At 71.0% G+C, this 57671-nt stretch carries 49 protein-coding genes (1 of these 49 running past the window's edge); 39 read left to right on the top strand and 10 right to left on the bottom strand.

Annotation, left to right across the window (positions count from 1 at the left end):
• Positions 1-1934, top strand: a 1934-nt coding sequence (locus QZ500_RS09640; protein WP_295854347.1) for a PhoX family phosphatase, incomplete at its 5' end; no start/stop codon positions are given.
• 192 nt (positions 1935-2126) lie between these two features.
• On the opposite strand, the gene QZ500_RS09645 is transcribed toward QZ500_RS09640, so the two are convergent.
• Positions 2127-2633, bottom strand: coding sequence for a hypothetical protein (locus tag QZ500_RS09645; RefSeq protein WP_295854350.1), 507 nt, complete (start codon positions 2631-2633; stop codon positions 2127-2129).
• A 49-nt stretch (positions 2634-2682) separates the two neighbouring features.
• The gene (locus QZ500_RS09650) at positions 2683-4302 is read right to left on the bottom strand and encodes an MFS transporter (protein WP_295854353.1); all 1620 of its coding nucleotides are present in this window, start codon (positions 4300-4302) and stop codon (positions 2683-2685) included.
• Between the two features lie 213 nt (positions 4303-4515).
• On the opposite strand from QZ500_RS09650, the gene bcsD reads away from it, so the two are divergent.
• The 16 genes from bcsD to QZ500_RS09730 all read left to right on the top strand — a co-directional run bounded on the left by bcsD (position 4516) and on the right by QZ500_RS09730 (position 24178).
• Positions 4516-4953: a cellulose biosynthesis protein BcsD gene (gene bcsD, locus QZ500_RS09655; protein WP_295854356.1), complete on the top strand. Its 438-nt coding sequence runs from the start codon at positions 4516-4518 to the stop codon at positions 4951-4953.
• Between the two features lie 20 nt (positions 4954-4973).
• Complete coding sequence (gene bcsP, locus QZ500_RS09660) at positions 4974-5501, top strand: cellulose biosynthesis protein BcsP (protein WP_295854359.1); 528 nt, start codon at positions 4974-4976, stop codon at positions 5499-5501.
• Complete coding sequence (gene bcsQ / locus QZ500_RS09665) at positions 5498-6274, top strand: cellulose biosynthesis protein BcsQ (protein ID WP_295854362.1); 777 nt, start codon at positions 5498-5500, stop codon at positions 6272-6274. The genes bcsP and bcsQ overlap by 4 nt, the downstream gene beginning before the upstream one ends.
• A gap of 56 nt (positions 6275-6330) precedes the next feature.
• Positions 6331-8484, top strand: a complete 2154-nt coding sequence (bcsA, locus tag QZ500_RS09670) for a UDP-forming cellulose synthase catalytic subunit (protein WP_295854682.1) — start codon at positions 6331-6333, stop codon at positions 8482-8484.
• A gap of 8 nt (positions 8485-8492) precedes the next feature.
• Complete coding sequence (gene bcsB / locus QZ500_RS09675; RefSeq protein ID WP_295854364.1) at positions 8493-10880, top strand: cellulose biosynthesis cyclic di-GMP-binding regulatory protein BcsB; 2388 nt, start codon at positions 8493-8495, stop codon at positions 10878-10880.
• A 4-nt stretch (positions 10881-10884) separates the two neighbouring features.
• The gene (locus tag QZ500_RS09680; RefSeq protein ID WP_295854367.1) at positions 10885-12963 is read left to right on the top strand and encodes a cellulose synthase subunit BcsC-related outer membrane protein; all 2079 of its coding nucleotides are present in this window, start codon (positions 10885-10887) and stop codon (positions 12961-12963) included.
• A gap of 45 nt (positions 12964-13008) precedes the next feature.
• Complete coding sequence (bcsZ, locus tag QZ500_RS09685) at positions 13009-14256, top strand: cellulose synthase complex periplasmic endoglucanase BcsZ (protein ID WP_295854370.1); 1248 nt, start codon at positions 13009-13011, stop codon at positions 14254-14256.
• Complete coding sequence (locus QZ500_RS09690) at positions 14229-16877, top strand: tetratricopeptide repeat protein (protein ID WP_295854372.1); 2649 nt, start codon at positions 14229-14231, stop codon at positions 16875-16877. Before bcsZ ends, QZ500_RS09690 begins: the two co-directional genes overlap by 28 nt.
• A 56-nt stretch (positions 16878-16933) precedes the next feature.
• Positions 16934-17587, top strand: a complete 654-nt coding sequence (locus QZ500_RS09695) for an SGNH/GDSL hydrolase family protein (protein WP_295854375.1) — start codon at positions 16934-16936, stop codon at positions 17585-17587.
• Complete coding sequence (locus QZ500_RS09700; RefSeq protein ID WP_295854377.1) at positions 17584-18270, top strand: cell division protein FtsQ; 687 nt, start codon at positions 17584-17586, stop codon at positions 18268-18270. Before QZ500_RS09695 ends, QZ500_RS09700 begins: the two co-directional genes overlap by 4 nt.
• 9 nt (positions 18271-18279) lie before the next feature.
• Positions 18280-19689: an MBOAT family O-acyltransferase gene (locus QZ500_RS09705; RefSeq protein ID WP_295854380.1), complete on the top strand. Its 1410-nt coding sequence runs from the start codon at positions 18280-18282 to the stop codon at positions 19687-19689.
• Positions 19690-19714: 25 nt separating this feature from the next.
• Positions 19715-20875 carry a cell division protein FtsQ gene (locus QZ500_RS09710; RefSeq protein ID WP_295854684.1) on the top strand — a complete coding sequence of 387 codons (1161 nt, stop codon included), beginning with the start codon at positions 19715-19717 and terminating at the stop codon, positions 20873-20875.
• Between the two features lie 166 nt (positions 20876-21041).
• Positions 21042-21233 carry a hypothetical protein gene (locus tag QZ500_RS09715; protein ID WP_295854383.1) on the top strand — a complete coding sequence of 64 codons (192 nt, stop codon included), beginning with the start codon at positions 21042-21044 and terminating at the stop codon, positions 21231-21233.
• A gap of 115 nt (positions 21234-21348) precedes the next feature.
• Complete coding sequence (gene asd / locus QZ500_RS09720) at positions 21349-22203, top strand: archaetidylserine decarboxylase (RefSeq protein WP_295854386.1); 855 nt, start codon at positions 21349-21351, stop codon at positions 22201-22203.
• A gap of 64 nt (positions 22204-22267) precedes the next feature.
• On the top strand, positions 22268-22753 hold the full coding sequence (locus tag QZ500_RS09725; RefSeq protein ID WP_295854390.1) for an OmpA family protein: 486 nt from the start codon (positions 22268-22270) through the stop codon (positions 22751-22753).
• A 117-nt stretch (positions 22754-22870) separates the two neighbouring features.
• Complete coding sequence (locus tag QZ500_RS09730; protein ID WP_295854393.1) at positions 22871-24178, top strand: UDP-N-acetylglucosamine 1-carboxyvinyltransferase; 1308 nt, start codon at positions 22871-22873, stop codon at positions 24176-24178.
• Positions 24179-24206: 28 nt separating this feature from the next.
• On the opposite strand, the gene QZ500_RS09735 is transcribed toward QZ500_RS09730, so the two are convergent.
• Positions 24207-24686: an Lrp/AsnC family transcriptional regulator gene (locus QZ500_RS09735; protein ID WP_295854396.1), complete on the bottom strand. Its 480-nt coding sequence runs from the start codon at positions 24684-24686 to the stop codon at positions 24207-24209.
• A gap of 129 nt (positions 24687-24815) precedes the next feature.
• Between QZ500_RS09735 and QZ500_RS09740 the strand changes: the two genes are divergently transcribed.
• From QZ500_RS09740 to QZ500_RS09760, 5 genes are all read left to right on the top strand, one after another.
• Complete coding sequence (locus tag QZ500_RS09740; RefSeq protein ID WP_295854430.1) at positions 24816-28427, top strand: indolepyruvate ferredoxin oxidoreductase family protein; 3612 nt, start codon at positions 24816-24818, stop codon at positions 28425-28427.
• A gap of 216 nt (positions 28428-28643) precedes the next feature.
• Positions 28644-28979, top strand: a complete 336-nt coding sequence (gene yajC / locus QZ500_RS09745) for a preprotein translocase subunit YajC (protein ID WP_295854432.1) — start codon at positions 28644-28646, stop codon at positions 28977-28979.
• Between the two features lie 152 nt (positions 28980-29131).
• The gene (gene secD / locus QZ500_RS09750) at positions 29132-30991 is read left to right on the top strand and encodes a protein translocase subunit SecD (protein ID WP_295854435.1); all 1860 of its coding nucleotides are present in this window, start codon (positions 29132-29134) and stop codon (positions 30989-30991) included.
• A gap of 138 nt (positions 30992-31129) precedes the next feature.
• Entirely contained in the window at positions 31130-32092 is a 963-nt protein-coding gene (gene secF, locus QZ500_RS09755; protein ID WP_295854438.1) for a protein translocase subunit SecF, read from the top strand.
• A 5-nt stretch (positions 32093-32097) separates the two neighbouring features.
• Positions 32098-32544, top strand: coding sequence for a VOC family protein (locus QZ500_RS09760; protein ID WP_295854442.1), 447 nt, complete (start codon positions 32098-32100; stop codon positions 32542-32544).
• A 98-nt stretch (positions 32545-32642) separates the two neighbouring features.
• On the opposite strand, the gene dprA is transcribed toward QZ500_RS09760, so the two are convergent.
• Both dprA and QZ500_RS09770 read right to left on the bottom strand, forming a co-directional pair.
• A complete protein-coding gene (gene dprA, locus QZ500_RS09765; protein WP_295854445.1) occupies positions 32643-33806 on the bottom strand; it encodes a DNA-processing protein DprA in 1164 nt (387 codons plus the stop codon).
• Positions 33807-33820: 14 nt separating this feature from the next.
• Positions 33821-35011, bottom strand: coding sequence for a LysM domain-containing protein (locus QZ500_RS09770; protein ID WP_295854687.1), 1191 nt, complete (start codon positions 35009-35011; stop codon positions 33821-33823).
• Between the two features lie 188 nt (positions 35012-35199).
• Here QZ500_RS09770 and def point away from each other — a divergent pair, with 188 nt between their 5' ends.
• The 6 genes from def (at position 35200) to QZ500_RS09800 (ending at position 39624) form a co-directional block, all read left to right on the top strand.
• Positions 35200-35709, top strand: a complete 510-nt coding sequence (def, locus tag QZ500_RS09775) for a peptide deformylase (RefSeq protein WP_295854448.1) — start codon at positions 35200-35202, stop codon at positions 35707-35709.
• A gap of 71 nt (positions 35710-35780) precedes the next feature.
• Positions 35781-36290 (top strand): hypothetical protein, encoded by a 510-nt coding sequence (locus tag QZ500_RS09780; RefSeq protein WP_295854451.1) that lies wholly within the window; start codon positions 35781-35783, stop codon positions 36288-36290.
• Between the two features lies 1 nt (position 36291).
• Positions 36292-37272, top strand: coding sequence for a methionyl-tRNA formyltransferase (gene fmt / locus QZ500_RS09785; protein ID WP_295854454.1), 981 nt, complete (start codon positions 36292-36294; stop codon positions 37270-37272).
• Positions 37273-37343: 71 nt separating this feature from the next.
• A complete protein-coding gene (locus QZ500_RS09790; protein ID WP_295854690.1) occupies positions 37344-38024 on the top strand; it encodes an AzlC family ABC transporter permease in 681 nt (226 codons plus the stop codon).
• A complete protein-coding gene (locus QZ500_RS09795; RefSeq protein WP_295854457.1) occupies positions 38021-38350 on the top strand; it encodes an AzlD domain-containing protein in 330 nt (109 codons plus the stop codon). Before QZ500_RS09790 ends, QZ500_RS09795 begins: the two co-directional genes overlap by 4 nt.
• Before the next feature lie 80 nt (positions 38351-38430).
• On the top strand, positions 38431-39624 hold the full coding sequence (locus QZ500_RS09800) for a phosphoglycerate kinase (RefSeq protein WP_295854459.1): 1194 nt from the start codon (positions 38431-38433) through the stop codon (positions 39622-39624).
• Positions 39625-39651: 27 nt separating this feature from the next.
• On the opposite strand, the gene QZ500_RS09805 is transcribed toward QZ500_RS09800, so the two are convergent.
• Entirely contained in the window at positions 39652-41010 is a 1359-nt protein-coding gene (locus tag QZ500_RS09805; RefSeq protein ID WP_295854461.1) for a CitMHS family transporter, read from the bottom strand.
• 186 nt (positions 41011-41196) lie between these two features.
• Here QZ500_RS09805 and QZ500_RS09810 point away from each other — a divergent pair, with 186 nt between their 5' ends.
• From QZ500_RS09810 to QZ500_RS09820, 3 genes are read left to right on the top strand one after another with little or no spacing between them, the layout of a single operon-like run.
• Positions 41197-41892, top strand: a complete 696-nt coding sequence (locus tag QZ500_RS09810) for a response regulator transcription factor (RefSeq protein WP_295854463.1) — start codon at positions 41197-41199, stop codon at positions 41890-41892.
• The gene (locus QZ500_RS09815) at positions 41882-43486 is read left to right on the top strand and encodes a sensor histidine kinase (protein ID WP_295854466.1); all 1605 of its coding nucleotides are present in this window, start codon (positions 41882-41884) and stop codon (positions 43484-43486) included. Before QZ500_RS09810 ends, QZ500_RS09815 begins: the two co-directional genes overlap by 11 nt.
• The gene (locus tag QZ500_RS09820) at positions 43483-44655 is read left to right on the top strand and encodes an ABC transporter substrate-binding protein (protein ID WP_295854468.1); all 1173 of its coding nucleotides are present in this window, start codon (positions 43483-43485) and stop codon (positions 44653-44655) included. Before QZ500_RS09815 ends, QZ500_RS09820 begins: the two co-directional genes overlap by 4 nt.
• A 179-nt stretch (positions 44656-44834) precedes the next feature.
• On the opposite strand, the gene QZ500_RS09825 is transcribed toward QZ500_RS09820, so the two are convergent.
• The gene (locus tag QZ500_RS09825) at positions 44835-45986 is read right to left on the bottom strand and encodes a fatty acid desaturase (protein ID WP_295854470.1); all 1152 of its coding nucleotides are present in this window, start codon (positions 45984-45986) and stop codon (positions 44835-44837) included.
• A 250-nt stretch (positions 45987-46236) separates the two neighbouring features.
• Here QZ500_RS09825 and pyk point away from each other — a divergent pair, with 250 nt between their 5' ends.
• Positions 46237-47673: a pyruvate kinase gene (pyk, locus tag QZ500_RS09830; RefSeq protein WP_295854475.1), complete on the top strand. Its 1437-nt coding sequence runs from the start codon at positions 46237-46239 to the stop codon at positions 47671-47673.
• A gap of 130 nt (positions 47674-47803) precedes the next feature.
• On the opposite strand, the gene QZ500_RS09835 is transcribed toward pyk, so the two are convergent.
• Positions 47804-48583 carry a DUF481 domain-containing protein gene (locus QZ500_RS09835; RefSeq protein WP_295854478.1) on the bottom strand — a complete coding sequence of 260 codons (780 nt, stop codon included), beginning with the start codon at positions 48581-48583 and terminating at the stop codon, positions 47804-47806.
• A 243-nt stretch (positions 48584-48826) separates the two neighbouring features.
• Here QZ500_RS09835 and QZ500_RS09840 point away from each other — a divergent pair, with 243 nt between their 5' ends.
• The 3 genes from QZ500_RS09840 (at position 48827) to QZ500_RS09850 (ending at position 51918) form a co-directional block, all read left to right on the top strand.
• Positions 48827-49726, top strand: a complete 900-nt coding sequence (locus QZ500_RS09840; RefSeq protein ID WP_295854482.1) for an alpha/beta hydrolase — start codon at positions 48827-48829, stop codon at positions 49724-49726.
• A 131-nt stretch (positions 49727-49857) separates the two neighbouring features.
• On the top strand, positions 49858-50922 hold the full coding sequence (gene fba / locus QZ500_RS09845) for a class II fructose-bisphosphate aldolase (protein ID WP_295854485.1): 1065 nt from the start codon (positions 49858-49860) through the stop codon (positions 50920-50922).
• An 84-nt stretch (positions 50923-51006) separates the two neighbouring features.
• Positions 51007-51918: a phosphoribosylaminoimidazolesuccinocarboxamide synthase gene (locus QZ500_RS09850; protein WP_295854488.1), complete on the top strand. Its 912-nt coding sequence runs from the start codon at positions 51007-51009 to the stop codon at positions 51916-51918.
• A gap of 90 nt (positions 51919-52008) precedes the next feature.
• Here QZ500_RS09850 and QZ500_RS09855 read toward each other — a convergent pair whose 3' ends face one another.
• Positions 52009-53217: an MFS transporter gene (locus QZ500_RS09855; protein WP_295854491.1), complete on the bottom strand. Its 1209-nt coding sequence runs from the start codon at positions 53215-53217 to the stop codon at positions 52009-52011.
• Between the two features lie 40 nt (positions 53218-53257).
• Positions 53258-54178 carry a tetratricopeptide repeat protein gene (locus tag QZ500_RS09860; RefSeq protein WP_295854493.1) on the bottom strand — a complete coding sequence of 307 codons (921 nt, stop codon included), beginning with the start codon at positions 54176-54178 and terminating at the stop codon, positions 53258-53260.
• 74 nt (positions 54179-54252) lie between these two features.
• On the opposite strand from QZ500_RS09860, the gene purE reads away from it, so the two are divergent.
• The 4 genes in view from purE to QZ500_RS09880 are tightly spaced (at most 55 nt apart) and all read left to right on the top strand, a layout consistent with a single transcriptional unit that may run on beyond the window.
• Entirely contained in the window at positions 54253-54762 is a 510-nt protein-coding gene (gene purE / locus QZ500_RS09865; RefSeq protein ID WP_295854496.1) for a 5-(carboxyamino)imidazole ribonucleotide mutase, read from the top strand.
• Entirely contained in the window at positions 54759-55946 is a 1188-nt protein-coding gene (locus QZ500_RS09870) for a 5-(carboxyamino)imidazole ribonucleotide synthase (protein WP_295854499.1), read from the top strand. Before purE ends, QZ500_RS09870 begins: the two co-directional genes overlap by 4 nt.
• Positions 55947-55960: 14 nt before the next feature.
• On the top strand, positions 55961-56971 hold the full coding sequence (locus QZ500_RS09875) for an L-threonylcarbamoyladenylate synthase (RefSeq protein ID WP_295854502.1): 1011 nt from the start codon (positions 55961-55963) through the stop codon (positions 56969-56971).
• Between the two features lie 55 nt (positions 56972-57026).
• Positions 57027-57671, top strand: partial view of an SGNH/GDSL hydrolase family protein gene (locus tag QZ500_RS09880; RefSeq protein ID WP_295854505.1) — the 5' portion only. Its footprint extends 309 nt past the window's final position; 645 of the gene's 954 nt are visible here — the first part of the coding sequence; the start codon lies at positions 57027-57029; its stop codon lies off the right edge, out of view.

A 57671-nucleotide genomic window follows, 5' to 3' on the forward strand; every position in this document is an offset into this window, starting at 1 on the left:
TGCCCGCCGGCTACACCGCCACGGTGATGTACCGCCTGGGCGACCCGATCAGCAGCGACGTGCCCGCCTATGCCAACGACGGCAGCGACGACCCCACCACCTACGACCGCCGCGCCGGCGACCACCATGACGGCATGACCTACTTCGGCATGGGCGCTGGCGGCACCTGGGCGCCGAGCGCCACCGACCGCGGCCTGCTGGTGATGAACCACGAGGCGATCACGCCCGCCTTCCTGCACCCCGCCGGCCAGACCACCACCGGCAGCGGCACCGCCCAGGTCCGCACCGTGCCCGGCGAAGTGCTGCGCGAGTTCTACCTGCACGGCGTGAGCGTGATCGAGATCGGCAAGACCGGCAGCACCTGGGGCTACAAGCGCAGTTCCAGCTTCAACCGCCGCGTGCACACGCTGACCGAGATGCGCCTGTCGGGCCCGGCCGCCAGGACCGACTACGTCAAGACCCGCTATTCCACCGATGGCAGCAGGACCCGCGGCACCGTCAACAACTGCGCCAACGGCACCACGCCCTGGGGCACCTACCTGACCTGCGAAGAGAACTGGGCCGGCTACTTCCGCCGCATCGCCGCGACCGACAACGCCCAGCGCAGCGCCCGGGAACTGGCCTCCTTCGCCCGCTACGGCGTCGCCGGCACCGGCCGCGAACTGTGGGCCACGGTCACGCCCGACACCTCGGACGACCTGTACGGCCGCTGGAACGCCGAAGTGCGCGCCGCCAGCGCCGCCGCCGACTACCGCAACGGCCCGAACACCTACGGCTGGGTGGTCGAGATCGATCCGTTCAACCCGACCGCCATGCCGAAGAAGCGCACCGCGCTCGGCCGCATGGGCCACGAGGGCGCCTGCCTGGGTCCTGTCGTCGCCGGCCGCCCGCTGGTCTGGTACATGGGCGACGATTCGCGCAACGAGTACATCTACAAGTTCGTCTCCACCGCCAACTGGGACCCGGCCGACGCCAGCCGCGGCATCGCCGCCGGCGACAAGTACATGGACAGCGGCCGTCTGTACGTCGCGCGTTTCAACGCCGACGGCACCGGCGTGTGGCTGGAACTCAAGCTCGGCGTCAACGGCATCACCGGCAGCAACACGACTTACGCCTTTGCCGACGCGGCCGACGTGCTGATCAACACCCGCCTGGCCGCCGACATCGCCGGCGCGACCAAGATGGACCGCCCGGAGTGGACGGCCGTCAACCCGAAGAACGGCGACGTGTACGTGACCCTCACCAACACCAACGCCGCCTCGCGCCCGATCACCGCGACCGACGCCGCCAACCCGCGGTTCTACAACGACCCGAAGGGCTCGGCCCAGACCGCGCAGACCGGCAACCCGAACGGCCACATCGTGCGTTTCGCCGATGCCAACCGCGATCCGGCCGCGACGACCTTCACCTGGGACGTGTACCTGTTCGGCGCCCGCTCCACCGCCGCGCGCGACATCAACATCTCGGGCCTGACCGCGGACAACGACTTCTCCAGCCCGGACGGCATGTGGTTCAGCCAGGCGACCCAGGGCCTGCTGTGGCTGCAGACCGACGACGGTGCCTATACCGACGTGACCAACTGCATGATGCTCGCGGCGGTCCCGGGCCAGGTCAACGACGGCGCGGCCCGCACGATCACCAACGTCGGCACCGACGGCACCACCCGCCAGCAGGCCACCCGCTTCGGTGCCGCGCCCGGCACCGCGCTGCGCCGCTTCCTGGTCGGCCCGAAGGAGTGCGAGCTGACCGGCATCGCCGAATCCGGCGACGGCCGCGCGCTGTTCGTCAACATCCAGCACCCGGGCGAGGACACCCGTCCGGACTTCGCCAACCCGGCCTCCTTCGGCAGCCACTGGCCCGACGGCGGCAGCGCCCGCCCGCGCTCGGCGACGGTGGTGATCACGAAGAACGACGGCGGCCGGATCGGCGTCTGACGCGACCCCGTTACCCGGGCAGGCGTTCGGCGCCGACCGGTTGCGGCGATCCAGCGGCCGGTGGCCGGTAGCCGGTGGCCGGTGACGGTCGTCTGCTATCGAATGCATAGCTGCCCTAAAAGTGCTGCCTGCGCGGGCAGCACTTTTAGGGCCTAAGATCGCGTGCGACGCGGTGGACCGAGCGGCAGACGGTCAGCTGTCCGGCGACACCGTCCATCGGTGCAGTTCGCGCAGCGTCAGCGGACCGTAGGCGGCCGGCGTGCCCTGGAAGCCACCGGGCCGGAACAGCAGGAAGAAGACGCGGTCGCTGCCGGCCGCAGCCTCCACGTGCCGCGGCACCAGCACCGTCAGACGCGAGGCTGGCGACAGCCCGTCTCGCAGCGCGACGGGCAAGGCGTCCATCCTGTCGGCGGCAGCAGCTGCGAGCAGGGCGTCGGCCGAGCCGGCATAGCGCCTCAGCGGAAAACCCGGGGCGGTGCCGTCGTCCACCATCAGGAGCGCGAGCAGGTCGTCGCCGCGCAGCGCTTCGACCCACCGGCTATTGGTCCAGGACGGTGTGGCCGCAGCCGTGCCCGTACCGGGCGCCGCGGCCGCGGCCGCGGTCGTCCGGACGGCCGGTGCCGTCGCGGTGCAGGCACCCAGCGTCACGAGGGCCGACAGGGCGGCCAGGCCGCGCAGCAGGGTCAGGAATGCAAACATGCGGCGATGCTAGCCGCACCGCAGGCCTGCCGGCCGGCAGACGATTCCCTCAGCGCTCGACGATCCGCCGCGTGACCTTCGGCGGCGTGTCGCCGACGTGGAAGGCCAGCTTGCGGTCGCGCAGCGCCACGTCGGACGCGGTCACGCGGTCGAAGCGCCGCAGGTGTTCGGTCCAGGATTCGTCGGTCACCTGCTCGACGAACACCGCCGGGTCGTACACGTCGCGCTGCAGCTGCCAGTCGCGCGCGCCCTGGCGCAGGCGGCTGCGGCGGCTGTCCTGCATCAGCAACCGGAAGTCGTCGGCCCGCGCCGGGTCGATCCGGTACTCGATCGACACCTGGATCCGCCCGCCCTCCGGCGCCGCCTCCACCACCGGGGCGGTGAATGCCTTGGACGGCGTCAGGTCCTCGATCAGGCTGCGGTCGGGCATGAAGCGCTGCACGCCGAACAGCGTGAGCACGCCGCTGATCGCCGCCAGCACCAGCCCGGTGTGCAGGCTGGTCATGCTCGCCACCTGCCCCCACAGCGCGGCGCCGAGCGCGGTCGCACCCATGATCGCCATCTGGGCGATCGCCATGCCGCGCGCCCGCACCCAGTCGGGCAGCGCGAACTGCGCCGAGGTGGTGAGCGAGTTGGCCGCGCACAGCCATGCCGCGCCGCCGAAGGCCATCGCCGGAATCGCGAACCAGAGGCTGGGCGAATAGGACACCGCCGCGGTGACCAACGCCATCACGATCGTGCCGATGCGCACGATGCCGTCGCGGCCCATGCGCTGGCGCAGCCGCGGCTGGATCACCAGCGCACCGACGATCGCGCCCACACCCATCGAGGCGAGCAGCACGGTGAAGGTGCCGGCATCGCCGCCGGGCAGGGCCCGCGCGACGAGCGGCAGCATCGCCAGCAGGGCGGTCGAGTGCAGGAAGAAGATCGCCAAGCGCACCAGCACCGCCCGCATGCGCGGCGATTCCCGCACGAACTGCAGGCCGACCCGCATCGCGCCGCCCAGCCGCTCGCGGCCCAGCGGGCTGGCCACGTGGACCCGCTTCCACCGGGTGATGACATAGGCCGAGCCGATCGACAGCAGCGCGTTCAGCACGAACACCCAGTGGCTGCCCGCGCTCGCGATCAGCGCCCCGGCGACCAGCGGGCCGACGATCCGCGAGGCGTTCATCGCCACGCCGTTGAGCGCCATCGCCTGCGGCAGCTGCTCGCGCGGCACCAGTTCCGGCACGATCGCCGAGAACACCGGCCAGCGCATCGCCAGCCCGATGCCGTTGAGGAAGGTCAGGGCCAGCAGCGCACCGGCGTTGACCCAGCCCGACAGGATCACCACGCACAGCAGCAGCGCCACCGCGGCCACCCAGAGCTGGGTCGCGATGAAGTAGCGGCGCCGGTCCAGGATGTCGGCCAGCGCCCCGCTCGGCAGCCCGAGCAGGAACACCGGCAGCGTCGAGGCCGACTGCACCAGCGCCACCATCACCGGCGAGGTGGTCAGCGAAGTCATCAGCCAGGCGGTCGCGACGTCGTTCATCCACATGCAGGTATTGGCGGCCAGCCAGGTGAACCAGAGCATGCGGAACACCGGCGTGCGCAGCGGCAGGATGGCGGACGCGCGGGGCGGCGGTACGGGCGGGGTGGCGTCGGGTGCGTCGAGGGGTTGGGGTGGCATGGGGCGATTCTCCGCCGGGGCCGGGCGATCGGCGTGCGCCCTGCGCGATACCGGACCGCTCGTTTCCGGCTCCAGCCGCCGCTGGGCAAGACGTAACTACGTGTTATTAAACGCGTAAGCGTCTGTTATTCTGCGGACCGTTTTTCGGCCATTTTTGGATTCCGAACGTCTCGACTGCAGGGCTCTCGTGTGGACGCCGCTCACCTTGAATATTTGACCGACCAGCAGTGCTCGCGCCAGTGGAAGGGCTTCCTGCGCGCGTTCTCCGAGGAATTCGCGACGCAACTGCAGGAAGACGATCTGCGCGCGCTGATGCGCCGCCTAGGCAGCCGGTTCGCGGCTTCGACGCCCCTGGGTGCTGCCCGCAGCGTCGACGAACTGCAGATGGCCATGGGCCGCGCCTGGATCGGGCTGGACTGGGGCTGGACCGCACTGACCGAGCAGGATGCGAGCCTGGAGATCGTCCACCACTGCGCACCACTGCAGGCGGCGTTCGGCGCCGCGGCCGTTCGCTGGTCGCCGGCGTTTCTCGAAGGGGCATACCAGGAGTGGTTCGCGCAGGCGGATGCCGGCGGGTTGCAGGTGCGCCAGGTGGGTGGGCCGGATGCCGACGGTTCTTTCACTTTCCGTCTGGCCCGCCCTGGGGCCTGACCGCCATTTCCAGCAGGCCCATGAGCAGCTCCAACGATATCGCCAACCTGTTCCGCCAGTTCGGCGGCACGCCCGGCCAGTACCAGGAGATCGGCCAGACGCGCCTGGCGCAGGAGTCGCGCGAACGCTGGCCGTTGCTCGCTGCGGTCGATCCGGGCGAAATGCCCGACATTCCCGCCGTGACGCCTGCCAGTCCGTTTGCGGCACCGCCATCGCCTGCCGCTCCGTCGTTGGCCGTGCCGGCGTCGGTGCCCGTACAGCCCTCCGCAGCCCGGGCGCCGTTCCTCCGCAAGGAGCGCCAGCCGGATGCGGTGCAGGTGCCTCCGCCGGTCGCGGTCGCCCCGCCTGCGCCGGTCGCGCCGGCACCGGTCGCGGCGCCTCCTGTCGTTCGCGTGGCAGTGCCGGTGGAAACCTCGGTGGCGCGGTCCGCCGCACCTGCCCCGACGCCGCTGCAGGATACCTTCGCCCGGCTGGCCCGTCCTGCCCATCCGGTGGCGCCGCCCGCGGACGCCGGCATGTCCCTGCTGCGCAGATTGCTGCGGTCGTGAAGATCGTCGCCATCGTTTCAGCCAAGGGCGGTGTCGGCAAGACGACTGTCACAGCCAATCTCGCGACCGCGCTCGCCCATGCGGGCCGTGCGGTGCTGACGGTGGATCTCGATCCTCAGAATGCGCTACGCCTCCATTTCGGTCTCGATCCGCATGGCGTCGGCGGCAGCTCGCGCGCCACGCTCGCCGGCAGCGACTGGCGTGCGGAATGCGTGGTCAGCCGCGGCGGCATCGTGGTTCTGCCCTACGGTCTGGTGAACGAAGACGACCGCCGCCGGTTCGAGCAGCGGCTGGACGCCGAACCGCGCTGGCTGGCCGACCAACTCGAGTCGCTCGAACTGCACCATGACGCGATCGTGCTGCTCGACACCCCGCCCGGTCCGTCGGTGTACCTGCGCCATGCGCTGACGCTGGCCGACATCGCGGTCAACGTCACGCTGGCGGACGCAGCGTCGTATGCGACGCTGCCGATGACGGAGAACCTGGTGCACAGCTACTGCGCAGGGCGCCCCGGTTTCGGCGGTCACTTTCACCTGATCAACCAGACCGATGGCAGTCGCCAGCTGGCGGTGGACGTGGTCGAGGTGATGCGCCAGCGCTTCGGCGACCGGGTGCTCGCCACGGTGCACCGCGACCAGGCTGTGGGCGAGGCATTGGCGTACGACAGCAGCGCGCTCGACTACGCCCCCGACAGCCAGGCGGCTGCCGATTTTCGCGCTGCCGCTGCGGCAGTCCTGCGCCGGCTGGACCGGCATCCGGAGGGTAGCCGGTGAGCCAAGACAATTTCCCCGTTCCGCAGGAGAGCGTGCGTGCACGGCTGCGGGCATGGATGTTGCGCGGCGTAAACCACAAGGCCTGGCAACACCCCTCCCTGCGCTGGGCGACCGGCCTGTTCGGCATCGCGCTGGCGGTGCTGGTGTTCACGGTGCCCCTGGACTTCACCGGGCAGGTCGTGTTCGCAGGGGTCAGCTTCTGCGCTGCCTTGGCACTGCGGCGGGTTCCCGGCCGGCTGCCCACGCTGACGATGGTGATCTTCTCCATCTCGGCGTCGATGCGGTACATGTACTGGCGCATCACCGAGACCACCGGTTTCGAAGGCTTCGTCGATACCTTCTTCGGTACCGGCCTGATCATCGCGGAGTTCTACGCACTGGCGGTGCTGCTGCTCGGCTACTTCCAGACTGCCTGGCCGCTGGAGCGCAAGCCGATGCCGCTGCCGGCCGACACGGCGCTCTGGCCCACCGTCGACGTCTTCATCCCCACTTACAACGAGCCGCTCGACGTGGTGAAGCAGACCGTCTTCACCGCCATGGCGATCGACTGGCCGCCGGAGAAGATCAAGGTCTTCGTGCTCGATGACGGCCGGCGCGACGAATTCCGCGATTTCTGCGCCGAATTGGGCGTCGGCTACATCACCCGCGACAACAACCACCACGCCAAGGCCGGCAACATCAACGCGGCGCTCAAGGTCACCTCGGGCGAGTACATCGCGATCTTCGACTGCGACCACATCCCCACCCGGTCGTTCCTGCAGATCTGCGCCGGCTGGTTCCTGCGCGATCCGAAGCTCGCGATGCTGCAGACGCCGCATTATTTCTTCTCGCCCGACCCGTTCGAGAAGAACCTCGACACCTTCCGCGCCATTCCCAATGAAGGCGAGCTGTTCTACGGACTGGTCCAGGACGGCAACGACCTGTGGAACGCGACCTTCTTCTGCGGCTCCTGCGCGTTGATCCGCCGCGCGCCGCTGGAGGCGATCGGCGGCGTGGCGATCGAGACGGTGACCGAGGACGCCCACACCGCACTCAAGCTCAACCGCCAGGGCTGGAACACCGCCTACCTCGCGATTCCGCAGGCCGCGGGCCTCGCGACCGAAAGCCTGTCGAGCCACGTCGGCCAGCGCATCCGCTGGGCACGGGGCATGGCCCAGATCGCACGGACGGACAACCCGCTGCTCGGACCGGGCCTGCACATCGGCCAGCGCCTGTGCTATCTCAACGCGATGCTGCACTTCTTCTACGGTGCGCCGCGGCTGATCTTCATGACGGCGCCGCTCGCCTACCTGTTCTTCGGCGCCCATGTGTTCCAGGCGACAGCCGCGATGATCGCCGCCTTCGCGCTGCCCCACCTGATGCACGCCAGCATCACCAATTCGCGCATGCAGGGCCGCTTCCGGCATTCGTTCTGGAACGAGGTCTACGAGTCGGTACTCGCCTGGTACATCCTGCGGCCCGTATTGGTGGCCTTCATCAACCCGCGGCTCGGCAAGTTCAACGTGACGGCCAAGGGCGGCATCATCGACCGTTCCTATTTCGACTGGGACATCGCCCGGCCCTACATCTTCCTGATGGTGCTCAATCTGGTCGGCGTCGCCATCGGCGTCCACCGGCTGCTCACCGGCCCGGCCGATGCGGACATCACCGCGACGCTGATCATCAACCTGGTCTGGACGGCCTACAACATGATCATCGTCGGCGCGAGCATCGCTGTCGCCAGCGAGACCAAGCAGGTGCGCCGCACGCCGCGGGTGCCGGCGGCGCTGCGCGCGGCGATCATCTTTCCGAACGGCCGCACGCTGGTGTGCCAGACCGAAGATTTCTCGCAGACCGGTGTCGGCTTGATCGTGCCGGAGAGCGTGGTCGTGCCCCTGGGCGAGTCGATCCGGGTCTCGATCTTCCGCGACGAGCAGGAAGCCTCCTTTCCGGCCGACGTGGTCTTCCGCCGCGGAGACCGCCTGGGCGTGCATTTCGGTGCGCTCACCACGGCCCAGCAGCTCGCGCTCGCGCAGGTGACCTTCGCCCGTGCCGATCTATGGGCGGCCGACTGGGGCCACGGCGAGCGCGACACGCCCCTGCGCGCCCTTGCTGGCGTGTTCCGCATTGGCCTCAAGGGCTTCGGCATCTTCTTCGTCAACCTGTGGAACATGGTGCGGTCGCCGCGCCTGGTGCACTGGATGGCCCACAAACTTCACCTGGGAAAATGATGGAACCGATGATCCACCGCCGCGGCCCACGGGCGCGACTGCACATGGCCCGCAAGGCGTTGCCGTCCGCCGTGGCGTTCGCGGTGCTGCTGCTGGGCACTGCGGGCGGCGACCCGGCGCAGGCCGCCTCGCGTGCCGAGCGCGAGCGTGCGCGGGAGGCGCGTGCCAAGGAGCGTGCTGCCGTCCCAGCGGCCGCTGCCGCGACGGCGGGCGCCGTCTCGGTTCAGCCGACCCCGATTACGGCCGCGCCGCCGCCGGCCGGTTCCCGCACCTACACCGTGTCGTTCAAGCAACTCGGTGCCAATTTCCCCCTGCAGCTGCGCGGCGTCCAGGGCTCGGGTGGCGTGCCGTTCAGCGTGCGGGCCGACGAGGTCGTCGTGGGTGCGCGGCTGAAACTGCATTACGCCCATTCGCCGGCCCTGCTGCCGGATCTGTCGCACATCAACGTGCGGGTGAACCAGGAAGTGGCGGCGACGATCGCGGTGCCGAAGGAACGCGCCGGGACTGATCTGACGGCCGACATCGAGATCCCGACGCGCCTGATCACGGATTTCAACCGCATCGACCTGGAGTTGATCGGCCACTACACGCTCGAGTGCGAGGACCCGGCCCATACCAGCCTCTGGACCAATATCAGCAACCAGAGCGCCCTGGAGCTCACGGTGACGCCGCTGGCGCTGCCGGACGACCTCGCGCTCCTGCCCGGGCCGCTCTTCGACCGCCGCGACGTGCGGCCGCTGCGCCTGCCGTTCGTGTTTCCCGCCGCGCCCGATCCGGCGACGCTGGAAGCCGCCGGAACGGTGGCGTCGTGGTTCGGCAGCCTCGCCGGCTACCGCGGCGCGAAGTTCCCGACCGCCGGCAGCGCCCTGCCGGAGAAGGGATCGGCCGTGGTGTTCGTCGTCGGATCGGGCGGCGTGCCCGGCGTCGAGCTGCCTGCGCCGGCCGGCCCGACCCTCGCGATGGTCACCCATCCGGCCGACCCGATGTCCAAGCTGCTGGTGGTCATGGGCCGGGACGCCGCCGAACTCCGCACTGCGGCGCGGGCGCTCGTGATCGGCGGGCCGGCCCTGTCGGGGCGGGTCGCCACCATCGGCGCGCTCAAGGAGCTCGAGCCGCGCAAGCCCTACGACGCGCCGGCCTGGCTGCGCGGCGACCGGCCGGTCAAGTTCGGCGAGCTCGCGGATCAGCGCACCCTCAACGTGTCGGGCTACACGCCCGACCTGGTGCGGATCAACTTCCGCGTGCCGCCCGACCTCTTCGGCTGGCGCGAGAAGGGCATTCCGGTCGACCTGCGCTACCGCTATACCCCGCGGCCCACTCCCGACAAGTCGACCCTGAACGTCAACGTCAACGAGCAGTTCCTGCGCGCCTATCCGCTCAAATCCGCCAAGCACACGTCGCCGGGCATCGTCGATGCCCTGCTGCCTGCGGCCGAAGACGGCACCGTGATGGCGCGCGAAAAGCTGCGGGTGCCGATGTTCATGCTGCCGTCGCAGTCGCAACTGCAGTTCTACTACTACTACGACTACGTCAAGCAGGGCTTCTGCAAGGACGTGCTGCTCGACAACGTCAAGGGCGCGATCGACGCCGATTCGACGATCGACATCTCGGGCTTCCCGCACTTCCTCGCGATGCCCGACCTGGCGGCCTTCGGCAACAGCGGCTTCCCCTTCACCCGCATGGCCGACCTGTCGGAATCCGCGGTGGTGCTGGCGGACAACTCGACCGTCGCCGACTGGTCGGCGTACCTCGACCTGATGGGTCTGATGGGCCGCTCCACCGGCTATCCAGCGACCCGCGTGACGGTGCTGCCGGCATCGCAGGTGGACAAGGCCTCGTCGAAGGACCTGCTGGTCATCGGTACCGGCGGCAACCAGCCGCTTGTGCAGAAGTGGCAGGGTTCGCTGCCGGCCGGCGTCACACCGGAATCGCGCCGTTTCGCGCTGTCGGACCTGGCGGGGCGGGTGCTGGACTGGTGGGACTGGAACCACCGCGAGCGGCCGGTGGAGCGCCGCGACGAGATGGTCTTCAGCGGCGGCAGCCCACAGGCGGTGATCACCGGCTTCGAGTCGCCACTGTCGGGCGGGCGCAGCGTGGTGCTGGTTTCGGCCGACCGTGCCGAGGCGCTCGACGGCGCGGTCAATGCGCTGCTCGACCAGGATCTGGTGAAGCACGTGCAGGGCAGTGCGGTGACGATCCGCGGGCAGCAGGTCACCAGCCTGGTGGCCGAGCAGACCTACCATGTCGGCCGGTTGAACCCGATCACCTGGCTGCAATGGTTCCTGTCGCGCAACCCGCTCGTGCTGGTGCTGGTCGGACTCGCCAGCGCCGGACTGCTGGCGGTCGTGATGTACCTGCTTCTGCGCGCCCGGGCTCGCAATCGGCTCCAGGGGTAACGCCATGCCTTCGGCGAAAGTGACTGCCGGGTCGGGCCGCACGGTCCCGCTCGTCCTGCTGACCGCGACCTTGCTGGGCGCGCCGAACACCGGTGCGTCCCAGGGCCAGCGGGCAGCGCCCAAGCGCGGCGAGACGCCCACCCAGGCCACCGCGCTGCCGGATACCGTGCCGGCGGCCTGGGAAGAGACGCGCCGCTACCTCGAGCAGCGCGTGCTCGAAGCGCCCGACGATGTCCAGGCGCGTCTGGCCCTGGCCCAGCAGCAGATCACCCGCGCCTCCACGCTGCGCAGCGGCATCGTGCAGCTGTCGCAGCTCGCGGCCCATCGCGAGGTCGGTGCCGCGGCGCTGGAGAGCTGGCGCGACGCCCTGTTCTGGACGACCGGCCAGCCGTCGGACCTGCCCCTGTTCCGCGCCTACCTGCGGTTGCGACCGAAGGACGCCGCGGTCCAGGCCCGGCTCCAGGAGATCCAGCGCCGGGGAGGCGTGCAGGTCGCCGCGGCGCCTGCCGCCGCACCCGTCCCGGCTGCGCCCGCGGCATTCGCCACGGCGTCTCCGATGATCGCGCCCGCGCCGCTCCCCGCAGCCACAGCCATCGCTACCGGGCCGGCTGTCCGCCCGCAGGACCTGCCGCCTGCATGGACCGTACCGGCTGCCACCGAGAGCCGCGGATGGGGTGTCGCTGTGCCGATGTCGACGAGCCGCGGTGCGGTCCTGCCGCCAGCATCCGCTCCTGCGCCTACTCCTGCACTCGCATCGATGGCCGACGCCGTCGTGCCGGCCGGCGCGGGCGCGACATCGACGCTGTCCCTGCCACCGGTGGCAGGCAGCTCTCCCCTCCCTGCGCCGCGACCCGTTCCGTCGTCCGCGTATCCGGCCTACACCGTCGTGGCCGCGGCGCCGGATCCCGCGACCCTCGACAAGGTGCAGAACCTGCAGCGCGAAATCGCCGAGCTGGAGCAGGACCGGATCACCTTCCTGTCGGCCGGGCCGCTGGTACGCACCCGCCAGGGCGAACGGGGGCTGAGCAAGTTCACCGATACCGAGATCCCGCTGCAACTGCGCTTCGACCTGGGCGCGGGCAAGGCGACGATCTTCGTCACGCCCGTCTCCCTGGTCACCGGCAGTCCCGGCACCGATCTGCCGACGATCAACCGCTTCGGTGGCGGCCCGCCCCTCGCCACGGCGCTGCCGGGCGTGTCGGCCGGCTCGCAGGACACGGCCGGCGTCGGCTTCGGCATCGGGTACGAGCAGGGCAACTTCGCGGCCGACATCGGCACCACGCCGGTCGGCTTCCGGTATACCGATGTCAACGGCGGCGTGCGTTACCGGCTGCCGGTCGGCGAGGATTTCTCGTTCAACCTCAACCTCTCGCGCCGCGCAGTCAACGACAGCGTGCTGTCCTTCGCCGGGCTGCGCGACGCGCGGACCGGCGTGACCTGGGGCGGCGTGTCGGCCACGGGCGGCCGGCTGGACGCCAACTACGACAACGGCCGGTTCGGGATCTATGGCTACGGGGCACTGCACCGGTTGACGGGGCACCAGGTCCAGTCCAACACCCGTGCCGAGCTGGGTGCCGGGATGTACTGGCGCCTGTTCCGCACGCCGGATGCGAACCTGACCGTCGGCCTGGCGGCCAGCGGCCTCGCCTTCGACAAGAACCTGAGCTACTTCACCTACGGCCACGGTGGCTATTTCAGCCCGCAGCAGTACGTCACGCTGGCGCTGCCGCTCGAATGGCAACAGCGCAGCGGCCGGCTGTCTTACCAGATCAAAGGCTCGATCGGCGCGCAGAACGTGCGGACCGACGGCGCACCGCTGTTCCCGCTCGACGGCAACCTGCAGGCAGCGGCGGGCAATCCGTACTACACCGGCTCCAGCCGTACCGGTCCGGGCTACAACCTGGGCGCAGCGCTCGAGTACCAGCTCGATCCGCAGTGGTTCCTCGGCGGCCGCGTCGCGCTCGACAATGCCCGCGACTACCGGCAGTTCATCGGCGGGATGTACCTGCGCCACGCTTTCGGCCCCTACCGCGGGCCGCAGGCGCTGCCGGTGACATCGCTGCGCTCGCCGTATGGGTACTGACGTGGCCTGTCGTGCCCATCGGTCGGCGGATTCAGGCGGCGTGCGATGACGGCGCCCGGCGACCCGCCTTCCGCCCTGCGCCGGCAGTTGTTCCTGGCACCGCTGCTGTCTGCCGGTGTGGCCGTCCACGCCGCTTCGCCGGCATCAGCATCGGCAGGCTGCGACTGGCCGCTCTGGCGCAGCTTCGTCCAGTGGCTGCTGCAGCCCGACGGCCGGGTGCTCGACGCCAGCACGCCGCAGAAGCACAGCTCGTCCGAAAGCCAGTCCTATGCGATGTTCTTCGCGCTGGTGGCCAACGATCGGCCGCGCTTCGACAGCATCTGGCGCTGGACGGTCGACAACCTGATGGGCGGCCGCATCGACGGCCGGCTGCCGGCCTGGTTCTGGGGGCTGGCGCCCGACGGCGCCTGGCGGGTGATCGACGACAACTCGGCCTCCGACGCCGACCTCTGGATCGTCTACGCGCTGCACGAAGCCGCCCGGCTGTGGCGCGCCCCGGAGTACGCGCGGCAGGCCCGCACGCTGCTGGCCGAGGTCGAGCGACGCGAGGTCGCCGACCTGCCCGGGCTCGGCCCGATGCTGCTGCCGGGCGAACGCGGTTTTGTCCACGCGGACAAGCCACCCGCGACCGGTCGTAGCTGGCACCTCAATCCCAGTTACCTGCCGGTGCAGCAGCTGCGTTGCTTGGCCACGATCTCCCCGCAGGGACCCTGGGCCGCCATGGTCGACACGACGGTCGCGCTGCTGCGCCAGGCGACGGCGCCTGCGGGCTTCGTACCCGACTGGACCGCCTGGGCCGTCGACGGCAGCGGCCGTGGCGCCGTCGTGCCGCATCCGACCAAGGGCGACACCGGCAGCTACGACGCGATCCGGACCTATCTCTGGGCCGGCATGCTGCCGCGTGGCGAGCCCGTCGCGGCGAAGCTCCTGCCCCTGCTGCGAGGATTGCCTGCGCAGACGGCCGAGACCGGCGTGCCTGTCGAGAAAGTCGTGGTGTCGACCGGCCAGGTATCGGGCACCGGATCCTTCGGCTTTTCTGCCGCGCTGCTGCCGTACTTTCAAACGACCGGCCAGTCCGCCGCGCTGGCGGCGCAGCGCCGCCGGGTGGAAGACGGTCTGCGGCAGGCTTTCGCGCCGGAGACAGCTGCCACGCGGCAGCCCCCCTACTACGATGTGATGCTCAGTCTCTTCGGCCTCGGCTGGCTGGAAGGCCGCTACCGTTTCGCCCGCAACGGCGCCCTTGAACCCGCCTGGAAAACGACGCCATGCCGCGCCTCCTCCTCCACGCGCTGACGGCCGCGGTGCTCGGCGGCGTGTTTCTTGTCGCCGGTCCGGCGGCGGCGCAGGCCCAGCCGGCCGGCATCGAGGCGGCCCTGGTCGAACAGGGCCGCTACTGGCAGTCCCGCAATACCGAGCGCGCCACCGAAGCCTGGGAAAAGCTGTTGCGCGTCCAGCCGGCCCAGGCCGAGGCGCTGGTCAGCCTGGGCCGCCTAGCCCTCACCGACAAGAAGCCCGAGCGCGCCCGCGGCTACCTCGCCCAACTGCGCAAGGCCCATCCGGGCAGCACCGAAGCCGCACAGCTCGAGCAGGAAATCGCCCTGGCCGCGCCCGCGGCGCAGGCAGACCTCGATGCGGCCCGGCTGCTGCTGCGCGAACGCAAGATCGACCAGGCCGCGAACCGCTACCGCGACCTGTTCAAGGGCCAGTCGCCGCAGGGGCGGCTCGGAATCGAGTACTACTCGGTGCTGGGCTACGTGGAAGGCCGGCGCGCGGAGGCGATCGCCGGTCTGGAGCGGCTGCTGCGCGACTACCCGGGCGATCCGCAGATCCGCCTGGCGATCGCCAACCTGCGGTTGGCCGAGACCAACAGCCGCCTGCCTGCACTGCAGACCCTGCTCGAACTCTCCAAACGCCAGCAGGACGTGGGCGGCGAGGCCGGGGAGCAGCTGCGCGATGCGCTTACCTGGCTGGGACGGCCGCCGCCGCCGGCTTACGTGCCGATCTTCCGGGCCTACCTGGCTGCGAACCCGGACGACCAAGAGATCCGCGACCAGCTCAATGCCAAGGGGGCGCCCCGTGCAGCGGCGCAGGTCGACCCGGTCGGACGCCAGATCGCCGCCGGCTACACCGCCCTCGAGGCCGGCGACCTGACGCGGGCGGAGACGGCCTTCCAGGCAGCGTTGAAGCTGCGCGCCCGCAGCGGCCCGGCTCTCGGCGGCATCGGACTGGTGCGCCTGCGGCAGGAGCAGTTCGGCGCCGCGCGCGACTACCTGGCGCGGGCTGCCCAGATCGACGGGTCTTCGCGCTGGCGGTCGTCGCTGAACAGCGCAACCTACTGGGCGCTGGTGAACGAGGCCGCGGCGGCGCGGGCCGCCGGCCAACTGGAGGACGCCCGCGTCCGCCTGGAGCAGGCTCGGCGGATCGACCCGGACGAGCCGACCTCGCAGGTCGCCCTCGGCGGGGTGCTGCTCGACGAGCGGCGCACCGCGGCCGCCGAAGCCGAATTTCGTGCGGTCCTGGCGCGCGCCCCAGGCAACGTGGACGCGCTGCGCGGCGTGGTCGCGGCCCTGACGGCGGACGGTCGCGCCGCCGAGGCGCTGCGTTTCATCGATGGCCTGCCGCCCGAGCAGGCCGCCCGCATCGACGTGCGTCAGCTGCGCGCAGAGCGCGCGGCCGCCGACGGCCGAGCCGCCCTGACGGCGGGCGATCTGCCCGGCGCCGAGCAGCGGTTCGAGGAAGCCGTCGCATTGGCGCCGGACGATGCGTGGATCCGCCTCGACCTGGCCCGGCTGCAGCTGCGCAGGGGTGCGCCCGAGCAAGCCCGGGCCACGCTGGCCGCGTTGCTGGACGCTTCGCCACCGCCGCCCGCAGCGCTGTACGTCAACGCGCTGCTGCAGGCCGACCAGAAGGACTGGCCTGCGGCCTACACCCTGCTCGAACGCATTCCGGCCGCCGACCGCACGGCCGACATGGCCGCGCTGCTGCTGCGCGCTGCCGTCGGCGTGGACACGACCGGTGCCCTGGTGGCGGCGCGCGAAGGACGGCGCGAGGAGGCGGCCGCCCGGCTCGACCGGGCGGTGTCGCGGCTGGACGACGGTAGTCCTGCCGACCTGTACGGTCAGGTCGCGCAAACGGCGGTGGACATTGGTGACCTGACGCGTGCCCGTGCCCTGCTGCGGAGTGTCATCGCACGGCCCGACGCGGACGCCGGGTTGCGGCTCCAGTACGGCGGGCTGTTGCTGCGCGGTGGCGAGGATGTCGAACTCGCCGGCCTGCTGCGCGACATTCCGCCAACGGGGCTGACCGAGGGCGACCGCCGCAGCTACGAGGGCCTTCGCCGCGGACTCGCACTGCGCCAGGTCGAGGCACTGCGCGAGCGCGGCGAGCTGGCGGCCGCCTACGAATGGCTCGCGCCGATGCTCGCCGCCGAGCCGGACGATCCGGCGCTGCTCGGCGCGCTCGCCCGTCTCTATACCGCGGCCGGCCAGCCCGACACGGCAGCACGGCTCTATCGCACGGCATTGCAGCGCTCGCCCGACGACGTCGGTCTGCTTCTGTCGCTTGGCATCCTCGCCACCGGACAGCGCGACGACGTGCTGGCCGAACAGGCCCTGCGGGCTGCTCAGCGGATCGAGCCGGGGAATCCCGATGTGCTGGCAGCCCTCGGCCGCCTCGCCCGGATCCAAGGCCGCAAGGGCGAAGCGGTCACGCTGCTCAAGGCTGCACTGTCTGCGACCGCCGCTCCGGCCGACACGGCGTCGTCGGGTGCTGCATGGCCGGCTGCGCCCGGCGGCATGCCGTCGGTGGCGGTACCCGGAGCCAATCCCTTTGCCGGTTACCGGCCTTCGGCGGCCGGGGTGCCGTTGCCGGCGGCGGCTCCGTTCGCACCGCAACGTCCGAGAACGGGCGGATGACGCCAGAATCCTGAAAAATCGCTTCATCCGCATTTCCAGCACCGAAAGGAAACCCCATGCTCGCGACCCTCGCCGGACTCAGCATCCTCATGATCGGCGATAGCCATCTCACCAACACCGGCTACCTGATCGACACGCTGCACGACCAGTTCACCGCAGCCGGCGCCAATGTCCACACGGTCGGCGTCTGCGGCTCGACGCCGGCGGACTGGACCACCGTCAAGAAGGGCGACTGCGGCGGCGCCGAGCGCGTCAACAAGGGCGCAATCAGCTTCACCGGCGCCAACGCCGCGACCAAGCCGGCCAAGCAGCTGATCGCTGCCGAAAAGCCCGACCTGGTGGTCGTGGTGATGGGCGACACCATCGGCAGCTACAAGCAGCCGACCTTTCCCAAGGCCTGGGCCTGGCAGCAGACCAGCGCGCTGACGAAGGACATCGGCAGCACCGGCGCGGCCTGTGTCTGGGTCGGGCCCGCCTGGGGCACCGAGGGCGGCAAGTTCGGCAAGACCTTCGACCGGGTGAAGGCCACGTCCGAGTTCCTCGCGTCCAACGTCGCGCCGTGCACGTATGTCGATTCGCTCAAGCTGTCCAAGCCGGGCGCCTGGCGGACGATGGACGGCCAGCACTTCACCGCCAGCGGCTACAAGGAATGGGCCAAGGGCATCGCCGAAGCGGTCGCCGCCGCGCCCGGCGTCGGGAAAAAGAAATGAGCGCGGCGCTGCGGCGGCTCGCCCTGCCGGTCGCCGCCGCGATGGCGGCGGCCGTGCCCGGGCTCGCGATGGCGACCACCCTCTACGAAACCGGGCCGGCCCAGGATTCCGCCTTCGTGCGCTTCGTCAACGGCACCGGTGCCCCCCTCGACGTGGTGGCGGACGGCGCCAAGGCGCGCCTGGCGCTGCCGGTCGACCGGCCGGTGTCGGATTTCCAGTCGGTCAAGCCGAACAGTGCGATCGGCGGCCAGTTCGACGGTGCGGCCGGCCGTGCCCCGATCCGGGTTCAGGCCGGTCCGGGTGCGTTCGCCACCGTGGTGGCCTGGAAGGCGCCCGGCCAGAAGTCGGTGCAGACCACGGTCCTGACCGAGACGCCGGACGACTTCAACAGCCTGCGCGCCTCGCTCGCCTTCTACAACCTCGATGCGCAGTGCAAGGGTGCCGGCCTGCAGGCAGCCGGCCGCAACGTCGCGCTGTTCACCGGCGTGGGCCCGAGCGCCCTGCAGCGCCGCGCGATCAATCCGGTGAGCTTGGCGGTGCAGCTGACCTGCGATGGCGCTCCGGCCGGTGCGCCCCTCGACCTCGGCGCGCTGCAGGCGGGCCAGCGCTACACGGTGCTGGCGGTGCCGGCGGCCGACGGCGGACGGCGCTTGATCCGCGCCACGGATACCGTCGCACGCTGACGTCCGGCCGTGGTCTTCGCCTCGCTCGAATTCCTGCTGCTGTTCCTGCCGCTGTTCCTGATCGCCTACGCCGCCACGCCGGCGGCGGCGCGCAATGCGACCCTGCTGGCCGGCAGCTGGATCTTCTATGCCTGGTGGAGCCCGCCGTATCTGCTGCTGCTGATCGGCATCACCGCACTCACCTGGGCCGGCGGCCTGCTGATCGGCCGCACCGTTGCGTCGCGCGCGCGCCGGCTGCAGCTCGCGGCACTGATCGTCGCGATGGTCGGTCTGCTCGCCTGGTACAAGTACGCCAACATCCTGGTCGAGACGGTGAACCTGCTGCGCGGCTGGAGCGGGGCGCTGCCGCTGCCCTGGCAGGCGGTGGTACTGCCGATCGGCCTGTCGTTCATCGTGCTGCAGGCGATCTCGTACCTGGTGGACGTCTACCGCGGCCAGGTCGTCGCGCAGTGCAGCTTCGTCGCCTTTGCCGCCTATAAGGCGATGTTCGGTCAGCTCATTGCCGGGCCGATCATCCGCTACGACTGGGTCAAGCACGAGATCGGCGCGGCCGGCCGCAGGTTCGACGGGGCCGGCTTCGGCAGCGGCGCCCGCCGCTTCATGGTCGGCATGAGCATGAAGGTGTTGATCGCCGACACGCTCGCACCGGTCGCCGATGCGGCCTTCGGCCAGGCGCATCCCAGCTTCGTGGACGCCTGGGTCGGCTGCGCGGCCTACACCCTCCAGCTGTTCTTCGATTTCGCCGGGTACAGCGCGATGGCGATCGGCATCGGCGCGATGCTCGGCTTCCGCTTTCCCGAGAATTTCCGCCATCCCTACCTCGCCCACAGCATCCAGGACTTCTGGCGGCGCTGGCACCTGTCGCTGTCCAGCTGGATCCGCGACTACCTCTACGTGCCGATGGGCGGCAACCGCCGTGGCGCGATCCGGACCTACGTCCATCTGATCCTGACGATGGCGATCGCCGGTCTCTGGCACGGCGGCGACAGCTGGAACTACCTGCTCTGGGGCCTGGCCCATGGACTGGCGCTGGCCGGCGCCCGCGCCTTCACCCAGGCCGGCGGGCAGATGCCGCGGCTGCTCGCCCGCATCGCCACGCTGCTGTTCGTGATGCTGGCCTGGACGCTGTTCCGCGCGCACGGTTTCGAGAACGCGCGGACCATGCTGGCAGGGCAGTTCGGCCTGCAGGGCTTCGCGCCGGGCGATGCGATGCAGGCGGTCTTCCGGCCGGCGCACGCGCTGGCCTTCGCGCTCGGCACCGTTTGCGTGGTGATGCCGGCTTTCGCCGGCCGGCTGCAGCGGGCGGCGGGCCCCGGGCTGTCGGCGGTCGCGGCGCTGTGGCCGGTACCGGCCTTCCTGCTGTCGTTCGCCCTGATCGCCAGCCGGGGCGCCGTGCCCTTCCTGTACTTCCAGTTCTGACCTGTCGGAGAACCCTGCGGTGACCATGCCCTCGTCCACCCATGCCGCACCGCCGGTCGAGGCGCCGGCGCAGGGCCCGACCGGCCGGATCGCGGGCGTGGCGCTGCTGCTGTTCCTGGCGGCGGGCTGCGCGAGCACGCTCTGGGCCGTCGCGACCGGCCGGCTGGACCTGCAGCCGAAGCCGGTAACGCCTGCAGCAGTGGTGGAGGGTATGGCGATGCGCGACATGGCCGCGGCGCTCGCACGGGCGCCGGTCGCCGCAGGCGCCGCAGCGCTGGAGCGCCAGGCCAGCTGGCTGGTGCTGCGCGACCTCGGGCCGCAGGTGCGCGAGGGGTGTCCCGGCTGGCTGTTCCTCGCCGACGAGCTGCGGCCGCATCCGCAGGGCGATGCGGCCCTGGCGGCGCGTGCCCAGGCGGTGGTGGACGTCCGCGACCGCCTGCGCGATCGCGGTATCGCGTTGGCGGTGGTGCTGGTGCCGGACAAGAGCCGGGTCGCCGCGGCCGCCCTGTGCGGACTGCATCGGCCCGCCGCCTTCGCGCCGCGCCTGGCGTCGTTCGACCGCCGCCTGCGCGACGCGGGTGTGCCGGTCGTCGATACGACCGCGGCGCTGTCTGCCCTGCCCGCGCCCTTCCTGCGGACCGACACGCACTGGACCGAAGCCGGGGCGCAGGCCGCCGCGCAGGCGGCGGCCGGCCCGATCCGCAACCTCCATCTGGACCTGCAGCCCGTGCGGCAGTGGGAGGTGGAGGCGGGCGCTCCGCAACGGCGGCCGGGCGATCTGGTGCGACTGGCCGGACTCGATACCCTGCCGCTCGCCTGGCAGCCGCGGCCCGAAGAGGACACGCGCAGCCGGTTCACCGAAAGGTCGCCGGCCCCGCCGGGCGTTGCCGCTGCGCCGGCCGCGGCCAGCCCCGCCGACGACCTGTTCGGCGACAGCCAGCTGCCGCAGGTCGCGCTGGTCGGCACTTCGTTTGCCAACACCTCGCAGTTCGTGCCCTTCCTGGCGGCGGCGCTCGGCACGCCGGTCGGCAACTTCGCTCGCGACGGCGGCGATTTCTGGGGCAGCATCGGTGCTTACGTCCGTTCGCCGGCCTTCCGCGATACGCCGCCGCGCCTGCTGGTCTGGGAGATTCCGGAGCGGACGCTGCAGATGCCAATGAATGGGGAGCGCTGGACCCTCGACTGAGGGGGGGCAGGAGCTAGCAGCCCATCGTAGGTGCAGACAGAGCGCAAGGGGGCTCCCGGTCCGGTGCGTCCGGCCGCACCATCGGCGACATTTGCACCGCCGATGTGCGTTGTGTCACAGATGCATAGAGCCGACGAATCTATGCTGGAGGCAGAAAGGAGCTGCCATGCTCAGCCTGCCCCTTCATGCCCCGCCAGCAGCGCCGCTGCAGCCTTCCTTGGCCACAGGGCCAGCGCGTTTCGGATTCTGGATGGCGCGCGCCACGGCCGCGTTGCCCACCCGCGGGAATGCACCCAAGGCGTCCGAGCCCGACCTGCGCGATCTCGACCAGCGCGTGCGCGAATCCGGCGAATGGTGAAAGCGGCAGCCGGCAGTCGGGCCTGCCGCCGGCACCGATCCGCGGGTTGATGCCCATCCGGGCGGCAGAGGTGCGTCGATAAAATGGATTTTTCCCGCGCCTTCGGAAACGTCCCTTGTCACGCCTGCCCGTCCTGCATCAGTATTTCCTCCCCAAGCGGGCCCTGACCCGTTTCGCAGGACGCGTCGCCGGCCGCGAACGCGGCGAGCGCACCACCTCGATCATCCGGTGGTTCGTCAGCAAGTACGGCGTGAACATGGACGAGGCAGCCACGCCCGACATCACCGCCTACCCGACCTTCAACGATTTCTTCACCCGCGCCCTGCGTCCCGGTGCGCGTCCGATCGCCGATGCGGACCTGACCAGCCCGGTCGACGGTGCGATCAGCCAGTTCGGCGCGATCGAGCAGGGCCAGCTGTTCCAGGCCAAGGGGCACCGCTACACGACGCAGGCACTGGTCGGAGGCGATGCGGACCTGGCCCGCCGTTTCGACAACGGCCACTTCGCGACCATCTATCTCAGCCCGCGCGACTACCACCGCATCCACATGCCCTGCGACGGCCGGTTGCGCCGGATGGTCTACGTGCCGGGCCACCTGTTCTCGGTCAACCCGGCGACGGCCCGCGGCGTGCCGGGCCTGTTCGCCCGCAACGAGCGGGTGGTCTGCCTGTTCGAGGGCGCGCAGGGCCCCTTCGTCATGGTGCTGGTCGGCGCCACCATCGTCGGCAGCATGCAGACCGTCTGGCACGGCACGGTCAATCCGCCGCGCGGCAAGGATGTGAAGGCCTGGGACTATGCCGACGGCGAAGTCGTGCTGGAGCAGGGCGCCGAGATGGGCCGCTTCCTGCTCGGGTCCACCGTGGTGCTGCTGTTTCCGCAGGGGCCGCTGGTCTTCAATCCCGCCTGGGCGCCGGGCGGCACCGTGCGGCTGGGCGAGCCGATGGCGGCGTTCGGACCGTCGGACCGCTGATTTTTCGACCGAGTGCTGCAGACGCTGCCTCGATGCTTTCGACTCTCCATCCATCCCTTCTGACATGACCCCTACGGATTCCTTGCGTCGCGGCAGCGCGGCGCTGTCGCTCGTGCTCCTGACCGCCTGTGCCGGTAATGGTGGCTCGGCGCCCGCCGCTGCACCCGCCGCGCCGCCTGCCCCGGCCGCTGCGGCCCGTCCGCCGGCACCGGCACCGGTCGCCGTGGCGCCGGACCCGGCCATGCTCGATCCGGTGGTCCTGGAGTTCGAAAAGACCGGTACGGCCCTGTCCGAACCCGCCCGTGCAACCCTCGTGCGGCTGGCGGAGCGGGCCCAGGCGGCACGCCGGATCGTCGTCACCGGCTACGCGGACCGGGCGCTGGGCGCCAACGCGCGGGAGACCGCGGTCACGCGGGCGACCGCCGTGCGCAACGAACTCGCGAAGGCCGGCATCCCGGCGGCCCGCATGCGCATCAAGTACGTGACCAGCCAGCCGCGCCATGCGGTCGAGGTCGAGCTCGACGACGTCGCGCCGGCACGCGGGCGCTGACGGCACGACGCCGGTCCGGAGGGCACCGGCCCGGTTGCGGAGGCGGCGCCTGCGTCACTGCGGCGGAATTCCTACAATGCCGCTCTCGCCCCGCCGTTCCTCGCTTTTCCTTTCCCCATGCCCAATCTCATCGTCCACGGCGGAACGCCGTTGCGCGGCCGTGTCGTGCCGTCGGCCAACAAGAACGCCGTGCTGCCGATCCTCTGCGCCACGCTGCTGACCAGCGCGCCGCTGCGGCTCCACGGGGTGCCGGACATCACCGACGTCGCCAAGATCCTGGCGATCTTCCGCACGCTGGGCAGCGAAGTGCAATTGGATGCCGACACCCGCACGCTCGACCTGCACCACCGCGCCACCGCGTTCGACCCGGGCGCCCACCGGCTGCCGGAGGAGATGCGCTCGTCGATCATGCTGGTGCCGCCGCTGCTGGCGCGTTTCGGCGTGGCGCGGCTGGAGGACAACGTGAAGGGCTGCACGCTCGGCGTGCGCGAGATCGATCCGCACGTGGAAGTGTTCCGGCGCTTCGGCGCCCAGGTGGAACGGGCCGAAGGCTCGCTGATCGTGCGCAGCGGCGACGGCGGCCTGGCGCCCAACGACCACTGGCTCGACTACGCCTCGGTCACCACGACCGAGAACTTCGTGCTGTGCGCGGCGGCGACCACCGGCGGCAGCTCGACCCTGACCAATGCGGCGTCGGAGCCGCACGTGCAGGAGTTCTGCCGCTTCATGCAGATGATCGGCGTGCGCATGGAAGGGGTCGGCACCTCGCGGCTCACGGTATACGGCGGCGCGGCGCTGCACGGCGGCGAGTTCCGCTTCGACGAGGACTTCCACGAGATCACCACCTTCCTCGCGCTCGGCGCGATCACCGGCGGCGAGGTCGAGGTGCAGAACCATGCGCCGGAGCAGTTCCCGCTGATCGACCGCACCTTCGAAAAGTTCGGCGTGCGGGTGGAACACCGCGATGGCTGGTCGCGCGCGGTGACCGACGGTCCGCTGCGGGTGCAGACCCCCTTCACCGCCAACGTGCTGACCAAGGTCGAGGCGGCGCCCTGGCCGTATTTCCCGGTGGATCTGCTGCCGATCTTCATTGCGCTGGGCGTGCGCGCCCAGGGCAACGCGATGTTCTGGAACAAGGTCTACGACGGCGCGATGGGTTGGACCGGCGAACTGTCGAAGTTCGGCGCCCATGTGTTCCAGTCCGATCCGCACCGGCTGGTCACCTTCGGCGGCGGGCCGCTGACGCCGGCGGTCGTCGACAGTCCCTACATCATCCGGGTGGCGATCGCGCTGTTCATGGTGGCGGCGAGCATTGAGGGGCGCTCGGAGATCTGCCACGCCGGCCCTATCCGCCGGGCGCATCCGAAATTCGTCGAGAACCTGCGCAGCCTGGGCGCGCAGGTCGAGTGGACCGCCGGCGACTGAGCCGCGCGGGTCCGCGCCGCAGTCACCGTCAGCGCGGCTGCAGGTGCCCGAGCGGCAGCGCGCCGCCGGACTTGACCTCGCCCAGCGAGAAGCTGGTGTGCAGGTCCTTCACGAAGGGCAGGTTGGCCAGCCGGTGCAGCGCGAAGCGCGAGAAGCTGTCCAGGTCCGGCGCCACGACCTGCAGCTCGAAGGTGCCGGTGCCGCTGATGTAGTGGCAGCTGGTCACTTCCGGCAGCTGCCGCACCGCTTCTTCCAGCTGGCGCATCGCGTCGCCCGAATTGCGCTCGGCATCGAGCCGCACGAAGGCCAGCACGCCCAGCCCGATCTTCTGGCGGTTGAGTTCGGCACGGTAGCCGACGATGAAGCCGGCCGTCTCCAGCGCCCGCACCCGTCGCCAGCAGGGCGCGGCCGACAGGCCCACGCGCTGGGCCAGTTCGGCATTGGTGAGCCGGGCGTCGGCCTGCAGCTCGCGCAGGATGGCCAGGTCGAATTTGTCGAGTGTGTCCATGAATCGGCAGATTATGGAAAGGATCTTGCGCAAGAGGGTATTTTCAGGGCAACGAACGCAAACACCTGTCGGGCACGGACACCTACACTGGTCCCAGAACAGGCGCACCGCGCCATGGAGACACGCCCGATGAACGCCCCCCTGCCCGACCACGTCCTGCGCGCCCTGCAGACCGCCACGCTCGACGACAAATACGCCCTCGACCACGGCCCCGCCTTCATGAGCGGCATCCAGGCGCTGGTCAAGCTGCCGATGCTGCAGCGCCTGCGCGATGCGAAACAGGGTAGGAACACCGCGGGCTTCATCAGCGGCTACCGCGGCTCGCCGCTCGGCGGCTACGACCAGGCGCTGTGGAAGGCGTCGAAATACCTGCAGGCGCAGAACATCGTCTTCCAGCCCGGGGTGAACGAGGAACTCGGCGCCACCGCCGTCTGGGGCACGCAGATGCTCGGCTACGCGCCGCAGGACGCCCGCAAGTTCGACGGCGTCTTCGGCATCTGGTACGGCAAGGGCCCGGGCGTGGACCGCTGCTCCGACGTGTTCAAGCATGCCAACATGGCCGGCACGACCGAATGGGGCGGCGTCATCGCGGTGGCAGGCGACGACCACATCAGTAAGAGCAGCACCGCCGCCCACCAGAGCGACCACATCTTCAAGGCCTGCGGCTCGCCGGTGTTCTTCCCGTCGACCGTGCAGGAGATCCTGGATCTCGGTATCCACGCCTTCGCGCTCAGCCGCTTCTCGGGCGTCTGGTCGGGCCTGAAGACGATCCAGGAGATCGTCGAGTCGAGCGCCACCGCGATGATCGACCCGGATCGGGTGAAGATCGTGACGCCCGAAGACTTCCAGATGCCGCCCGGCGGCCTGCACATCCGTTGGCCCGACGCGCCGCTGGAGCAGGAAGCCCGGCTGATGCACTACAAGTGGTATGCGGCGCTGGCGTACATCCGGGCCAACCGGCTCAACCACAACGTGATCGAGGGGCCTAACGATCGCTTCGGCATCATGGCCAGCGGCAAGGCGTACAACGACACCCGCCAGGCGCTGATCGACCTCGGCCTCGACGACGCCACCTGCCGCCGGCTCGGCATCCGGGTGCACAAGGTCGGCGTGGTCTGGCCGCTGGAAGCGCAGCTGACCCGCGATTTCGCCACCGGCTTGCAGGAGATCCTGGTGGTCGAGGAGAAGCGCCAGGTCATCGAATACCAGCTGAAGGAAGAGCTCTACAACTGGCGCTCCGACGTCCGGCCCAACGTGGTGGGCAAGTTCGACGAGGGCGAGGTGCATGCGGCCGAGGGGTACTCCGGCGGCGAATGGTCGATGCCCAACCCGACCTCCCACACGCTGCTGCGCGCCAACGCCGACCTGTCGCCCGCGCTGATCGCCCGCGCGATCGCCGCGCGGCTGAAGAAGACCGGCCTGCTCGCCGCCGCCGGCGCCGACATGGCGGCCCGCATCGACGCGCAGCTCGCGGTGCTGGAGGCCAAGGAGCGCGCGATGCAGGTGCTGCACGTCGGCGGCGTGCAGGGCGCCGAGCGTACGCCCTGGTTCTGCTCGGGCTGCCCGCACAACACCAGCACCGTGGTGCCCGAAGGCTCCCGCGCGATGGGCGGCATCGGCTGCCACTACATGGCGACCTGGATGGACCGCCAGACCATCGGCTTCACCCAGATGGGCGGCGAGGGCGTGCCCTGGGTCGGCCAGCAGCCGTTCCTGAAGGACACCCACATCTTCGCCAACCTGGGCGACGGCACCTACTTCCACAGCGGCCTGCTGGCGATCCGCCAGAGCATCGCCGCGGGCGTCAACATCACCTACAAGATCCTCTACAACGACGCGGTCGCGATGACCGGCGGCCAGACCGTCGGCGAGCGGCCCGAGGGCCACAGCGTGCTGCAGATCGCCCAGAGCCTGCAGGCCGAGGGCGTCGCGAAGCTGGTGATCGTGAGCGACGAACCGGAGAAGTACGACGGCGTGCAGGTCGCCGGCAATCCGCGCGTCTACCACCGCGACGACCTGGATGCGGTGCAGCGCGAGCTGCGCGAGACGCCCGGCACCACCGCCATGGTCTACGACCAGACCTGCGCCACCGAGAAGCGCCGGCGCCGGAAGCGCGGCACTGCGGTCGATCCCGCCAAGCGGGTGGTGATCAACGAGCTGGTCTGCGAGGGCTGCGGCGACTGCAGCGTGCAGAGCAATTGCCTGTCGGTCGAGCCGGTGGAGACGCCTTTCGGCCGCAAGCGCACCATCAACCAGAGCACCTGCAACAAGGACATGAGCTGCCTGAAGGGCTTCTGCCCGAGCTTCGTGACGGTGGAGGGTGGCCAGTTGAAGAAGAACAAGGGCAAGGGCGCCGCCGCACCGGCGCCCGCATCGCTCGGCGAGCTGCCGGAGCCGGCGCTGCCGGTGCTCGCCGCGGGCGGTGCACCCTGGGGCATCGTGGTCGCGGGCGTCGGCGGCACCGGCGTGATCACCATCGGCCAGCTGCTCGGCGTGGCCGCGCACCTGGAAGGCAAGGGCATCGTCACGCAGGATGCGGCCGGCCTCGCGCAGAAGGGCGGCGCCACCTGGAGCCACGTGCTGATCGGCGCGCAGCAGGACGACATCCGCACCACCCGCGTCGGCACCGCCGCCGCTGACCTGGTGCTGGCCTGCGACCCGCTGGTCGCGGTGCACGACGAGACGCTGCAGCGCATGCGCGAGGGCCGCACCCACGTCGCGCTCAACGGTCACGGCACGCCGACGGCGGCCTTCGTGCGCAATGCCGACTGGCAGAACCCGGCCGACGCCTGCGCTGCGCAGGTGGCGCGCGTGGTCGGCGCGGAGGCGGTCGGCGCCTTCGACGCGGACGCCGCCGCGACGCGGCTGATGGGCGACACACTCTACGTCAACCCGATGCTGCTCGGCTATGCCTGGCAGCGCGGCTGGATCCCGCTGTCGCTGGCAGCGCTGATGCGGGCGATCGAGCTGAACAACGTCGCGATCGAGGCCAACAAGACCGCCTTCGCCTGGGGCCGGCAGGCCGCCGTGCGGCCCGAAGCGGTGCGGGCGCTCGCCGAGCCGGGCCAGGTGATTGCCTTCACGCCGCGCGAAACGCTGGAGACGCTCGTCAAGCGCCGCGCCGCCTTCCTTGCCGACTACCAGAACGCCGCCTACGCCGCGCAGTACACCGCCTTCGTGGACCGGGTGCGGCAGGCCGAGGCACCGCTCGGCAAGACCGCGCTCGCCGAAGCGGTGGCGCGCGGCCTGTTCAAGCTGATGGCGTACAAGGACGAGTACGAGGTGGCGCGGCTGCACACCGACCGCAGCTTCCGCGACCGGATCGACGGCATGTTCGAAGGCGACTACACGCTGCACTACCACCTGGCGCCGCCGCTGCTTGCCAAGAAGGACGCGCAGGGCCGGCTGCAGAAGCGCAAGTTCGGACCCTGGATGCTGCGCGCCTTCGGCGTGCTGGCAGCGCTGCGCGGCCTGCGCGGCACCGCGCTCGACCCGTTCGGCTACACCCACGAGCGCCGCACCGAGCGGGCGCTGGTCGGCGAGTACCGGGCCGGCGTGGAGGAGCTGCTGACCACGCTCGACGCCGGCAACCATGCGCTGGCGCTGGAAATCGCCCGCCTGCCCGAGCAGATCAAGGGCTACGGCCATGTGAAGGAGCGCAACCTTGCCGCGGTGCGGCCGCGCTGGGAGGTGCTGCGCCAGCAGTGGCGCCAGCCGGCAGCGGACCGCCGGGCGGCCTGAGGGTTGCGAGCCAAATCGGCCCGCAGCGCCCACGCTGCCTGCGCATGCTGCTATTGAAGATGTAGCAACGGCGCCCCGATAGACCCCCGCTGCCTGCGGGTTCCCCGGGGCGTGCCGCAGGGGGCGCCGCATACAATCCGCGGTTCGCCCCGGGGGTGCGGCGCCTGCTGCGCCCCCTAACCGGCTCCCCTGCGGAGCCCTCGTGGAGTCACCCCCGTGTTCATTTCTTCCGCTTTCGCCCAGGCCGCGCCGGCCGCTGCCCCTGCCGGCGGCATGATGTCCTCGATCACCGGCATGCTGCCGCTGCTGCTGATGTTCGTCGTGCTGTATTTCGTGATGATCCGGCCGCAGATGAAGCGCCAGAAGGAGCACCGCGCGATGATCGAGGCGATCGCCAAGGGCGACGAAGTCGCGACCGCCGGCGGCATCATGGGCCGCGTCACCCAGCTCGCCGAAGGCAACGTGTCGATCCTGATCGCACCGAACGTCGAAGTGCAGATCCAGCGCAGCGCCATCGCGCAGGTGCTGCCCAAGGGCACGGTCAAAGTCTGACCCCCCGTTTCTTGCTCACTTCGTGTAGCCGAATCCCCCCCTTCCAGGGGGGCGACACCGGCGGACCGGCGAAGCCGGCTCCGCGGTGTCCCTGGTAGGGGCAGACGCTCCGCCATGTGTCCTGCGCCGCGGCGCCAACAGGTCCACGCATCATGAACCGCTATCCCGTCTGGAAGTACACGATCCTGGTGATCGTGCTGCTCGTGGGCATCCTCTTCACCCTGCCCAATTTCTTCGGCGAGGCGCCGGCCGTGCAAGTCTCGGCGGCCAAGACCGCGGTGAAGGTCGACGAGGCGACCCGCGGCCGCGTCGAGGAGACGCTGAAGGCCGCCGGCCTGCCCGCCGACGGCGTGACGCTCGACGGCAATTCGGTGCGCGCCCGCTTCGCGACGCCCGACGACCAGCTGCGCGCCCGCGACGCGATCCAGCGTGCGCTGGTGCCGGACGCGAACGATCCGTCGTACATCGTCGCGCTCAACCTGATCTCGCGGTCGCCCGCCTGGCTGACCGCCATCGGCGCGGTGCCGATGTACCTGGGCCTGGACCTGCGCGGCGGCGTGCACTTCATGCTGCAGGTCGACATGGCCGCGGCGCTCGACAAGAAGGCCGAGTCCTTCGCCGGCGACCTGCGCAGCCTGCTGCGCGACAAGAACATCCGCCACGGCGGCATCGCCCGCGACGGCCAGACGATCACCGTCGCGGTGCGCGACGACGCCACCGCCACCGCGGTGCGCAACGTGTTCGCCGACAGCCTGCCCGACCTGGCCGTGACGGCCTCCGGCGAAGGTGCCGACCAGCGCCTGGTCGCCCGCATCAAGCCCGAGGCGGTGCGCAAGGTGCAGGACCAGGCGCTCAAGCAGAACATCACCACACTGCACAACCGGATCAACGAACTCGGCGTGGCCGAGCCGGTCATCCAGCAGCAGGGCCTGGACCGCATCGTGGTGCAGTTGCCCGGCGTGCAGGACACCGCCAAGGCCAAGGACATCCTGGGCCGCACTGCCACGCTGGAAGTGCGCATGGTCGACGAAGGCGGCGAGGCGCGCGCGGCCGAGCGCAATGCCGGCGCGGTGCCGTTCGGCTCCGAGAAATACCTGGAGCGCAGCGGCGCACCGCTGGTCGTGAAGAAGCAGGTCGTGCTGACCGGCGAGAACCTGACCGACGCCCAGCCCGGCTTCGACAGCCAGACCCAGGAGCCGACCGTCAACCTCACGCTCGACGCCAAGGGCGCCCGCATCTTCCGCGACGTGACCCGCGAGAACATCGGCAAGCGCATGGCGATCATCCTGTTCGAGAAGGGCAAGGGCGAGGTCGTGACCGCGCCGGTGATCCGCTCGGAAATCTCCGGCGGCCGGGTGCAGATCTCCGGCCGCATGACCTCGGTCGAGGCCAACGACACCGCGCTGCTGCTGCGTGCCGGCTCGCTCGCCGCCCCGATGGAGATCATCGAGGAGCGCACCATCGGCCCGAGCCTGGGCGCCGACAACATCTCCCGCGGCTTCCACAGTGTGGCCTGGGGCCTGGCGGCGATCGCCGTCTGCATGTGCGTGTACTACGCCTTCTTCGGCGTGATCTCGAGCATCGCGCTGCTGGTCAACGTGGCGCTGCTGGTGGCGCTGCTGTCGATGCTGCAGGCGACCCTCACGCTGCCGGGCATCGCCGCCATGGCGCTGGCGCTCGGCGTGGCGATCGACTCCAACGTGCTGATCAACGAGCGCATCCGCGAGGAACTGCGCAACGGCGCCTCGCCGCAGGCGGCGATCCACGCCGGCTACGAGCGGGCCTGGGCGACCATCCTGGACTCCAACGTGACGACGCTGATCGCCGGCCTGGCCCTGCTGGCCTTCGGCTCCGGCCCGGTACGCGGCTTCGCGGTGGTGCACTGCATCGGCATCCTGACCAGCATGTTCTCGGCCGTGTTCTTCTCGCGCGGACTGGTGAACCTCTGGTACGGCCGCCGCAAGAAGCTCAAGAGCGTGTCGATCGGCACCGTCTGGAAACCCGAGACATGAGCACGCCCCCAGGCTTGCCCACTTCGTGTGGCCGCCAACCCCCTCGCCGGGGGCAACACCAGCGGCCCGGCAAAGCCGGTTCCGCGGTGTTCGCTGAAATGAATGCAGGGCGGCACCCGCACCCCATCAAGGAATAGCATGGAATTCTTCCGTATCCGCCGCGACATCCCGTTCATGCGCCATGCGGTGATCCTGAACGCGGTCTCGATCCTGACCTTCGTTGCCGCCGTCTTCTTCCTGTTCCACCGCGGGCTGCACCTGTCGGTGGAATTCACCGGCGGCACGGTGATGGAAGTCACCTATTCGCAGCCGGCCGACCTGGAAAAGGTGCGCGCCACCGTCGCGGGCCTGGGCTACCAGGACGTGCAGGTGCAGAACTTCGGCAATGCGCGCGACGTGATCATCCGCCTGCCGGTGCAGAAGGGCACGACTTCAGCCCAGCAGAACGAGCGCGTCATCGCCGCGCTGAAGGCCGACACCGCGGCCGGCCCCGACGCCACGCTGCGCCGCACCGAATTCGTCGGCCCGCAGGTCGGCGAGGAGCTCGCCGCCGACGGTCTGAAGGCGCTGGCGATGGTGGTGGTCGGCATCATGGTCTACCTGGCGTTCCGCTTCGAATGGAAGTTCGCCGTTGCCACCGTGCTGGCCAACCTGCACGACGTGGTGATCATCCTGGGCTTTTTCGCCTTCTTCCAGTGGGAGTTCTCGCTCGCGGTGCTGGCCGCGGTGCTGGCGGTGCTGGGCTACTCGGTCAACGAGTCGGTCGTGATTTTCGACCGGGTGCGCGAGACCTTCCGCCGCCAGCGCCGGATGGATACCGAGGCGGTGATCAACCACGCGATCACCTCCACCATCAGCCGGACCATCATCACCCACGGCTCGACGCAGCTGATGGTGCTGTCGATGTTCTTCTTCGGCGGCCAGACGCTGCACTACTTCTCGCTGGCCCTGACCATCGGCATCCTGTTCGGCATCTACTCGTCCTGCTTCGTGGCTGCCGCCATCGCCATGTGGCTGGGCGTGAAGCGCGAGGACCTGGTGAAGGCGCCGCCGAAGAAGGAAGGCGAGGCGGGCGACCCCAACGCCGGCGCGCAGGTCTGAACGCCATGCGCAGCGTCTTCCACCTCGCGATCCACGTCCGCGACCTCGACGCGGCCCGCGACTTCTACGGCCGCATCCTCGGCTGCACCGAAGGCCGCAGCACCGACACCTGGGTGGACTTCGACTTCTTCGGCCACCAGCTGTCGCTGCACCTCGGCGAGCCCTTCGCCACCGCCAGCACCGGGCGCGTCGGCGACAAGCTGGTGCCGATGCCGCACTTCGGCATCGTGCTGCTGCTGCCCGACTGGCTCGCGATGGCCGAGCGGCTGCAGGCCGCCGGCACCGACTTCGTGCTGGCTCCGCAGGTGCGCTTCGAGGGCGAGCCGGGCGAGCAACGCACCATGTTCTTCCTCGACCCGTTCGGCAATCCGATCGAGGTGAAGGGCTTCAAGAGCTGGGACGCGGTGTATGAGAGCACCCCCCGGCTTATCACGCCGCTGCGCGGCGTGTAACGCCACCCCCTGAGGGGGAGACCCCGCCTGCCGCCGGGAGACCCGTCGTCGGCGGGTGGCTGAAATATGGCTGCGCTTGACCGTCCCGCTGTGGCAAATCAGGCCCGCGCCACGCGCTGGAACAGGCCGCCGGCGACGCGGACCACCCGGTCGTCGAGTTCGAGTTCCAGCAGCCGCACCTGCAATTCGGCGGTCGGGATGCCGGTCCGGGCCACCAGCGCATCGAGGCCGACGACGTCCCAGCCCAGGGCGTCGAGCAGCGGATCGTCGCCGTCCGCTGCAATTTGAGAGGGTTTTGGGCCTCCAGCGCACGTTCCGCCTGCGCCATCCGCTATCGAAATGGTAGCAGCGGGCAGCCGCAGTTCCTCCCGCACGTCCTGCGCCGACTCGACCAGCTTGGCGCCCTGGCGGATCAGCGCATGGCAGCCGCGCGACTGCGGGTTGTGGATCGAGCCCGGGATCGCGAAGACCTCCTTGCCCTGCTCGACCGCGCACTGGGCGGTGATCAGCGACCCGGACGGCTGTGCCGCCTCGACCACCAGCGTGCCGAGCGACAGGCCGGCGATCAGCCGGTTGCGCTTGGGGAAGTTCGCAGCGAGCGGCGGCGTGCCGATCGGGTATTCGCTCACCAGCAGGCCCTCGGCCGCGATGCGGCGGGCGAGCGCCAGATGGCGGCGCGGATACACCCGGTCGAGCCCGGTGCCGACCACGGCGATGGTCGCCGGCCCGGTGCCGCCACCGGCGGCGGCCGCACCCTCCAGCGCGCCTTCGTGCGCCGCGGCGTCGATCCCCAGCGCCAGGCCCGAGACGACCGCGAGCCCTTCGGTCGCGAAATGCCGCGCGAAGGCATGGGCGTTCTGCGCGCCCTGCGGGGTGGGATGGCGGGTGCCGACGATCGCGATCGCCGTGGCCGGCGGCAGCCGGTTGCCCATCAGGTAGAGCGCCACCGGCGGGTCGGCCATCGCGAGCAGGGCCGGCGGATAGGCCGGATCGCCCAGCGGCGCGAAGCGGCGGGCGGGGCCGCCGTCGCCGGCGCCCTGCAGCCAGGTCCAGGTCGCCTCGACCAGCGCCGCATGGCCGAGGGGCGGCGCGCGCAGGGCCCGCACCTGGGCCGGTCCGATCACTGCGCCGAGCGCCGCATCCGTCGCATCGAACACCGCCGGCGGCAGGCCGAAGGCCGCCAGCAGTCGGCGCACCGACACCGGCCCGAGGCCCGGTGTCTCGGTCAGCCGCAGCCAGTCCGCGAGTTCGTCGCGCTCCACGGCGGATGCTCCGCTCAGTCCGGCAGGACCAGCCGGTCGCCGACCTTCACGCCGGTGCGGATGTCCAGGATCAGCGCATAGGACACGCGCTCGAACGGCCGGAACACCATCAGCAGGCCGTTGCGCTCGTCGGGCAGCTTGATCGATGCGCGGCTCGGATCGGTCTTGTCGACGATCCGGGCGCCTTCGGACAGGATCGCCAGCACGTGGCCGCTCTCGATGCCGTCGCGGGTGCCCTTGTTGATCGCGACGACCTGGCTCTGGGCGCCGTTGGCCACCGCGCTGCCGTAGATCGACACCACCCGCGCGTTGTCGACCGGCACCTCGGGCGCGCGCGGCACGTAGCTGACCGCCATCGGCGCCGGTTCGGGCAGCAGCCGGTCGCCGACCCGCATCTCCTCCTTGGAGCCGACGATGTCGAGCGAGGCCGGCACGATCTCGTCGAGCTGCTTGCCGTCGCGCAGCGTGGACTGGGTCGTCTCGCCGCGCAGCAGCCGGGCCTGGCCGACGTACTGCGCCTCGTAGCCGAGGATCTCGCCGGTCGCCGGGTCCTTCAGCGGCACGGTGTTGCGGAACACCCGGAAGTCGTGCGGCTGGCCGGCGGCGGTCGTCATCGGCCCGGTGTTCGGGGCGCTGCGGGCGTAGGCGCGGTCGCCGCGGGCGAGCAGCACCCGGTCGTCCAGCGTGGCGACCAGCCGCGGCGCGCGGTCGAAGGAGGCGGCATCCACCACCAGCGGCTCGGCCAGGAACGGGTCGATGAACTGCGGCCGCAGCGTGGCGAGAGCGCTGTCGGCGAGGCTACCGTAGCGCGTCGCGGGGCTGACCCGCACCGTGCCGCCGTCGAGGCCGGCGTCGCCGCCCGGCCGGCTGGTGCGCAGCCGCGCACGGCCGCCCGTGCGTTCCAGGTACAGCGTCTGGCCGGGGTAGATGCGGTGCGGGTTGCGGATCTCGGCGAGGTTCATGCCCCACAGCTCGGGCCAGCGCCAGGGCCGCAGCAGGTACAGGCCCGAGATGTCCCAGAGCGTGTCGCCACGCTTGACGACGTACACATCCGGCGCATTGGGCGCCAGTTCGCCTTCGGGGATGCCGGTCTGGGCGGTGGCCTGCGCCACGGCCCGCTGCTGCGGGGTGACCGGATAGTCTTGGGCGGCGGCCGGCAGGGAGCACAGCAGGACCGACAGGCCCAGGCCGGCGGCGGCGCACATCGTGGTCATCTGTCGCATCGGCACCAGGCTCCCGGGTGAGCGGCCGCCCACGGCGCGCCGCAAAAAGTCGTTACAAACAGCGCCCGATTCTGCGCGCATGCCCTTGACGGGGCAACGATTATGGGCGACCGGTCCGCGGCCCCCGAGGAAAATGGCGAAAATAGCGACAGTTCCCCACCGCTAATGCCATGGCCCTGCTCCCGATCCTCCGCTATCCCGATCCCCGCCTGTCGAAGGTCGCCCGCCCGGTCGCGGCGGTCGATGCGCGCATCCAGCAGCTGGTCGACGACATGGTCGAGACGATGTACGACGCCAACGGCATCGGCCTGGCCGCCACCCAGGTGGACGTGCACGAGCGGCTCGTGGTGATCGACACGTCCGAGACCCGCGACCAGCCCCGGGTGCTGATCAACCCTGAGATTGTCTGGTATAGCGACGAGAAGACCGTCGGCGAGGAAGGTTGCCTGTCGGTGCCCGGCATCTACGACGGTGTCGAACGGTCCACCGCGGTCCGGGTCGAGGCGCTGGACCGCCAGGGTGCGCCCTACACGCTGGAGGCCGACGGGCTGCTGGCGGTCTGTATCCAGCACGAGCTCGACCATCTGCAGGGCAAGGTGTTCGTCGAATACCTGTCGCCGCTGAAGCGCAACCGCATCCGGACGAAGCTGGTCAAGCAGCTGCAGCGCGACGCCGCCTGACCGGCGAACGCCCCGTCCGGCGCCTGCCGCAGCGCCTTTTTCCCGCAACCCATCGACGGCCGGAGACACCCATGCCCCTCGTCCTTTCCCGATCCTGGAAGACCGCCTGCGCGGGCGGCCTGCTCGCCGCGGCGGCACTGCTGTCGGGCTGCGCCGCCCCGGGACGCGCGGCCCCCGGCACCACCGTCGATGCTGCCCTCGCGCAATACGGCGCGCCCACCGCCCGCTATCCGCTACCCGACGGCCAGCGGCTGCAGTATTCCGAGATGCCCGCCGGCTCCAACGTCTGGAACCTGGACTTCGACACCGCCGGGCGGCTGCGGTCGGTGGACCAGGGACTGCGCTACGCCAACTTCAACCAGATCGTGCTCGGCCAGTGGACCGCCGCCGACGTGGAGCGCATGCTCGGCCGGCCGATGCGGGTCGAGCGGGTGATGAGCTTCCAAGGCCCGGTCTGGACCTACCGCTTCAACGACCTCAACAACTTCCGGCTGGTGCACATCCACATCGACCCGGCCGGCATCGTGCGCAAGATCCAGTACACCGACGAGCTGCTGTTCCGCGAACCGCTCGGCCTCTGAGATGCGGGTCGTCTTCGCGGGTACGCCCGAATTCGCCCGTGCGGCGCTGGAGCACCTGCACGCCGACGGCTTCACGATCCCGCTGGTGCTGACTCAGCCCGACCGGCCGGCCGGCCGTGGGATGCAGCTGCAGGCCTCGCCGGTCAAGCAGTTCGCGCTCGACCAGGGCATCGCGGTCGCGCAGCCGCGCAGCCTGCGCCTCGACGGCAAATACCCCGACGACGCGGCGGCCGCCCGCAACGCGCTGGACGACGCCCGGCCGGACGCGATGGTCGTCGCCGCCTACGGGCTGATCCTGCCGCAGTGGGTGCTCGACCTGCCGCGGCTCGGCTGCCTCAACATCCACGCCAGCCTGCTGCCGCGCTGGCGCGGCGCGGCGCCGATCCACCGCGCGATCGAGGCGGGCGACGCGGAGACCGGCATTACCCTGATGCAGATGGATGCCGGACTCGACACCGGCGCGATGCTGCTGGAAGAGCGTCTGCCGATCCCGCCCGACGACACCACCGCCCGGCTGCACGACCGGCTGGCCGCGCGCGGCGGACCGCTCGCCGCACGGGCGCTGCGGGCCGCCGAGGCCGGCACCCTGCAGCCGGTGGCGCAGCCCGAGGCCGGCGTCACCTACGCCCACAAGATCGAGAAGGCCGAGGCCGCGCTCGACTGGCGGGCGCCGGCAGAGGTGCTCGCGCGTCGTGTGCGGGCCTTCGATCCCTTCCCCGGCGCGACCGCGCGGCAGGGCGCGACCGTCGTCAAGGTGTGGGGCGCTGTGGCGGAGCCGGCATTGGCGCAGGACACGGCGGCGGCCCCCGGCACGGTGCTGCAGGCCGACGGCACCGGCATCCGCATCCGCTGCGGCGACGGCGTGCTGCGCGCGACGCTGCTGCAGCGCGCCGGCGGCCGGCGGTTGCCCGCGGCCGATTTCCTGCGCGGCCACGCGCTCGCGGCCGGCAGCCGCTTCGACCTGCCCGACGCCGCCGCATGAACCTCCGCAACACCGCCCGGACCCTCGCCACCGTCGTGCGCGATGCGGAATTCCGGCGGGGCGTTCGGGAGATGTCAGGAATGAGCGTCGGCATCGCCGCCTGGGGGCTGGTGACCGGCATCGCGATGGTCAAGAGCGGCATGCCGCTCGGCGTGGCGGTGGCGATGTCGCTGCTGGTCTATGCCGGCAGCGCCCAGCTGGTGGTGGTGCCGCTGATCGTCGCCGGCTCGCCGATCTGGGTGGTCTGGCTCACCGCCTTCTGCGTGAACCTGCGATTCGTGATCTTCAGCACGCTGTGGCGGCGCTACTTCGGCACGCTCAGCCGCGGCCGGCGCGCCGCGATCAGCTATTTCAGCGGCGACGTGAGCTTCGTGCTGTTCATGAAGCGCTTCCCCGACATGCGGCCGGCGCCGGGCCAGGAGCGGTACTTCTGGGGCATGTCGACGATCAACTGGTTCGCCTGGCAGATCTGCTCGATCCTGGGCATGGTGCTGGCCGACGCGATTCCGGTGTCCTGGGGCCTGGGCTTCGCGGGCGTGCTGGCGCTGCTCGGCGTGCTGTGCTCGATGCTCGGCAGCCCGATCGCGCAGGTCGCTGCCGGCGTGGCGGGGGCGGCGGCGGTGGCGGCCTATGCGCTGCCGCTCAAGCTCAACATCGTGGTCGGCATCGCGGTCGCGGTGGCGGTTGGCCTCGTGCTGGAGGCGAGCCTGCCGCAGCGCTCGCGCATCGTGCGCAAGGACGGTCCGCGATGAGCGTCTGGGAGTCGCTCTTCACCATCGTCGGCCTGGCGGCGATCACGCTGCTGACCCGCGGCTTCTTCATGCTGCCTCAGCGCGAGTGGCCGCTGCCCGACTGGCTGCGCCGCGGCCTGCAGTACGCGCCACTGGCAGCCCTCGCCGCGGTGCTGGTGCCCGAGATCGTGATGCGCGACGGCCAGCTGATCGGCACGCTGGCCGATGCCCGGCTGCCGGCCGTCGCGGCGGCAGTCGCCTTCTATGCGTGGCGGCCGAACCTGCTCGGCACCATCGCGGTCGGCATGGCGGTGTACCTGCCGTTGCACATCGGGCTGGGCTGGTAGCCGGGCGGGGGAGGGCGCTCCCTACAATCCGCCGTCCTCACCGATCACCCTTTTTCCCATCTTCCGGACCCCGTAGCTCCATGAACGTCCTCCGTTTTTCCGACCTGTGCGACCAGGGCCGTGCCGCCGGCCAGCGCGTCTTCATCCGTGCCGACCTCAACGTTCCGCAGGACGACGACGGCCGCATCACCGAGGACACCCGCATCCGCGCGTCCGTGCCGTGCATCGAGATGGCCCTGAAGGCCGGCGCCGCCGTGATGGTCACCTCGCACCTCGGCCGCCCGACCGAAGGCGCCTTCCAGCCCGCCGATTCGCTGACGCCGGTCGCCGAGCGCCTGGGTGAACTGCTCGGCCGCGAGGTACCGCTGGTGCGCGACTGGACTGACGGTGTGGACGTCGCCCCGGGCAGCGTCGTGCTGCTGGAGAACTGCCGCGTCAACAAGGGCGAGAAGAAGAACGACCCGGCGCTGGCCAAGAAGATGGCCGCGCTCTGCGACATCTACGTCAACGACGCCTTCGGCACCGCGCACCGCGCCGAAGGCACCACCTACGGCATCGCCGAATACGCGAAGGTCGCCTGCGCCGGTCCGCTGCTGGCCGCCGAGATCGACGCGATCACCCAGGCGCTGGCGAACCCGAAGCGGCCGCTGGCGGCGATCGTCGCCGGCTCCAAGGTCTCGACCAAGCTGACCATCCTGAAGGCCCTGTCGGCCAAGGTCGACCAGCTGATCGTCGGTGGCGGCATCGCCAACACCTTCATGCTGGCCGCCGGCCTGCCGATCGGCAAGTCGCTGGCCGAGCCCGACCTGGTCGAGGAAGCCCGCGCGGTGATCGAGGCGATGCGCGCCCGCGGCGCCGCGGTGCCGATCCCGACCGACGTGGTCGTCGCCAAGGCGTTCAAGGCGGATGCCGAAGCCACGGTGAAGCAGGCCGCCGACGTGGCCGAGGACGACCTGATCCTCGACATCGGCCCCGACACGGCCGCCCAGCTGGCGGCGCAGTTGAAGGCCGCCGGCACCATCGTCTGGAACGGCCCGGTCGGCGTGTTCGAGTTCGACGCGTTCTCCAAGGGCACCGAGACGATCGCCCGTGCGATCGCCGACAGCGCCGCCTTCAGCATCGCCGGCGGCGGCGACACGCTGGCCGCGATCGCCAAGTACGGTATCGAAAAAGACGTGGGCTACATCTCCACCGGCGGCGGCGCCTTCCTGGAGATCCTGGAAGGCAAGACGCTGCCGGCCTTCGAGATCCTGCAGAAGCGCGCGGCCGGCTGAACGCTGCGCCCGGACGGCGGCCCGCGCTCAGCGGGTGCCGACCAGCGGGAATACGGCAAAGGCCAGCGCGGCGGCCATCAGCACCAGGCAGACCAGCACCGCCCACTTGAGCGTGAAGCGCTGGTGGTCGCCGAAATCCACGCCGGCCAGGCCGACCAGCAGGTAGGTCGAGGGCACCAGCGGGCTCAGCAGGTGCACCGGTTGGCCGACCAGCGAAGCGCGGGCCATCTCGGTCGCGGTCACACCATAGTTCGCCGCCGCCTCGGTCAGGATCGGCAGCACGCCGAGGTAGAAGGCGTCGTTCGACATGAAGAAGGTGAAGGGCATGCTGATCAGCGCGGTGATCGGCGCGAAATACGGCCCCATCGACGGCGGGATCACCGCCAGCAGGCTGCGCGACATCGCCTCGACCATGCCGGTGCCCGACAGGATGCCGGTGAAGATGCCGGCCGCGAAGATCAGCGACACCACCGCCAGCACGTTGCCCGCGTGGTTGGCCACCCGGCGGCGCTGTTCGGCCAGGTCGGGGTAGTTGATCACCAGCGCGACCGAGAACGCGATCATGAACAGCACCGGCAGCGGCAGCACGCCGACCACCAGGCAGACCATCAGCACCCCGGTCAGCAGCGCATTGACCATACGCAGGCGCGGACGGCGCACGTCTTCCTCGGCGGCGGTCTGGTCGGGCGGCAGGCGGCGGTCCTCGTCCTCGGTGATGTCGGTGTTCACCTGGCCGGGCACGCCGGTGCGGCGGCCGCCGCCGAGCACCGCGTAGCCGAGCCGCCGGCGTTCCTGCAGGCCGAGCCAGAACGACACCGCCAGCAGGCCGGCGATGGCCACCACGATCGGCGCGACCAGCGGCACGAACACGTCGCCTACGTCGAGGTGGAGGGCGCTCGCGGCACGGGCGGTGGGGCCGCCCCAGGGCGACAGGTTCATCAGCCCGCTGGCGATCAGCGACACGCAGGTCAGGTGCAGCGGGTTCATCTTCAGCCGCTTGTAGAGCGGCAGCATCGACGCCACGGTGATCATGTAGGTGGTCGAGCCGTCGCCGTCGAGCGAGATGACCAGCGCGAGCACGGTAGTGCCCATCACGATCTTCAGCGGGTCGCCCTTGACCAGCCGCAGGATGAAGCCCACCACCGGGTCGAACAGGCCGGCGTCGATCATCACGCCGAAGTACAGAATCGCGAACATCAGCAGAATGCCGGTGGGCGCGATCTTCTTGATGCCGTCGAGCATCATCGGGCCGAGGCCGGCGTGGAAGCCGCCGATCAGCGCGAACACGATGGGCACCAGGGTCAACGCGACCAGCGGCGACAGCCGCTTGGTCATGATGAGGTACATGAACGTGATCACCATGCCGAAGCCGAGGAGGGTCAGCATGTCGTCGTTCCTTTTTCCATGGGGGTGGTCTCCGGGGGAAGGGCCGGTGCGCAGCGGATGGCGCACGGCGAAGAGCCGCGAGGTTAGGAACCCAGCCTGTCGTGCCTCTGTCGTCCCGGCTCGGTACAAACCCCATGCGGGAAAACCCGTATCCCGCGGCGCCGCCCGGCGCGGGGGGGCCGGCTGATGCGCGTGCTGCTGGTGGAGGACACGCCCGACCTGGCCGATGCGGTGCTGCGCTGCCTGCGCCGCATGGGCCACGCGGCCGACTGGCAGGCCGACGGCGGTGCGGCCGACGCAGTGCTGCAGGCGCCGGCCCACCATGCCTACGACCTGGTGGTGCTGGACATCGGCCTGCCGCGGATGCCGGGCACCGAGGTGCTCGCCCGCATGCGCGCCCGCGGCGACAAGACGCCGGTGCTGATGCTGACCGCCCGCTCCGACATCGAGGACCGGGTCGCCGCGCTCGACGGCGGCGCCGACGACTATCTGGGCAAGCCGTTCGATTTCCGTGAATTCGAGGCCCGCTGCCGCGCGCTGCTGCGCCGGCCGCAGGGCCAGGCGGAGGCGGTGCTGCGCATCGGCGGCCTGGCGATCGACAGCGCCGCGCGCCGGGTGACGCTCGACGGCGCGCGGCTCGAACTACCAAATCGCGAATACAGCCTGCTGGAGATCCTGGTCGGCCGGCTCGGCCGGGTCGTCACCCGCGAGGAGATCGCGGCCAAGCTGTTCGGCTTCGACGACGAGGCCGGGCCCAACGCAATCGACCTCTACATCGGCCGGCTGCGCAAGAAGCTGGGCGATGCCGCGCTGGTGATCGGCACGGTGCGCAGCGTCGGCTACATCGCCGAGCCGGCACCGGGCGCGGACGATGCCGGCTGAGTCGGCCCGGGAGGCCCAAGCGACCGGGCCGGCCGTCGCCTCGCCGGCCGGCGTGCCGGGCAGCATCCGGCGCCGGCTGATGCTGTCGCTCGGCGCGCTGTTCGTCTTCGCGATGGTGCTGCTCTTCGTGGCTGCGCGCAGCTACGGCCGCCAGGCGGTCGACCTGTCCTACGACCGGTTGCTGGCGGCCTCAGCGCTGGCGATGGGCGAGACGGCGACCGTAGCCGGCGGCCGCTGGTCGATGGACCTGCCCTATGCCGCGCTCGACGCGCTCGCGATGGCGCCGGACGACCGGGTCTTCTACAGCCTGCGCACGCCCGCCGGTGCGCTGGTGACCGGCTACGAGGATTTGCCCGGGCCGCCGGAAGCGCTGGAGCGCCGTGCCCGCCGGGCGGCCGACGCGCTGCGCAGCGCGGCCGGCGTGCCCGACGGCGCGCGCGACGAGCCGCCGGTGTTCTTCGACGCGCCATACCACGGCGAGACGGTGCGCTTCGCCCTCGTCGGCCACTGGGTGGCCGGCGCCCCGGGCGAGGGCCGGGCCTGGCTGCAGGTCGGTCAGACCCGGCGCGCCCGAGACGCGCTCGCCGCCCGGATCACCGGCGCCGCCACCGCCGCCATCGCCCTGCTGACGGTCGCGGCGCTGGGCCTGTGCGGCTGGAGCGTGCGCCACGCGCTGGCGCCGCTGGGCCGGCTCGAAGCCGAACTGGCCGGGCGCGACGCCGCTGACCTGCGGCCGATCGCCACGCCGGTGCCGGCCGAGATGGCGCTGGCGGTCGGTGCGCTCGACCGCTTCATCGGCCGGCTGGCCGCCAACCTCGACACGCTGCGCGTCTTCATCGCCGAGGCGGCGCACCAGATGCGCACCCCGCTGGCCACGCTGCGCGCCCAGGCGCAGCTCGCGCTCGACGAGGACGACCCGCTGGAGCAGCGGCGCAGCCTGGTCGCGATCGAGCGCAACGCCGCGCGGCTGACCCGGCTGCTCAACCAGCTGCTGGCCGACGCCAGCACCGCCCACCGCGGCAGCCTGCAGCGCTTCGACACGGTGGACCTGGTGCGCATCCTGCGCGAGGCGCTGCGCGACGCGGTGCCGCAGGCCGACCCGCAGCCGGTGGTGCGGCTGCGCTGCGCAGTGGCGACGGCCCCGCTGCGCGGCGACGCGCTGATGCTGGGCGAGGCGATCAAGAACCTGGTGGACAACGCGCTCAAGCACGGCGTGGTGCGCGGCGACGACCCGGACGTCGTGGCCGAACTGGACATCGCGCTGCAGGCCGCACCGGCCGGCCGGCAGGAGGCGCCGACGGCTGCGGAACCGGACCCGGCTGCCGCGGCCGGCTGGGAACTGTCGGTCGCCGACCGCGGGCCGGGCATCGCGCCGGACGAAGTGGCCGCCGTGTTCGACCGCTTCGCGCGCGGCCGCGAGGCCGGTGCCGGCGGCGCCGGTCTGGGCATGGCGATCGTGCGCCGGGTGGCCGACAGCCACGGCGGCCGCATCGCGCTGCAGCCGCGGCCGGGCGGCGGGCTGGTGGCACGGCTGTGGCTGCCCGCGGCCGGACCGGCGGCCGCGGCACCGCCGAGCGGAGGGGGCGCTGCATGACGGCCGCGGATCACGACGGCACGGCCGAACGGGCGGCAGCGGATCGGCGCGCATGGCTGCAGCGCGCGGCTTCCCTGGCCGGCGCCGCGCTGCTGCTGCCCACGTCTTCCCGCGTGCAGGCGCAGATCGGCCCGGCGTCCGACAGCGGCGTGCTCCGGCTGCCCGCCGCGGGCCCGGCCGCCGACGCACCGCCCGGCCTGTCGATCGCCGGTGCCACCGATCTGCCGGCCTTTGCGCCGGTGCTGCGCGACTACCAGCGCCTGCATCCGGCGGTCGCGATCCGCTACGAGGAGTTCTCGACCCAGGGCCTGTACCGCCGTTTCGCCGGTGCGCCGCCGCCCGAGCGCCCCGCGCCGACCGGCGAGGTGGACCTGCTGGTCAGCAGCAGCATGGACCTGCAGGTCCGGCTGGTGAACGGCGGCCATGCCCAACCCCATGCATCGCCGGCCACCGCCGCGCTGCCCGCCTGGGCGCGCTGGCGCGACGAGGTGTTCGGCTTCAGCTACGAGCCGATGGTGATCGCCTGCGACACCCGCCGCTTCGGGCCGGGCCGGCTGCTCGGGCCGGCGCCGGCGACCCGGCAGGCATTGCTCGCGTTGCTGCGCGACCCGGCACGGCCGCTGGCCGGACGGGTCGGCACCTACGACCTGGCATCGAGCGGTATCGGCTACTTGGCCGCGACGCAGGACGCGCGCATCGACGGCAGCGCCGGCGCGCTGCTCGCCGCCCTGGCCGACAACCGCGCGTTGCGGGCCCCCCATGCGGCGGTGTTGCTCGACGCGCTGGAGCAGGGCGGCCTCGCGCTGGCCTACAACGTGCCCGGCGCCTACGTGCAGGCGCGCATCGACGCCGGCGCGCCGCTGGTCATGGTGCTGCCGCAGGACTACACCCTGGTCATCGCCCGCACCGCCGTCATCCCGCGCACCGCGCCGCATCCGGAGGAGGCGAAGCGCTTCCTCGACTACCTGCTGTCGCCGCGCGGGCAGGGCGTGCTGGCGAACGAATCGCGCATCCTGCCGATCCGCACCGACGTGCCCGGCGTGCGCCACCCGACCGGCGCGCTGCGGCCGATCCCGCTCGGGCCGGGGCTGCTGGTCTACCAGGACCGGCTGAAGCGGGCGCGCTTCCTGGAGGCGTGGAACGCGCCGGCGGCGGCCGTGCAGCGGTGAGCGGAATGCTTGCAGCGAAGGAGCTCACATTTCGATAGCGCACTGCGCAGGTGCCATCTGCGCAAAGTGCCGAAAAGCATCGGAAATACCGCCAGCGGCCATCGGCAGCGCCCAGCAAAAAGGGCCGGCCGCTTGCGCGGTCCGGCCCTCGGGGGCGCGGCGGCAGGCGTGCCGCCGTGTCAGGCCGCCACAGCCGCGCCGGCCGGCGTGCCGGTCGTCGCCGACGACGGCAGGGCGCGCATCGCGCTGGTCGCGCGGCCCTTGAAGTCGGTCCAGCAGCCGCGGCCGAAGTCGTAGAGCTTGCAGGCGCGGGCGGTGCTGAAGTACCACTTCCAGGAGAAGCGCTGGATGATGATCCGCTCGGGCAGCAGGTGCTCCAGCATCTTCTGCGCTTCCTTCAGCTTGTAGAGCGGGATGCTCATGTCCACGTGGTGGGCGGTGTGCTCCATTATGTGGTGCATCATCGCGCCGATCTTGAACGGGAAGGTCAGGTGCACGGTGGTGGAGACGAAGGGCTGGGCGCGCTGCCAGGCGGCCCGGTCGTCGTGCCAGGACACCTTGACGTGCGTGTGGTGGACGTACACCACGAAGCCGATCATCGCGAACCAGAACAGCACCGGCACCGCGAAGCCGACGGCCAGCAGCAGCAGCACCGACTGGCCGGTAGCGAGCGCCGCGCCGACCATCGCGGCCAGCCACACGGCGGCGAAGCCGAGGACCAGCGCGCAGTCGCGCGAGAAGATCGGGCGCTCGGTCTGGGCCGACCGGTCGCGCGCGATCATGCGGCGCCACCAGATCTCCACCATGTAGTACACGCCGGGGGCCCAGCCGCTGCGGTAGAGCCGTTCCATGAAGCGGCGGGCCGGCGGCAGGGCGTCGTATTCGGCCTGGGTCAGCGGCGCCCAGACGAAGTCCACGCCCTTCAGGTTGGTGAAGCCGTGGTGCACCACGTTGTGGCCCATGTCCCAGAGGCTGTAGGGCGTGAGCGAGGGCAGGAAGGCGATGCGGCCGATCCAGCGGTTCAGGCCGCGGTGCGGTGTGAGGCTCTGGTGGCAGCCGTCGTGGCCGATGATGAACAGGCGGCCTATCACGAAGCCCGCGGCCAGTCCGCACAGCAGCTTGGCCCACCAGGGCTCCAGCAGCACCGCGCCGGCGAGCAGGCCGGTGAACAGCGCATAGTCGAGCAGCAGCAGCAGGATGGCGCGCACCGTGGTGCGCTCGGACAGCGGGATCAGCCAGCCGCGGATCACCTTGCGGTGCGGCAGCGGGGCGCCGGGTGCGAGCGGTTCCGGCAACGGTGGAGCGGTCAGCAGTTCGGACGGTTGGGTCATGTGTGGACGGGGTTGCGTCTGGATGGCAGGGCCTGCCAGGGCGCGGACGACGGCCGCGAGGGTGCTCCGGGTGTCGACTGCCCGGAACTGCGCGATGGTACGCGAGCCGCCCCTCCGGCGCCCCGAACGTCCCTCTATGCCCGTGCGGGATACAGGTTGTGCGGACGCGGTTTCGGGGCGGTTACCGCGGCGCCGGAACCCGCATGACAGAATCCGCCGGCCCTATTGCAGACCACCAGGAGACATGCCCATGCGCCAACGCCGCGCCACCAAGATCGTCGCGACCCTCGGGCCGGCCTCGAGCGCCCCCGAGATGCTGGAACGGATGATCCGTGCGGGCGTCAACGTCGTGCGGCTCAACTTCAGCCACGGCGTGGCGCAGGACCACATCGACCGTGCCCGGCTGGTGCGCGAGGCGGCCGTCCGCGCCGGCCGCGAGGTCGCGATCATGGCCGACCTGCAGGGCCCGAAGATCCGCGTCGGCAAGTTCGCCGAGGGCCGGGTGCAGCTCGAGCCGGGCGCCGCCTTCGTGCTCGACGCCTCCCGCACCACGCCGGGCGACGTCGCGGGCGTCGGCCTCGACTACAAGGAGCTGCCGCGCGACGTGAAGTCGGGCGACGTGCTGCTGCTCAACGACGGCCTGATCGTGCTGAAGGTCGAGCGGGTGCTGGGCGAGGAGGTCCACACCACGGTGAAGATCGGCGGCGAGCTGTCGAACAACAAGGGCATCAACAAGCAGGGCGGCGGCCTGACCGCGCCGGCCCTGACGGCCAAGGACATGGAGGACATCAAGACCGCGATGAGCTTCCAGGCCGACTACGTGGCCGTCAGCTTCCCGAAGAACGCCACCGACATGGAGATGGCGCGCCAGCTCTGCAACGTCGCCGCGGCCGAGTACCGCCACCGGCCGGGCTTGATCGCCAAGATCGAGCGGGCCGAGGCGATCCCGAAGCTCGAGGAGATCCTGAAGGTCAGCGACGGCATCATGGTCGCCCGCGGCGACCTGGCGGTCGAGGTCGGCAACGCCGCGGTCCCGGCCCTGCAGAAACGCATGATCACGCTGGCCCGCCAGTACGACAAGGTGGTGATCACCGCCACCCAGATGATGGAGAGCATGATCACCAACGCCTCGCCGACGCGGGCCGAGGTGAGCGACGTGGCCAACGCGGTGCTCGACGGCACCGACGCGGTGATGCTGTCGGCCGAGACCGCCGCCGGCCGCTATCCGCTGGAGACGGTCGAGGAGATGGCCGCGATCTGCGCCGCCGCCGAGGCGGCCGAGGACGTGCAGCTCGACGCCGACTTCACCGGCCAGACCTTCGGCCGGATCGACCAGTCGATCGCCATGGGCGCGCTTTTCACCGCCCACCACCTGGGCGCCAAGGCGATCGTGGCCCTGACCGACAGCGGCTCCACCCCGCTCTGGATGAGCCGCCACCGCATCCATGTGCCGATCTACGCGCTGACCCCGCGGGTGGCAACGCAGCGGCGCATGGCGCTCTACCGCAACGTGCGTCCGCTGCTGATGGATTCGAGCGTGGATCGCGACACCGCGCTCGCCGACGCCGAGCTGCACCTGAAGATGCGGGACATCGTGCAGAGCGGGGATGTCTACGCCATCACCTGCGGCGAGCCGATGGGAGCGCCGGGCGGCACCAACATGCTGAAGATTTGTAGGGCAAGCTGACGGCGCCGTTAGCGCAGCTTTCGCCCCGTTCAGCTCCCGCCAGGCCAGGGTTCCCCTGGACTCGGCGGGGCCTCCCCCTCGGGGGGTGGCGAATTACACGACGCGGCAGCGGCGTGAAAAGCCGGGGGGCTCAATCAAACCGCAGCGACACGCCGGTCACGAAGGCGGCGTCGCCCTTCTTGAGGCCCACACCCGGCAGGCCGATGCCGGGGTCGCTGTCGTAGCGGTAGCTCAGGCCGGCGGTCAGGCTGAGCGACTTGGTCATCGCGACCGACACGCCGGTGTCGAGCAGCGCGCGGTAGGCGCCGCGGTCGGTCAGATTCGGGAACAGCGCGACGCGCTGGCGCAGCTTGGTGGTGTCGCTGATCTTGTGGTTCGATTCCTCGGACATCACCAGCTCGGTGCGGCCGTAGTCGGTGCGGGTCTGGCCGAGCAGTTGCACCGTGCGCATGTAGCGGTCCTGGGTGTAGCCAAGGCCGAGGGAGATGTCGAAGGTGTTGTCGATGTCGTCGAGCCGCATGTGGCGGCCCACGCCGGCCGCCAGCGAATAGCGCAGGTCGATATTCGCCGGCCGGTCGCGCAGCAGGTCGGCCGAGCCGAAATAGAAGCTGTGGCGCGAAATGTCGCGGTTGTACTGCGACCCGAGCAGGTAGCGCTGGGTGGCGGTCGCGCCGTTGACCTGGCCGTAGTTGGCCTGCCCGCGCACGGTCAGCTTGTCCCGCTCGGTGACTCGGGCGCCTTCGCCGACCGCGTTGAGCTGCGTGGTGTTGCTGTTGCCGGAGGTGGCGTTGGCCCCCGCAGTGAACAGGGAGCGCCACTGCCCGTCCGGCTTGAGCGTCACCTGGGTCCAGGCAGTGCTGCAGGCGCCGGCGGCGAGGCAGGCGACGAGGAATGGCGCGTGGAAATGCACGGCAGAGGCTCCTTGCGAGGCGGGACGGCAGACGGGGGACGGGACGGGACGGACCGGCGGGCGCCGCGGCGACGCCCGACGGGATGGTGCCCGGATGCCCTCCATCGGTTCCAGGCGCCGGGCGACACAGTTGTATCAAGGTGCTAACAGGGCCGTGACGGGCCGGCGGCACCATGGGCGGAATCGTCGCACGAAGCCGGGACCGCACGGGGCGGGTCCGGTCGTGCCGTATGGATATTCGCGATGCCTGCACCGTCTCCCGGGCTTTCTGCCACGACCCGCCGCGCCGGCCTGCTCGCAGCCGGTGCAGCCCTGCTGTCGGGCTGCTCCGGCCCCCGCATCCTGGACCGGCTGGTGCCCGACGGCGATTACCGCGCCGAGACCGGCATCGCCTACGGCGACGACCCCCGCCAGGTGCTCGACGTGTACCGGCCGGCGCAGGACTCTGCCCCTGGCGCCGCGCGTCCGCCGCTGGTGGTGTTCTTCTACGGCGGCACCTGGACCCACGGAACGCGGGCCGACTACCGCTTCGTCGGCGAGGCGCTGGCCAGCCGGGGCGCGGTGGTGGTGATCCCGGACTACCGGCTGAGCCCGCAGGTGCGCTATCCGGCCTTCCTGCAGGACAGCGCCGCGGCCGTGCGCTGGGCGGCCGACCGGGCCGCCGCACTCGGCGCCGATCCGGACCGGATCGTGCCGATGGGCCACAGCGCCGGTGCCTACAACGCGGCGATGCTGGCGCTCGATCCGCGCTGGCTGGAGGCCGCCGGCGTGGCGCGGCGCCGGATCGCCGCCTGGATCGGCATGGCCGGCCCCTACGACTTCCTGCCGATCGACGATCCCGAGGCGCAGGTCGCCTTCGGCTGGCCGGACACGCCGCGCGATTCGCAGCCGATCGTCCATGCCGGCCCGGGCGCGCCGCGCACGCTGCTGCTGGCCGCCGACCACGACCGGGTGGTCGATCCGGACCGCAACAGCGCCGCGCTCGCGGCCCGGCTGCGGGCGGCGGGGGTGGAGGTGACGATGCACCGCTATCCGCGCGTCGGCCACGTCGCGCTGGTCGGCAGCCTGGCACGGCCGCTGCGCTGGCTGGCGCCGGCGCATGCCGACGTGGTTGCATTCCTCGGCCTGCCGCCGCCGCGCTGACATCGGCCGGTTGCGGCTGACACCGGCCGACGGAGCCCGCGGGTAAAATCCCGCGCGGTTACCGCACGGTTACCAGCAGCCATCCCCGGCTGTCTCCCGATTTCCATTTCCCCTTTTTCTGGACCACGACCATGCCTTTAGTCTCGATGCGAGAACTGCTGGACCATGCCGCCTCGAACGGCTACGGCATCCCGGCTTTCAACGTGAACAACCTCGAGCAGGTGCAGGCCGTGATGGAAGCCGCCAAGGAAACCGGCGCGCCGGTGATCCTGCAGGCCAGCGCCGGTGCCCGCAAGTACGCCGGCGAATCGTTCATCAAGCACCTGATCCAGGCGGCCGTGGAGGCCTACCCGACGATTCCGCTGGTGATGCACCAGGACCACGGCCAGACCCCGGCGATCTGCCAGGGCGCAATCGACCTCGGCTTCGGCTCGGTGATGATGGACGGCTCGCTGCGCGAGGACGGCAAGACCCCGGCCGACTTCGCCTACAACGTCGACGTGACCCGCCGCGTGGTCGAGATGGCCCACAAGGTCGGCGTGACCGTCGAGGGCGAACTGGGCTGCCTGGGCAACCTGGAAACCGGCGACGCGGGCGAGGAAGACGGCATCGGCGCCGATGTGAAGCTCGACCACAGCCAGATGCTGACCGACCCCGAGGAAGCCGCCCAGTTCGTGAAGGCTACCCAGCTCGACGCGCTGGCCATCGCCATCGGCACCAGCCACGGCGCCTACAAGTTCAGCCGCCCGCCCACCGGCGACATCCTGGCGATCAGCCGCGTGAAGGAGATCCACGCCCGCATCCCCAACACCCACCTGGTGATGCACGGCTCGTCGTCGGTGCCGCAGGAACTGCGCGCGATCATCAACCAGTACGGCGGCCAGATGAAGGAGACCTACGGCGTGCCGGTCTCCGAGATCCAGGAAGCCATCAAGTACGGCGTGCGCAAGATCAACATCGACACCGACATCCGCATGGCGATGACCGGCGCGGTGCGCAAGTTCATGGTCGAGAACTCCGAGAAGTTCGACATGCGCGAATGGATGAAGCCCGCCCGCGAGGCCGCCAAGGCGGTCTGCAAGCAGCGCTATATCGAGTTCGGCTGCGAAGGCCAGGGCGCGAAGATCAAGGGCCAGAGCCTGCAGGTCATCGCCGCCCAGTACGCCCGGGGCGAGCTCGCCCAGGTCGTGCAGTGACCGCACCGCGCCGGACGCGATAATTCTGCCCAGGCCCGCGCCGTCCGCGGGCCTTTTTTCATTGCCGAGCCGACGACGACGACCATGACCGCCACCGCCCTCCACACCTCCGCCCTGACCTCGCTGCCGCTGCTCGCACGCGGCAAGGTGCGCGATAACTACGCGGTCAGCGACGACCGCATCCTGATGGTCGCGAGCGACCGGCTGTCGGCCTTCGACGTGATCATGGGCGAGCCGATTCCCGGCAAGGGCGAGCTGCTCACCCGGATGGCCCTGTTCTGGTTCGACAAGCTCGGCGATCTGATCCCGAACCACCTGACCGGCGACGCGCCCGAGAGCGTGGTGAGCGCCGCCGAAATTCCGCAAATCCGCGGCCGCTCGATGCTGGTGCAGCGCCTGAAGCCGATCCCGGTCGAGGCGGTGGTGCGCGGCTATTTGGCCGGCAGCGGCTGGCAGGAATACCAGCAGTCGCAGTCGGTCTGCGGCGTGCCGCTGCCGCCGGGCCTGCAGAACGCGAGCCCGCTGCCCGCGCCGATCTTCACGCCGGCCGCCAAGGCCGCGGTCGGCGAGCACGACGAGAACATCACCTACGAGCGGGTGGTCGAGATGATCGGCCCGGAGCTCGCTGCGCAGATCCGCGACGTGAGCATCGCGATCTACGAAAAGGCGGCGGCCATCGCCCGCGAGAAGGGGATGATCATCGCGGACACGAAGTTCGAGTTCGGGCTCGATCCGGTCGGCAAGCTGGTGCTGATGGACGAGGTGCTGACGCCCGATTCCTCCCGCTACTGGCCGGTGGAGGGCTACGACGCCGCCTTCGCCGCCGGCGCCAACCCGCCGAGCTACGACAAGCAGTTCGTGCGCGACTGGCTGGAGGCGGTGCGCATCCACGGCAAGCCTTGGGACAAGACCGCGCCGGCACCGCGCCTGCCGCAGGACGTGATCGAGAAGACCGCGGCCAAGTACCGCGAGGCGCTGGAACGGCTGACCGGCTGACCGGGGGGCGTCCGCCCCATCCGGTGGGCTGAGGTTTCGGAAGGAAATCGGCCTCTTGCGCAGGTGGCGCCTGTGCCGGAAGCTATCGTTTCAGGAGCGTTGCGCCGCCGTCCGTTGCGACGACAGCACCAGCGCCGCCAGGGCCAGCACGATCAGCGTGCCGCCGTAGCCCAGCGCCGCATGGTCCAGCCCGACCGCGCCGGCCGCCACGCCGGCGGCGATCGCTGGCAGCGCGAACGCCAGGTAGCTCAGCACGAAGAAGCCGGCCATCATGCCGGCGCGTTCCTGCGGCGGCGCCAGCGGCACCAGGCTGCGCACCGCGCCGTTGAAGCCGGCGCCGAAACCCAGGCCCGCCACCAGCGTGCCGCCGAAGAACAGCGCCGCATCGTGCCGCCAGACGCCGACGAGCGTCACCGCCAGGCCGGCCGTCAGCGCGACTGCACTGCCGCGCAGCACCGCCTGCGGTGTGCGGCGCCGCACCATCAGGATGGCGGCCGCGCCGCTGGTCACCAGCAGCGCGATCAGCGCACCGCCCACCACCGGCGACCGGCTGCCGGTGACCGCCCGCGCCAGCGTCGGCCCGAGCGACAGGTAGAAGCCGCCGAGCGCCCAGCCCGCGGTGTTGAGCGGCAGGATGCGCCAGAGCGTCGGCCGCACCGGCGGCGGCAGGTGCACCTGCGGCAGCAGCGACTGCCAGGCGCCGGGCCGCGGCCGAATGGTGTCGGGCAGCCGCCAGGCGAGCAGCGTCTGCACCGCGAGCACCGGCAGCAGCAGTTCGAAGACGAGGTGGGTCGGCCGGTCGGCGAACTGCACCAGCAGGCCGGTGCCGAGCGCGCCGAGCGCCATGCCGAGCATCGGCGCCACGCTGTTGAACAGCGCGCCGCGCACCGGATGCAGGTCGAGCAGCGTCGCGCCGAGCACGCTGGTCGCGATGCCGGTGGCCAGCCCCTGCACGATGCGCGCGGCGAACAGCCAGGGCACGGACTCCGCCTGGTGGAACAGCACGACCGAGGCGATCTCCAGCAGCAGCGCCGCCACGATCACCACCCGCCGGCCCAGGTGGTCCGACAGCGCGCCGAACACCAGCAGCGCCGCCAGCAGCGCGAAGGCGTAGCTCGAGAAGATGGCGGTGAGCATGGCCGCCGAAAAGCCCCAATCGTCGCGCCAGAGCGCGTACAGCGGCGACGGCGCGCTCGATGCCGCGAGGAAGGCGATCAGCACCGAGGCGACCAGCGCCATCGCCGCCGGGGGCGAGAGGCGACCGGGGGCGGCGGTGGAAGGCGAGGAGGGCTGCGTCATGGCGCCGAACCGGAAGGGGTGCCGGGCGCGGCCCGCGGGATCAGCTCAGCACCACCGAGCTGAGCCGGCGGCGGTAGGTCGCCACGGTCGGGTCGGTCGGCGGGATCTGTCCGTCGGCCACCTTGACCTTCGGCGGCTCGATGATCTCGAGGATGGCGATGTAGGTCTTGCGGGCGAGCTCGTCGTTCCAGGACTTGTCGCGCATCAGGATCTCGAGCAGCTCGTCCATCGCGGCGGTCCACTGGCCGGCGGCCATCAGCGCCTGGGCCTTGCCGAAGCGGGCGTCGAAGTCGCGCTTGTTCGCGGCGATCCCGGCATCGAAACCGGCGGCAGCGGCCGCGGGGTCGGTGCCTTCGGCGACGGAGTCAATCGCGTGCATCCAGCGCTGCAGGGCGTCGAGCCGGCGCACGCCCGGCGCCTTGGCGATGACCGGCGCGAAGGCGACCTTGGCATCGTCGGTGCGCCCGAGCTGCAGCAGCAGCTTGATGTAGTCGAAGCGGGCGTCGTCGTTGGCCGGGTCGGTGGCGACGGCGTGCTGCAGCTTCTCCAGCGCGGTATCGGTGTCGCCCTCGGCCAGCGCGTCCTGGGCTTCTTCTTCCTCGGCGGCGGCTTCGGCCTCGTCGGCCGACGGCACGTGCTTGTCGAGGAAGGTGCGGATCGTCGCCTCGGGCTGGGCGCCGACGAAGCCATCGACCGGCTGGCCGTCGACGAACATCACGCAGAACGGGATGCTGCGCACGCCGAACATCTGCGAGAGCTGCTGCGAGATCTGCGGCACCTTGTCGGCGTCGAGCTTGGCGAGCGTGAAGCGGCCGGCGTAGTCGACCTCGAGCTTCTCCAGCACCGGGCCCAGCTGCTTGCAGGGGCCGCACCACTCGGCCCAGATGTCGAGCAGCACCGGGCGGACGGACGAGGCCTCGATCAGCTCGGACTGGAAATTCGCAAGGGTGATATCGATCATGGGCAGGCAGCTCGGGGCCTAAAAGTAAAATTCAACGTTGCATCACAACAGCGGACGGCGTGCGCCTTCCTCCTATGACACCCCTCTCCATCGGCGTCGTCATGGGTTCCAGCTCCGACTGGGACACCATGCAGCACGCGGTCCAGATTCTCCAGCAATTCGGCATCGGCCACGAGGCGCGGGTCGTGTCGGCCCACCGCATGCCTGACGACATGTTCGCCTATGCGGAAAGCGCCGCCGGCCGCGGCCTGCGGGCGATCATCGCGGGCGCCGGCGGCGCGGCGCACCTGCCGGGCATGCTGGCCGCCAAGACGTCCGTGCCGGTGCTCGGCGTGCCGGTCGCGAGCCGGCACCTGCAGGGCGTCGATTCGCTGCACAGCATCGTGCAGATGCCCAAGGGCATCCCGGTCGCGACCTTCGCGATCGGCACGGCGGGCGCGGCCAACGCAGCGCTGTTCGCCGTGGCGCTCTTGGCGACAACCGACGCCGCGCTGCGCGCGCAACTCGACGCCTTCCGCGCCGCCCAGACCGAGGCCGCCCGCGCGATGGCGCTGCCGGATACCGGCGGGACGCTGACCGCATGAGCGCAGGTCGCGCCCCGACGGCCCCCGCGGTGCTGCTGCCCGGCGAGGCCACGCTCGGCGTGCTCGGCGGCGGCCAGCTCGGCCGCATGTTCGTGCATGCGGCGCAGGCGCTCGGCTACGCCACCGCGGTGCTCGACCCCGACGCCGACGGTCCTGCCGGCCGCGTCACCGAGCATGCGATCGCCGCCGCCTACGACGACCCGGCCGGCCTCGACGCCCTGGCCGCCCGCTGTGCGGCCGTCACCACCGAATTCGAGAACGTGCCGGCGCCGGCGCTGGCGCGCCTCGCGCAGTCGTTGCCGGTCGCGCCCTCCGCGTCGGCCGTCGCCATCGCGCAGGACCGGGCGGCCGAGAAGGCGCATTTCGACCGCTGCGGCGTGCCCTGCGCGCCGTACGCGGTGATCGACACGCCCGACACGCTGGCGGCGGTGCCCGACGCGCTGCTGCCCGGCATCCTGAAGACCGCCCGGCTCGGCTACGACGGCAAGGGCCAGGTGCGGGTCGCCGACCGCGCCGCGCTCGCTGCCGCCTGGGAACGGCTCGGCCGGGTGGCCTGCGTGCTGGAGCAGATGCTGCCGCTGGAGGCGGAATGCTCGGTGATCGTCGCGCGCGGCCGCGACGGGGCGATGGTGCACTTTCCGGTGCAGCGCAACCTCCACCGCGACGGCATCCTGGCGGTGACCGAAGTTCATGATGGAAATGTGCCTTCTGCGCAGGCGCAGCAAGCGGTGGATGCTGCGAAATCCATAGCAGAAGGGCTGAACTACGTCGGCGTGCTGTGCGTCGAGTTCTTCCTGCTCGCCGACGGCCGGCTGGTCGTCAACGAGATCGCGCCGCGGCCGCACAACAGCGGCCACTACACGATCGACGCCTGCGACAGCTCGCAGTTCGCGCTGCAGGTGCGCACGCTCGCCGGCCTGCCGCTGGTGCAGCCGCGCCTGCACAGCCCGGCCGTCATGCTCAACCTGCTCGGCGACCTGTGGCAGGCGGAGGGCGGCACCGTCCGCACCCCGGCCTGGGACCGGGTGCTGGCGCTGCCCGGCGCGCACCTGCACCTCTACGGCAAGCACGACGCCAAGCCCGGCCGCAAGATGGGCCACCTGACCTTCACCGCCGCCACCGCCGAGGCCGCCCGCGCCGCGGCGCGCGAGGCCTGCGGCATCCTCGGCATGGCGCCGTTCTGAGCGACGCCGCGACGATGATCCTGCCCGGCGATTCGCCCGACGCCCTCGCCCGTGCCGCCGACGCCATCGCCCGCGGCGAACTGCTCGGCCTGCCGACCGAGACGGTCTACGGCCTGGCGGCCGACGCGTCGAGCGACGCGGCGGTCGCCCGCATCTTCGCGGCCAAGGGCCGGCCGAGCGACCATCCGCTGATCGTGCACGTGGCGCCGGCCGCCACGCCGGGCGACGTACCCGCGGGCGTGGCCGCCTTCGCCGCTGCGCTGCCCGACTTCGCCGAACGGCTGGTCCGCGCCTTCTGGCCCGGCCCGCTGACGCTGATCCTGCCGCGCCGGCCGGACGCGGGCGCGGCCGCCGCCGGCGGCCAGGACTCGATCGGCCTGCGCTGCCCGTCGCATCCGGTCGCGCAGGCGCTGCTGGCGGCCTGCGCCGCGCGCGGCGTAGCCGGCGTGGCCGCGCCCAGCGCCAACCTGTTCGGCCGGGTCAGCCCGACCACCGCCGCCCATGTGCAGGATGAATTCGGCGACGGGCTGCTGGTGCTCGACGGCGGCGCCTGCGCGGTGGGCATCGAATCGACCATCGTCGACTGCACCCGCGGCGCGCCGGTGCTGCTGCGCCCGGGCGCGGTGACCCGCGACCAGGTCGAGGCCGCCTGCGGCCGTGCGCTCGTGGCACCCGAAGCGCTCGACGATGCCGCGCCGCGCGCCTCCGGCACGCTGGAGGCGCACTACGCGCCGCAGGCCAAGGTCCGTCTGATGGAGGCCAAGGCGCTGCAGGCCGGCCTGGACGTGCTGGGGCCGGATGCGGCGCACATCGCGGTCTGGTCCCGCACGCCGCTGGCACTGCGGTCGCAGGCGATGGTCGCGCGCCGCATGCCCGACGACGCCGAGGCCACCGCGCAGCAGCTGTTCGCGGTGCTGCGCGGCTTCGATGCGCAGGGCGTGAAGCTGATCTGGATCGAAACCCCGCCCGCCGACGCCGCCTGGGAAGGCGTGCGCGACCGGCTCCAGCGCGCCGCCGCGGCCTGAGCCGCCCATCCGTACCCCCTCGCTACACTCCCGTCACCTTTTCCGGAGAATTGCCATGACCACCACCTGGTTGCGCCGCACCGCCGTGCTGGCCGCCTGCGCCTCGGCCGCCCTGCTGTCCGCCTGCGGTTCGAGCACCGTCGAATCCGCCATCAGCCCGAAGCGCTTCTACGCGTTCGGCGACAGCGTGAGCGACCTGGGCCAGACCGGCACCCGCTACACCGTCAACGACGGCTCGAACAACATCTGGACGCAGCAGCTCGCGTCGCGCTACGGCATCACCCTGACCACCGTCGCAGCCGGAGGCACCAGCTATGCGACGGCCAACGCCCGCATCACCGCCAAGCCGGATGCGGTCGGCAACAGCGCCACACCGACGGTGACCGAGCAGGTGTCGGCCTACCTCGCCTCCAACACCCCGGCGTCCAGCGACGTGCTGGTCATCAGCGGCGGCACCGCGGACATCGTCGCGGACTTCGCCCGTGTCCGCACCGGCGCGATCACCGGTGCCCAGCTGGTTGCCAACGCCCGGCAGGCCGGTACCGACCTGGCCACCCAGGTCCGCCGCTTGGTGACGGCCGGTGCGCGCTACGTGGTGAGCGCCGGCACCTACGACCTGGGCCGGTCGCCGCTGGCGATCGGCACCGGCCAGGCATCGCTGCTCAGCGAGGCGAGCACCGCGTTCAACAGCGCCTACCTG

The sequence above is a fragment of the uncultured Xylophilus sp. genome (genome assembly GCA_913776965.1).
Classification (GTDB): Bacteria; Pseudomonadota; Gammaproteobacteria; order Burkholderiales; family Burkholderiaceae_C; genus Xylophilus.

What these genes read in the sequence shown, in the direction of transcription:
- QZ500_RS09645 (WP_295854350.1), bottom strand. Translation starts at nt 2,633, where the DNA reads ATGTTTGCATTCCTGACCCTGCTGCGCGGCCTGGCCGCCCTGTCGGCC.
- QZ500_RS09650 (WP_295854353.1), bottom strand. Translation starts at nt 4,302, where the DNA reads ATGCCACCCCAACCCCTCGACGCACCCGACGCCACCCCGCCCGTACCG.
- bcsP (WP_295854359.1), top strand. Translation starts at nt 4,974, where the DNA reads ATGAGCAGCTCCAACGATATCGCCAACCTGTTCCGCCAGTTCGGCGGC.
- bcsA (WP_295854682.1), top strand. Translation starts at nt 6,331, where the DNA reads ATGTTGCGCGGCGTAAACCACAAGGCCTGGCAACACCCCTCCCTGCGC.
- bcsB (WP_295854364.1), top strand. Translation starts at nt 8,493, where the DNA reads ATGATCCACCGCCGCGGCCCACGGGCGCGACTGCACATGGCCCGCAAG.
- QZ500_RS09680 (WP_295854367.1), top strand. Translation starts at nt 10,885, where the DNA reads ATGCCTTCGGCGAAAGTGACTGCCGGGTCGGGCCGCACGGTCCCGCTC.
- bcsZ (WP_295854370.1), top strand. Translation starts at nt 13,009, where the DNA reads ATGACGGCGCCCGGCGACCCGCCTTCCGCCCTGCGCCGGCAGTTGTTC.
- QZ500_RS09690 (WP_295854372.1), top strand. Translation starts at nt 14,229, where the DNA reads ATGCCGCGCCTCCTCCTCCACGCGCTGACGGCCGCGGTGCTCGGCGGC.
- QZ500_RS09695 (WP_295854375.1), top strand. Translation starts at nt 16,934, where the DNA reads ATGCTCGCGACCCTCGCCGGACTCAGCATCCTCATGATCGGCGATAGC.
- QZ500_RS09700 (WP_295854377.1), top strand. Translation starts at nt 17,584, where the DNA reads ATGAGCGCGGCGCTGCGGCGGCTCGCCCTGCCGGTCGCCGCCGCGATG.
- QZ500_RS09710 (WP_295854684.1), top strand. Translation starts at nt 19,715, where the DNA reads ATGCCCTCGTCCACCCATGCCGCACCGCCGGTCGAGGCGCCGGCGCAG.
- QZ500_RS09715 (WP_295854383.1), top strand. Translation starts at nt 21,042, where the DNA reads ATGCTCAGCCTGCCCCTTCATGCCCCGCCAGCAGCGCCGCTGCAGCCT.
- QZ500_RS09725 (WP_295854390.1), top strand. Translation starts at nt 22,268, where the DNA reads ATGACCCCTACGGATTCCTTGCGTCGCGGCAGCGCGGCGCTGTCGCTC.
- QZ500_RS09730 (WP_295854393.1), top strand. Translation starts at nt 22,871, where the DNA reads ATGCCCAATCTCATCGTCCACGGCGGAACGCCGTTGCGCGGCCGTGTC.
- QZ500_RS09735 (WP_295854396.1), bottom strand. Translation starts at nt 24,686, where the DNA reads ATGGACACACTCGACAAATTCGACCTGGCCATCCTGCGCGAGCTGCAG.
- QZ500_RS09740 (WP_295854430.1), top strand. Translation starts at nt 24,816, where the DNA reads ATGAACGCCCCCCTGCCCGACCACGTCCTGCGCGCCCTGCAGACCGCC.
- secD (WP_295854435.1), top strand. Translation starts at nt 29,132, where the DNA reads ATGAACCGCTATCCCGTCTGGAAGTACACGATCCTGGTGATCGTGCTG.
- secF (WP_295854438.1), top strand. Translation starts at nt 31,130, where the DNA reads ATGGAATTCTTCCGTATCCGCCGCGACATCCCGTTCATGCGCCATGCG.
- QZ500_RS09760 (WP_295854442.1), top strand. Translation starts at nt 32,098, where the DNA reads ATGCGCAGCGTCTTCCACCTCGCGATCCACGTCCGCGACCTCGACGCG.
- QZ500_RS09770 (WP_295854687.1), bottom strand. Translation starts at nt 35,011, where the DNA reads ATGTGCGCCGCCGCCGGCCTGGGCCTGTCGGTCCTGCTGTGCTCCCTG.
- def (WP_295854448.1), top strand. Translation starts at nt 35,200, where the DNA reads ATGGCCCTGCTCCCGATCCTCCGCTATCCCGATCCCCGCCTGTCGAAG.
- QZ500_RS09780 (WP_295854451.1), top strand. Translation starts at nt 35,781, where the DNA reads ATGCCCCTCGTCCTTTCCCGATCCTGGAAGACCGCCTGCGCGGGCGGC.
- fmt (WP_295854454.1), top strand. Translation starts at nt 36,292, where the DNA reads ATGCGGGTCGTCTTCGCGGGTACGCCCGAATTCGCCCGTGCGGCGCTG.
- QZ500_RS09790 (WP_295854690.1), top strand. Translation starts at nt 37,344, where the DNA reads ATGTCAGGAATGAGCGTCGGCATCGCCGCCTGGGGGCTGGTGACCGGC.
- QZ500_RS09795 (WP_295854457.1), top strand. Translation starts at nt 38,021, where the DNA reads ATGAGCGTCTGGGAGTCGCTCTTCACCATCGTCGGCCTGGCGGCGATC.
- QZ500_RS09800 (WP_295854459.1), top strand. Translation starts at nt 38,431, where the DNA reads ATGAACGTCCTCCGTTTTTCCGACCTGTGCGACCAGGGCCGTGCCGCC.
- QZ500_RS09805 (WP_295854461.1), bottom strand. Translation starts at nt 41,010, where the DNA reads ATGCTGACCCTCCTCGGCTTCGGCATGGTGATCACGTTCATGTACCTC.
- QZ500_RS09810 (WP_295854463.1), top strand. Translation starts at nt 41,197, where the DNA reads ATGCGCGTGCTGCTGGTGGAGGACACGCCCGACCTGGCCGATGCGGTG.
- QZ500_RS09815 (WP_295854466.1), top strand. Translation starts at nt 41,882, where the DNA reads ATGCCGGCTGAGTCGGCCCGGGAGGCCCAAGCGACCGGGCCGGCCGTC.
- QZ500_RS09820 (WP_295854468.1), top strand. Translation starts at nt 43,483, where the DNA reads ATGACGGCCGCGGATCACGACGGCACGGCCGAACGGGCGGCAGCGGAT.
- QZ500_RS09825 (WP_295854470.1), bottom strand. Translation starts at nt 45,986, where the DNA reads ATGACCCAACCGTCCGAACTGCTGACCGCTCCACCGTTGCCGGAACCG.
- pyk (WP_295854475.1), top strand. Translation starts at nt 46,237, where the DNA reads ATGCGCCAACGCCGCGCCACCAAGATCGTCGCGACCCTCGGGCCGGCC.
- QZ500_RS09840 (WP_295854482.1), top strand. Translation starts at nt 48,827, where the DNA reads ATGCCTGCACCGTCTCCCGGGCTTTCTGCCACGACCCGCCGCGCCGGC.
- fba (WP_295854485.1), top strand. Translation starts at nt 49,858, where the DNA reads ATGCCTTTAGTCTCGATGCGAGAACTGCTGGACCATGCCGCCTCGAAC.
- QZ500_RS09850 (WP_295854488.1), top strand. Translation starts at nt 51,007, where the DNA reads ATGACCGCCACCGCCCTCCACACCTCCGCCCTGACCTCGCTGCCGCTG.
- QZ500_RS09855 (WP_295854491.1), bottom strand. Translation starts at nt 53,217, where the DNA reads ATGACGCAGCCCTCCTCGCCTTCCACCGCCGCCCCCGGTCGCCTCTCG.
- QZ500_RS09860 (WP_295854493.1), bottom strand. Translation starts at nt 54,178, where the DNA reads ATGATCGATATCACCCTTGCGAATTTCCAGTCCGAGCTGATCGAGGCC.
- purE (WP_295854496.1), top strand. Translation starts at nt 54,253, where the DNA reads ATGACACCCCTCTCCATCGGCGTCGTCATGGGTTCCAGCTCCGACTGG.
- QZ500_RS09870 (WP_295854499.1), top strand. Translation starts at nt 54,759, where the DNA reads ATGAGCGCAGGTCGCGCCCCGACGGCCCCCGCGGTGCTGCTGCCCGGC.
- QZ500_RS09875 (WP_295854502.1), top strand. Translation starts at nt 55,961, where the DNA reads ATGATCCTGCCCGGCGATTCGCCCGACGCCCTCGCCCGTGCCGCCGAC.